The 57,671-nt window shown below is 17.8% G+C and carries 56 protein-coding genes and 3 tRNA genes (2 of these 59 cut by a window edge); 21 read left to right on the forward strand and 38 right to left on the reverse strand.

What is annotated here, in order from left to right:
• Positions 1-173 carry the end of an asparagine--tRNA ligase gene (gene asnS, locus M5J13_RS01500; RefSeq protein WP_252837134.1) on the forward strand. Its footprint begins 1,210 nt before the window's first position, so the window shows 173 of its 1,383 coding nt (coding positions 1,211-1,383); its start codon lies beyond the left edge, outside the window; the stop codon is at positions 171-173.
• 138 nt (positions 174-311) lie between these two features.
• Positions 312-1,448 carry a porin gene (locus M5J13_RS01505; RefSeq protein WP_252837136.1) on the forward strand — a complete coding sequence of 379 codons (1,137 nt, stop codon included), beginning with the start codon at positions 312-314 and terminating at the stop codon, positions 1,446-1,448.
• A 247-nt stretch (positions 1,449-1,695) separates the two neighbouring features.
• On the opposite strand, the gene M5J13_RS01510 is transcribed toward M5J13_RS01505, so the two are convergent.
• The 11 genes from M5J13_RS01510 to M5J13_RS01560 form a co-directional block, all read right to left on the reverse strand.
• Complete coding sequence (locus M5J13_RS01510; RefSeq protein ID WP_252837137.1) at positions 1,696-2,037, reverse strand: HIT domain-containing protein; 342 nt, start codon at positions 2,035-2,037, stop codon at positions 1,696-1,698.
• 85 nt (positions 2,038-2,122) lie between these two features.
• Complete coding sequence (gene ptsG, locus M5J13_RS01515; protein ID WP_436835301.1) at positions 2,123-3,568, reverse strand: PTS glucose transporter subunit IIBC; 1,446 nt, start codon at positions 3,566-3,568, stop codon at positions 2,123-2,125.
• Between the two features lie 41 nt (positions 3,569-3,609).
• Entirely contained in the window at positions 3,610-4,125 is a 516-nt protein-coding gene (locus M5J13_RS01520) for a TatD family hydrolase (RefSeq protein WP_354667643.1), read from the reverse strand.
• Positions 4,126-4,151: 26 nt separating this feature from the next.
• On the reverse strand, positions 4,152-4,391 hold the full coding sequence (locus M5J13_RS01525) for a TatD family hydrolase (protein ID WP_252837140.1): 240 nt from the start codon (positions 4,389-4,391) through the stop codon (positions 4,152-4,154).
• A 30-nt stretch (positions 4,392-4,421) separates the two neighbouring features.
• Positions 4,422-5,405 (reverse strand): DNA polymerase III subunit delta' C-terminal domain-containing protein, encoded by a 984-nt coding sequence (locus M5J13_RS01530; protein WP_252837142.1) that lies wholly within the window; start codon positions 5,403-5,405, stop codon positions 4,422-4,424.
• Entirely contained in the window at positions 5,402-6,037 is a 636-nt protein-coding gene (gene tmk, locus M5J13_RS01535; RefSeq protein ID WP_252837143.1) for a dTMP kinase, read from the reverse strand. The genes M5J13_RS01530 and tmk overlap by 4 nt, the downstream gene beginning before the upstream one ends.
• 128 nt (positions 6,038-6,165) lie before the next feature.
• Positions 6,166-6,405 carry a phosphopantetheine-binding protein gene (locus M5J13_RS01540; RefSeq protein ID WP_252837145.1) on the reverse strand — a complete coding sequence of 80 codons (240 nt, stop codon included), beginning with the start codon at positions 6,403-6,405 and terminating at the stop codon, positions 6,166-6,168.
• A gap of 25 nt (positions 6,406-6,430) precedes the next feature.
• Positions 6,431-7,159 carry a 3-oxoacyl-ACP reductase FabG gene (fabG, locus tag M5J13_RS01545; protein ID WP_252837147.1) on the reverse strand — a complete coding sequence of 243 codons (729 nt, stop codon included), beginning with the start codon at positions 7,157-7,159 and terminating at the stop codon, positions 6,431-6,433.
• A 28-nt stretch (positions 7,160-7,187) separates the two neighbouring features.
• Positions 7,188-8,075: an acyltransferase domain-containing protein gene (locus M5J13_RS01550; protein ID WP_252837149.1), complete on the reverse strand. Its 888-nt coding sequence runs from the start codon at positions 8,073-8,075 to the stop codon at positions 7,188-7,190.
• Between the two features lie 59 nt (positions 8,076-8,134).
• Positions 8,135-8,305 carry a 50S ribosomal protein L32 gene (gene rpmF / locus M5J13_RS01555; RefSeq protein WP_252837150.1) on the reverse strand — a complete coding sequence of 57 codons (171 nt, stop codon included), beginning with the start codon at positions 8,303-8,305 and terminating at the stop codon, positions 8,135-8,137.
• Between the two features lie 127 nt (positions 8,306-8,432).
• Entirely contained in the window at positions 8,433-9,380 is a 948-nt protein-coding gene (locus M5J13_RS01560; RefSeq protein ID WP_252837152.1) for an RluA family pseudouridine synthase, read from the reverse strand.
• Between the two features lie 83 nt (positions 9,381-9,463).
• Between M5J13_RS01560 and M5J13_RS01565 the strand changes: the two genes are divergently transcribed.
• Entirely contained in the window at positions 9,464-10,639 is a 1,176-nt protein-coding gene (locus tag M5J13_RS01565; RefSeq protein WP_252837153.1) for a ribonuclease E/G, read from the forward strand.
• 4 nt (positions 10,640-10,643) lie between these two features.
• On the opposite strand, the gene M5J13_RS01570 is transcribed toward M5J13_RS01565, so the two are convergent.
• Both M5J13_RS01570 and M5J13_RS01575 read right to left on the reverse strand, forming a co-directional pair.
• Positions 10,644-11,546 (reverse strand): FlgK family flagellar hook-associated protein, encoded by a 903-nt coding sequence (locus tag M5J13_RS01570; RefSeq protein WP_252837154.1) that lies wholly within the window; start codon positions 11,544-11,546, stop codon positions 10,644-10,646.
• A gap of 110 nt (positions 11,547-11,656) precedes the next feature.
• Entirely contained in the window at positions 11,657-12,352 is a 696-nt protein-coding gene (locus tag M5J13_RS01575; RefSeq protein WP_252837156.1) for a hypothetical protein, read from the reverse strand.
• A gap of 347 nt (positions 12,353-12,699) precedes the next feature.
• Between M5J13_RS01575 and M5J13_RS01580 the strand changes: the two genes are divergently transcribed.
• A complete protein-coding gene (locus M5J13_RS01580) occupies positions 12,700-13,800 on the forward strand; it encodes a hypothetical protein (protein ID WP_252837158.1) in 1,101 nt (366 codons plus the stop codon).
• 115 nt (positions 13,801-13,915) lie between these two features.
• On the opposite strand, the gene M5J13_RS01585 is transcribed toward M5J13_RS01580, so the two are convergent.
• A tRNA-Ser gene (locus tag M5J13_RS01585) sits at positions 13,916-13,999 on the reverse strand.
• 224 nt (positions 14,000-14,223) lie between these two features.
• Here M5J13_RS01585 and M5J13_RS01590 point away from each other — a divergent pair.
• Positions 14,224-14,296 (forward strand) — tRNA-Cys (locus tag M5J13_RS01590).
• A 63-nt stretch (positions 14,297-14,359) separates the two neighbouring features.
• Positions 14,360-14,445: transfer RNA gene (locus M5J13_RS01595), tRNA-Leu, on the forward strand.
• Positions 14,446-14,455: 10 nt separating this feature from the next.
• Here the strand turns inward: M5J13_RS01595 and M5J13_RS01600 are convergent.
• Positions 14,456-15,472 (reverse strand): methyltransferase, encoded by a 1,017-nt coding sequence (locus M5J13_RS01600; RefSeq protein ID WP_252837159.1) that lies wholly within the window; start codon positions 15,470-15,472, stop codon positions 14,456-14,458.
• A 114-nt stretch (positions 15,473-15,586) separates the two neighbouring features.
• On the opposite strand from M5J13_RS01600, the gene minC reads away from it, so the two are divergent.
• Genes minC through minE form a run of 3 tightly spaced genes read left to right on the forward strand, consistent with a single transcriptional unit; the run spans position 15,587 to position 17,376 of the window.
• Positions 15,587-16,276 (forward strand): septum site-determining protein MinC, encoded by a 690-nt coding sequence (gene minC / locus M5J13_RS01605; protein WP_252837160.1) that lies wholly within the window; start codon positions 15,587-15,589, stop codon positions 16,274-16,276.
• A gap of 36 nt (positions 16,277-16,312) precedes the next feature.
• Positions 16,313-17,122, forward strand: coding sequence for a septum site-determining protein MinD (minD, locus tag M5J13_RS01610; protein WP_252837161.1), 810 nt, complete (start codon positions 16,313-16,315; stop codon positions 17,120-17,122).
• Between the two features lie 2 nt (positions 17,123-17,124).
• Positions 17,125-17,376 carry a cell division topological specificity factor MinE gene (gene minE, locus M5J13_RS01615; RefSeq protein WP_252837162.1) on the forward strand — a complete coding sequence of 84 codons (252 nt, stop codon included), beginning with the start codon at positions 17,125-17,127 and terminating at the stop codon, positions 17,374-17,376.
• Positions 17,377-17,443: 67 nt separating this feature from the next.
• Here minE and tsaB read toward each other — a convergent pair whose 3' ends face one another.
• The 5 genes from tsaB to zwf form a co-directional block, all read right to left on the reverse strand.
• Positions 17,444-18,100, reverse strand: coding sequence for a tRNA (adenosine(37)-N6)-threonylcarbamoyltransferase complex dimerization subunit type 1 TsaB (tsaB, locus tag M5J13_RS01620; protein WP_252837163.1), 657 nt, complete (start codon positions 18,098-18,100; stop codon positions 17,444-17,446).
• A gap of 75 nt (positions 18,101-18,175) precedes the next feature.
• Positions 18,176-19,750 (reverse strand): TerC family protein, encoded by a 1,575-nt coding sequence (locus tag M5J13_RS01625; protein ID WP_252837164.1) that lies wholly within the window; start codon positions 19,748-19,750, stop codon positions 18,176-18,178.
• Between the two features lie 244 nt (positions 19,751-19,994).
• On the reverse strand, positions 19,995-20,204 hold the full coding sequence (cspE, locus tag M5J13_RS01630) for a transcription antiterminator/RNA stability regulator CspE (RefSeq protein WP_252837165.1): 210 nt from the start codon (positions 20,202-20,204) through the stop codon (positions 19,995-19,997).
• Between the two features lie 198 nt (positions 20,205-20,402).
• Positions 20,403-21,284, reverse strand: coding sequence for a protease HtpX (gene htpX, locus M5J13_RS01635; RefSeq protein WP_252837166.1), 882 nt, complete (start codon positions 21,282-21,284; stop codon positions 20,403-20,405).
• Between the two features lie 128 nt (positions 21,285-21,412).
• Complete coding sequence (gene zwf, locus M5J13_RS01640) at positions 21,413-22,885, reverse strand: glucose-6-phosphate dehydrogenase (protein ID WP_252837509.1); 1,473 nt, start codon at positions 22,883-22,885, stop codon at positions 21,413-21,415.
• A 356-nt stretch (positions 22,886-23,241) separates the two neighbouring features.
• On the opposite strand from zwf, the gene pyk reads away from it, so the two are divergent.
• Positions 23,242-24,690, forward strand: a complete 1,449-nt coding sequence (gene pyk, locus M5J13_RS01645) for a pyruvate kinase (protein ID WP_252837167.1) — start codon at positions 23,242-23,244, stop codon at positions 24,688-24,690.
• Between the two features lie 183 nt (positions 24,691-24,873).
• On the opposite strand, the gene aspS is transcribed toward pyk, so the two are convergent.
• The 3 genes from aspS to trxB all read right to left on the reverse strand — a co-directional run bounded on the left by aspS (position 24,874) and on the right by trxB (position 28,108).
• Positions 24,874-26,625: an aspartate--tRNA ligase gene (aspS, locus tag M5J13_RS01650; RefSeq protein ID WP_354667644.1), complete on the reverse strand. Its 1,752-nt coding sequence runs from the start codon at positions 26,623-26,625 to the stop codon at positions 24,874-24,876.
• A gap of 277 nt (positions 26,626-26,902) precedes the next feature.
• Positions 26,903-27,121, reverse strand: a complete 219-nt coding sequence (infA, locus tag M5J13_RS01655) for a translation initiation factor IF-1 (RefSeq protein WP_252837169.1) — start codon at positions 27,119-27,121, stop codon at positions 26,903-26,905.
• Positions 27,122-27,154: 33 nt separating this feature from the next.
• Positions 27,155-28,108 carry a thioredoxin-disulfide reductase gene (trxB, locus tag M5J13_RS01660; protein ID WP_252837170.1) on the reverse strand — a complete coding sequence of 318 codons (954 nt, stop codon included), beginning with the start codon at positions 28,106-28,108 and terminating at the stop codon, positions 27,155-27,157.
• A 144-nt stretch (positions 28,109-28,252) separates the two neighbouring features.
• Between trxB and serS the strand changes: the two genes are divergently transcribed.
• The 6 genes from serS to tpiA all read left to right on the forward strand — a co-directional run bounded on the left by serS (position 28,253) and on the right by tpiA (position 35,487).
• Positions 28,253-29,542: a serine--tRNA ligase gene (gene serS, locus M5J13_RS01665; protein WP_252837171.1), complete on the forward strand. Its 1,290-nt coding sequence runs from the start codon at positions 28,253-28,255 to the stop codon at positions 29,540-29,542.
• A 100-nt stretch (positions 29,543-29,642) separates the two neighbouring features.
• Positions 29,643-30,737: a 3-phosphoserine/phosphohydroxythreonine transaminase gene (serC, locus tag M5J13_RS01670; protein WP_252837173.1), complete on the forward strand. Its 1,095-nt coding sequence runs from the start codon at positions 29,643-29,645 to the stop codon at positions 30,735-30,737.
• A 52-nt stretch (positions 30,738-30,789) separates the two neighbouring features.
• Positions 30,790-32,076: a 3-phosphoshikimate 1-carboxyvinyltransferase gene (gene aroA / locus M5J13_RS01675; protein ID WP_252837174.1), complete on the forward strand. Its 1,287-nt coding sequence runs from the start codon at positions 30,790-30,792 to the stop codon at positions 32,074-32,076.
• Positions 32,077-32,122: 46 nt separating this feature from the next.
• Positions 32,123-32,800, forward strand: coding sequence for a (d)CMP kinase (gene cmk, locus M5J13_RS01680; protein WP_252837175.1), 678 nt, complete (start codon positions 32,123-32,125; stop codon positions 32,798-32,800).
• A gap of 95 nt (positions 32,801-32,895) precedes the next feature.
• Positions 32,896-34,584, forward strand: coding sequence for a 30S ribosomal protein S1 (gene rpsA, locus M5J13_RS01685; protein ID WP_252837177.1), 1,689 nt, complete (start codon positions 32,896-32,898; stop codon positions 34,582-34,584).
• A 123-nt stretch (positions 34,585-34,707) separates the two neighbouring features.
• Positions 34,708-35,487, forward strand: coding sequence for a triose-phosphate isomerase (gene tpiA, locus M5J13_RS01690; protein ID WP_252837178.1), 780 nt, complete (start codon positions 34,708-34,710; stop codon positions 35,485-35,487).
• Here the strand turns inward: tpiA and pfkA are convergent.
• The 7 genes from pfkA to M5J13_RS01725 all read right to left on the reverse strand — a co-directional run bounded on the left by pfkA (position 35,479) and on the right by M5J13_RS01725 (position 43,596).
• Complete coding sequence (pfkA, locus tag M5J13_RS01695) at positions 35,479-36,441, reverse strand: 6-phosphofructokinase (RefSeq protein ID WP_252837510.1); 963 nt, start codon at positions 36,439-36,441, stop codon at positions 35,479-35,481. The two genes, tpiA and pfkA, sit on opposite strands and share 9 nt — an antisense overlap.
• A 65-nt stretch (positions 36,442-36,506) precedes the next feature.
• Positions 36,507-37,196: a 2,3-diphosphoglycerate-dependent phosphoglycerate mutase gene (gene gpmA, locus M5J13_RS01700; RefSeq protein ID WP_252837179.1), complete on the reverse strand. Its 690-nt coding sequence runs from the start codon at positions 37,194-37,196 to the stop codon at positions 36,507-36,509.
• Positions 37,197-37,424: 228 nt separating this feature from the next.
• Positions 37,425-38,561, reverse strand: a complete 1,137-nt coding sequence (locus tag M5J13_RS01705) for a 2-oxo acid dehydrogenase subunit E2 (RefSeq protein ID WP_252837180.1) — start codon at positions 38,559-38,561, stop codon at positions 37,425-37,427.
• Between the two features lie 3 nt (positions 38,562-38,564).
• A complete protein-coding gene (locus M5J13_RS01710) occupies positions 38,565-41,129 on the reverse strand; it encodes a 2-oxoglutarate dehydrogenase E1 component (RefSeq protein ID WP_436835304.1) in 2,565 nt (854 codons plus the stop codon).
• Entirely contained in the window at positions 41,084-41,314 is a 231-nt protein-coding gene (locus tag M5J13_RS02285) for a 2-oxoglutarate dehydrogenase E1 subunit family protein (RefSeq protein WP_252837185.1), read from the reverse strand. The genes M5J13_RS01710 and M5J13_RS02285 overlap by 46 nt, the downstream gene beginning before the upstream one ends.
• A gap of 103 nt (positions 41,315-41,417) precedes the next feature.
• Positions 41,418-42,158, reverse strand: a complete 741-nt coding sequence (locus M5J13_RS01720) for a Nif3-like dinuclear metal center hexameric protein (RefSeq protein ID WP_252837186.1) — start codon at positions 42,156-42,158, stop codon at positions 41,418-41,420.
• Between the two features lie 19 nt (positions 42,159-42,177).
• Positions 42,178-43,596: an FAD-binding domain-containing protein gene (locus tag M5J13_RS01725; protein WP_252837187.1), complete on the reverse strand. Its 1,419-nt coding sequence runs from the start codon at positions 43,594-43,596 to the stop codon at positions 42,178-42,180.
• Positions 43,597-43,817: 221 nt separating this feature from the next.
• On the opposite strand from M5J13_RS01725, the gene fldA reads away from it, so the two are divergent.
• Positions 43,818-44,327 (forward strand): flavodoxin FldA, encoded by a 510-nt coding sequence (fldA, locus tag M5J13_RS01730; RefSeq protein WP_252837188.1) that lies wholly within the window; start codon positions 43,818-43,820, stop codon positions 44,325-44,327.
• An 87-nt stretch (positions 44,328-44,414) separates the two neighbouring features.
• Here fldA and gap read toward each other — a convergent pair whose 3' ends face one another.
• Entirely contained in the window at positions 44,415-45,410 is a 996-nt protein-coding gene (gap, locus tag M5J13_RS01735) for a type I glyceraldehyde-3-phosphate dehydrogenase (protein WP_252837189.1), read from the reverse strand.
• 432 nt (positions 45,411-45,842) lie between these two features.
• Here gap and mfd point away from each other — a divergent pair, with 432 nt between their 5' ends.
• Positions 45,843-47,906, forward strand: coding sequence for a transcription-repair coupling factor (mfd, locus tag M5J13_RS01740; RefSeq protein WP_252837190.1), 2,064 nt, complete (start codon positions 45,843-45,845; stop codon positions 47,904-47,906).
• The gene (locus M5J13_RS01745) at positions 47,903-48,904 is read left to right on the forward strand and encodes a beta-propeller fold lactonase family protein (RefSeq protein WP_252837192.1); all 1,002 of its coding nucleotides are present in this window, start codon (positions 47,903-47,905) and stop codon (positions 48,902-48,904) included. The genes mfd and M5J13_RS01745 overlap by 4 nt, the downstream gene beginning before the upstream one ends.
• A gap of 64 nt (positions 48,905-48,968) precedes the next feature.
• On the opposite strand, the gene glyA is transcribed toward M5J13_RS01745, so the two are convergent.
• Together glyA and hisS are read right to left on the reverse strand one after the other, a co-directional pair.
• Positions 48,969-50,216, reverse strand: coding sequence for a serine hydroxymethyltransferase (gene glyA, locus M5J13_RS01750; RefSeq protein WP_252837193.1), 1,248 nt, complete (start codon positions 50,214-50,216; stop codon positions 48,969-48,971).
• Positions 50,217-50,256: 40 nt separating this feature from the next.
• Positions 50,257-51,543, reverse strand: a complete 1,287-nt coding sequence (gene hisS / locus M5J13_RS01755) for a histidine--tRNA ligase (protein WP_252837195.1) — start codon at positions 51,541-51,543, stop codon at positions 50,257-50,259.
• A 130-nt stretch (positions 51,544-51,673) separates the two neighbouring features.
• Here hisS and M5J13_RS01760 point away from each other — a divergent pair, with 130 nt between their 5' ends.
• Positions 51,674-52,450 carry an inositol monophosphatase family protein gene (locus tag M5J13_RS01760; protein ID WP_252837196.1) on the forward strand — a complete coding sequence of 259 codons (777 nt, stop codon included), beginning with the start codon at positions 51,674-51,676 and terminating at the stop codon, positions 52,448-52,450.
• 1,218 nt (positions 52,451-53,668) lie between these two features.
• The gene (gene yciA / locus M5J13_RS01765; protein WP_436835305.1) at positions 53,669-54,067 is read left to right on the forward strand and encodes an acyl-CoA thioester hydrolase YciA; all 399 of its coding nucleotides are present in this window, start codon (positions 53,669-53,671) and stop codon (positions 54,065-54,067) included.
• 168 nt (positions 54,068-54,235) lie between these two features.
• Here yciA and pyrF read toward each other — a convergent pair whose 3' ends face one another.
• The 5 genes from pyrF to M5J13_RS01790 all read right to left on the reverse strand — a co-directional run.
• On the reverse strand, positions 54,236-54,964 hold the full coding sequence (gene pyrF / locus M5J13_RS01770) for an orotidine-5'-phosphate decarboxylase (RefSeq protein ID WP_252837198.1): 729 nt from the start codon (positions 54,962-54,964) through the stop codon (positions 54,236-54,238).
• Positions 54,965-55,013: 49 nt separating this feature from the next.
• Positions 55,014-55,928, reverse strand: a complete 915-nt coding sequence (gene lipA / locus M5J13_RS01775; RefSeq protein WP_436835306.1) for a lipoyl synthase — start codon at positions 55,926-55,928, stop codon at positions 55,014-55,016.
• Positions 55,929-55,970: 42 nt separating this feature from the next.
• A complete protein-coding gene (gene lipB / locus M5J13_RS01780; RefSeq protein WP_252837200.1) occupies positions 55,971-56,636 on the reverse strand; it encodes a lipoyl(octanoyl) transferase LipB in 666 nt (221 codons plus the stop codon).
• Between the two features lie 58 nt (positions 56,637-56,694).
• Positions 56,695-57,309 (reverse strand): YchE family NAAT transporter, encoded by a 615-nt coding sequence (locus M5J13_RS01785; protein ID WP_252837201.1) that lies wholly within the window; start codon positions 57,307-57,309, stop codon positions 56,695-56,697.
• Positions 57,310-57,445: 136 nt separating this feature from the next.
• On the reverse strand, positions 57,446-57,671 hold the 3' portion of the coding sequence (locus M5J13_RS01790) for an exoribonuclease II (protein WP_252837204.1). It continues 1,706 nt past the right edge of the window; 226 of the gene's 1,932 nt are visible here — the last part of the coding sequence; its start codon lies off the right edge, out of view; it ends in the stop codon at positions 57,446-57,448.

Here is a 57,671-nt window from a genome sequence, read left to right on the forward strand (position 1 = left end):
TAAAATTAAATAAAAAACATTATAAATGGTATAGAGATCTTAGAAATTATGGAACTGTTCCTCATTCTGGATTTGGATTAGGATTAGAAAGATTAATTATGTATATTACAGGTATAAAAAATATAAAAGATGTAATACCTTTTCCTAGAACAATAAAAAATGCTGATTTTTAATATTTTTTTAAAAAAATTTTTAAATAAAAAATTTTTTAAAAAAATATTAAAAAAAAATTTTTATATTTTTAAAAAAATTAAATTTAAAAAAATAATAATTTTTTAAACGTTTTTATTAAAAGGTAACATATAATTATGATGAATCGTAATTCTTTATCTATATTAATTCCTTTATTATTTTTATCTTCTGGAGCTGTAAATGCAAAAGAAATATATAATCAAGATAATCAAAAAGTAAATTTATGTGGAAAAATAAATCCTCTTTATTTTTATTCTCATACTAATGATCCTATTGTAATAAATTCTTTAGGAAATTATACAAATATAAAATTAAATTTATATAATTATATTAATATTAATCAATGGATGTCTGGATATTCTTTTGTTGAATATAAACCTAATTTTGTTAATTATAATAAAAAATTATATTCTAATTTAAATAAAAATAATATTAATTTGTGTTATGTTGGATTAGATTTTAAAAGATGGGGAAAGATAGATTATGGAAGAAGTTATGGTGTAATGTATTATTCTAAAAAATTTACTAAAGATGCATTTGATGATAATGAAAATATTGTTTTTCATGAAAATAATAATTTTTTGATGGGTAATTCTGATGGAGTTTTAACTTATCATAATAAAAATTTTTCTGGTTATATTCCAGGATTTGATTTAATAATACAACATCAAAATTATTATAGAGATGACAATAAATATTTAACTGATAAGTATAATTATTCATGGGGTGGTTCTTTAAAATATAGTAATATAATAGGATTTTCTGCAGTTTGTTCAGCTTTTTTTAGTCCATATAATAATTTTTATAATAAAGTAAATACAAAAGATCATTGGGTAAAAGCATATGGAATAGGTTGTAATTATTGTTTTAATAGTGCATCTCTTTCAGGATTTTATGGATATGAAAAAAATTCAGCTGATCCTTTTTTAAAAAATAATATTTCATATGATGTTCTAAATGATATTGAAATTACAGGAAAATATGATTTTAATAATGGAATAAAAACTTCTCTTGGATATATAAAATCTTTTGGAACTCAATATCATTTTGGTGAAAAAATAAATAATCTTAAATATTTAACTTTAAATCATCATATTAATATGATATTAAAATATGATTTTAATAAAAATATTTCTATAAATTTACATTATAAATTAAATTTATTAAAACAACCAATAGAATCAAATTTATTAAAAATAGATAATTTACATGATTATGATAATTCTATTGGAACAGGAATAACATATAATTTTTAATTTTTATTTAAAAAATTATTATTTTTTTAAATATTTATATTAATAAATTTAATTTTTGAAAAAAAATATTAAAAAAATTAATTTATTAATTTATTATATTTTAGTAATTTTATATATATTTATTTATTTTTTTAAAAATAAAATTATAAAAAATTAATTATTATATTTTAAATAAAAAAATAATTAAAGTAATAGTTTGTAAGAAAATCTTTTTCTTACAAACTATTTACTATTTTTATATAAAAAACTAAAAATTTTTTAGTTTTTTTCCTCCTATTAAATGAATATGTAAATATTTTATTTTTTGTCCTCCGTCTTTGTTACAATTAATTATTATTCTATATCCTGATTTATTTATTTTTTTTTTTTTAGCTATTTTTTTAGACATATAAATCATGTGACTTAATATTTTTAAATTTTTTTTTGTAATTTTATTTAAATTTTTTATAAATTTATTTGGAATAATAAGAATATGAATTGGAGCTTTTGGAGAAATATCATTAAATGCTGTTATTTTTTTATCTTGATATATTATTTTGGATGGAGTTTTTTTATTAATTATATTTTCAAAAATTTTTTTATTGTTCATGAAATTTAACCTTATTAAAATTAAAAATAAAGATTTAAAAAATATAAATAAAAAAAAAGTTAAGAAAAAATTTTATATAAAAAATTTATTTTATTTTTTTTATATAATTATCTATTAAAGTTTTAATATTATCAGATTTAGTTCCGAATACAATTTGAATTCCTAATCCAGAAATAAATACTCCTGAAGCACCTAAAGATTTTAATTTTTTTTTATTTACTTGAGAAGATTTAAAAACAGTTATTCTTAATCTAGTAATACAAGCGTCTATATTAGAAATATTTTTTTTTCCTCCTAAATATTTTATAATTTTTGGAATTTTAATATTTATATTTTCATTTGATCTTTGTATAAAAATTTTTTTTCTTCCTAAAGTTTTTAAATTAAATTTTTTAATAAAAATACAAAATATTATATAATATAAAAAAGTATAAAATAATCCTATTATTGGAAATAACCAGAGTTTATTACTATTTCCGCTTAATAAAATAAAATCTATTAATCCATGAGAAAAACTTATTCCTGCTTGCATATTTAGAAAAATACAAATCGAAAACGATAATCCAGCTAATAAAGAATGTATTAAATATAATAATGGAGATATAAAAAGAAAAGAAAATTCAATAGGTTCTGTAATTCCTGTTAAAAAAGAAGTAAGAGCTGCAGAAATCATAATTCCTCCTACTTTTATTTTATTTTCTTTTCTAGAACAACTCCAAATTGCTAATGCAGCACCTGGTAATCCATACATTTTGAAAATAAAACCTCCAGATAATTTTCCAGCACTTTTATCTCCAGCCATATATCTTGCAATATCTCCATGAAAAATTTGTCCTGAATGATTAATATATTCTCCAATTTGCATTTGAAAAGGAACATTCCATATATGATGTAATCCAAAAGGAACTAACGCTCTTTCAACAAATCCATAAATTCCAAAAGCAATAATAGGATTTTGATAAGCTGACCATATTGAAAATTTTTGTATTAAATAGCCTATAGGAGGCCATATAAAAGATAAAAATGTTCCTAATATTATTGCAGATAAACCAGATATTATAGGAATAAATCTTTTTCCAGAAAAAAAACCTAAATATTCTGGTAATTGAATTTGATAAAATTTATTAAACATAAATGCAGTTATTGATCCAGATAATATTCCTCCAAATATTCCTGTATCATTAATATTTTTTATTGTATCATCAAATTTAATAAATGAATGATCAAGAAAAAATGGAAACATTAAATTAGATGTTTTAATCATAATATTATATGAAATTACCGCTGCTAAAGCAGATACGCCGTCATTTTTTGTAAACCCAAGAGCAATTCCAATAGAAAAAATTAATGGCATGTTAGCAAAAATTGATCCTCCAGTTTCTTCCATTATTTTTGATAAAAGTTCTGGAATAATGGAAAAATGAGAAGAACCAATACCTAATAAAATGCCAGCAATTGGAAGAACTGAAACTGGTAACATTAAAGATTTTCCAATTTTTTGAAGATTAGCAAAAATATTTTTAAACATCATTTTTCCTTTATTTTATAATTAAAAAAAAATATTACTAAAATTTATATATTTTTTTTAATTTTAAATAATTTATAAAAATTTTTTTTTGTTATGTAACTTAATTCTTCTATATCTATTTTTATTAAATTAGAAATAAATTTTGCGATATAATATACATAGGAAGGTTGATTTTTTTTTCCTCTATGAGGAACTGGTGTTAAAAAAGGAGAATCTGTTTCTATTAACAAACGATTTAAAGGAATTTTTTTTACTACTTCACGAAGTGTATTTGAATTTTTAAATGTAACTATTCCAGAAATAGAAATATATAAATTTAAATCTAATAATTTTGATGCCATTTCCCAATCTTCATTAAAAGAATGTAAAACACCTTTACAATTTTCTGCTTGTTTAGATTTTAAAATTTTTAAAGTTTTATTTTTAGAATTTCTTGAATGAATTATTAATGGTTTATTATTTTCTTTACTAACATATATATGCTTGTAAAAAAGTTTTTCTTGTTCTTTTTTATTTTTTTTTTGATAAAAAAAATCGAGACCTGTTTCTCCAATAGCGATTACTTTTTTATCTTTAGCATATTTTTCTAAATTTTTATTTTTTTTTTTTTATTAATATTTAAAGGATGTATTCCACAAGAATAAAAAATATTATATTTTGTTTTTTTAAAAATCTTTTTTATTTTTAAATAATTATTTAAAGATGTTGAAACAGATAAAATTATTTTTACATTTTTTTTATAAGCATTTTTTAATATTTTTTTTAATTCTTTTTTTGAATTAAAACTAATTTTATCAAGATGACAATGCGAATCAATTAAAAACATTTTTTCTCCTAAAATATTTTATTTTTTAAATTAAATAAAATTAAATATTTTTTCCCAATATATAATTGGTTCTATAATTAGAAATTTATGATTTATTTTTTTTATTTTTTTTATACGAAAAAAACATTTCATCCAGATATTTATTATAATATATAAATTTTTAATTTTATTTCTTTCTTGAATTATTTTTATAATTTTTATTTGATCAATATTTGTTAAATCTAAATTTTTTTTATAATAATTTTTTATAACATCTAAAATTAAGGAACATAACCAATATATTTTTTTTGATGTATATAATTCAAATTTATCTATTAATTGAAATAAATTTTTATATTTAATAGATTTTTTAATATTTTTAAAAAAATTTTTTCTTTCTACCCATTCTTTTCCAGTAATAATTTTTTTTGCTAAAATTGGAGAATTTTCTGATATATTTAATGCTGTTAAGATATCTATTTTATTATTTTTTTTTATTTTTTTATTTAACCATTTTAATCCAATTTTTTTTGAAGGAGGAAACAAATTATAAATAATGCATCTACTTTTTAATGTTTTTTTTAATTTAAAATTATTATTATAATTTAAAAAAAATATTGTATTTATTGGAGGATCTTCTAATATTTTTAAAAAAGCATTTACTGAAGATTCAGTTAATAAATGAATTTTAGGTATCCAAATTATATTTTTTTTTCCAAATTTTGAAGTATTATATATTTTTTGAATACATTCTAATATAGTGTTTATTCCTATAAATTTTTTTTTTTTTTCTGGATTAATAATATGTATTTCAGGATAATTTTTTAAATCTATTAATTTACAAATTTTACAAATATTACAACTAAAAAAATTTATTGGTTTTTTACATAAAATTCTTTTACATAATAAAAAAATTAATTTGTTTGATCCTATATTAATTCTTGATTGAATAATAATAGAATGATGAAGATTTTTTTTTTTAAATTTATAAATTATTTCTTTATAAGTTTTTTTTAACCATGGATATATTTTCATTTAAATTTTTTTAACCAATTATACAGTTTTTTTTTTGTTAATTTAAAAACTTTTTTTAATTTATGATTTGCATCAATAATTATTTTTTCAGAAATTAACGATAAATATTTTAAATAAAATTTTCTTACTTTAGAAAAAAAAAATAAAGATTCTTTTTCTATTCTATCTAATTTAGAACGTAATAAAATTCTTTTTATTCCAATTTTTGGTTTAACATCAAAAAAAATTGTTAAATCAGGTTTTGCTATTTTATCTGTAATTTTACTTAAATTTTTTATAATATTTATATTAATTCCTCTACCTCCTCCTTGATAAGAAATAGAAGATAAATTATGTCTGTCACAAATAATCCAAGACCCTTTTTTTAATTCTGGTTTAATAATATTTTCTAATAATTGTAAACGTGCAGAATATAATAAAAACAGTTCAGAATATAAATTTAATTTTTCATTTTTATTTTTATATTTTATTATTGATCTTATTTTTTCAGAAATTAAAGTACTTCCAGGTTGTCTTAAAATGATTACTTTTTTAATTTTTTTTAAAATAAGAAATTTTTTTATTTTTTTGCAAGCAGTTGTTTTTCCAGAACCTTCTATACCTTCAACTACAATAAATTTATTTTTTTTCATATGATTATTTTTAATTCTAAAAAAGAAATTTATAAATAAAATATCAATGAAATTTTATATAAAAATTATTTTTAAATATTTTAAAATTTTTTAAAATAATTTAAAAAAATTTTTTAAAAATAAACAATTTATTTAAAAATTTTTAATTTTTTTTTAACTAATTTTATTAAACAATTAATAGTTTTTATTTTTGAAGATTCTTTATCTTTAATTTTAATATTAAAATTTTCTTCTATTGCCATCATAATTTCAATCATATCTAAAGAATCTGCTTCTAAATCATTTTTAAAAGAATCTTTTTTTGAAATTTTTTTTTTTAAAGACAGGCAATTTAAAATAGTATTTTTTATTTTTTTTTTTAATTTCATATATTTTCCTAAATAAAAAAATTTTTTATAGTGTAAATATTCCTCCATTAATATGAAACGTTTGTCCTGTAATATATGATGCTTTTTTTGAAGATAAAAATTTTACTAAAAAAGCCACTTCTTCAGGATTTCCAAATCTTTTCATAGGAATTTTTTTTAAACATTTATTTTTTTGTAATTTAGTAAGATTTTTTAACATTTTTGTTTTAATAAATCCAGGAGAAACTAAATTTACCGTAATTTTTTTTAAAGCTACTTCTAAAGATAAAGATTTTGTAAATCCAATTAAAGCAGCTTTGGAAGAAGAATAATTTACTTGTCCTGCATTACCTATGAAACCTGATAAAGAACCGATATTTATAATTCTTCCATATCTATTTTTTATCATATTTTTTATAATTTTTTTTACAATATAAAAAACAGAATTTAAATTTATATTTATTACTTTTTTCCAATTTTCTTTAGACATATTTATAATTAAATTATCTGAAGTAATTCCTACATTATTAATTAATATATCAATATTTCTTATTTTTTTTTTCATTTCTTTTAAAAATTTTTTAATAGAAGAAAAATTTTTTATATTTAAAATCATTCCGCTTCCATATTTTCCTAAAATTTTTTTAATTTTTTTAGATCCTTTATAAGTTCTTGAAGTTCCAATAATTTTATATTTTTTTTTTATAAATTTTTTTAAAATTTCTAATCCAATACCAGTACTAGCTCCTGTAATAAGAACATTTTTTTTTTTCATAATTAATTTTATTGTAAAAAATTTAGGATTAGCAAAAAATTTTTTTAATAGATAAAGGTATGTAATTTTTATTTTTCTTATTTAATTTTGTTAAATTGTTTTCTGAACTAATTTCTAAAAAATATTTTATTTTTTTAGAGATTATTAAATCAACAGTTTTTTTCCATTGAATTGTTTTACATAATTGATCAATTAAAAGATTTTTTATTTTAAACGAATTATTCGTACATTGAAGTGTGGAACTATCTATAATTAAATTTTTAGGTTTATAAAATTTAATTTTTTTTATTTTATGGAATAATTTTTTTTTTATATATTTCATAGAAGGGCAATGAGAAATGGTTTTTATGGGTAATTTTATTATATATTTTGCTCCATTTAATTTACATTTTAAAGATGCTTTTTTTGAATTTTTTTTATTTCCAGTAATTACAATTTGATTTTTAGAATTAATACAAGCAATAGAAACAGGATTTTTTTTAGGATATTTTTTACAAATTTTTTTTATGATTTTTTTTTTTAATCCTATAATTGCATACATTCTTCCTATTTTTTTTTTCATTATTTTTTTTCTATAAGAAATTATTTTTAATGCATCTAAAAAATCTATAGATTTACTACATACTAATGCAGAATATTGACCTAAGCTATGCCCAGACATTATATCAGGATGAAAATGAAAATATGATTTCCATAATTTATATATAGAAATAGAAATAGTAAAAATTTCTATTTGATTAAAATAATTAGAATTTTTTTTTTTTTTCTTTTTCTTTAATTTTTTCCATAAATTATAACCTAAATAATTTGAGGATCGAGAAAAAGTTTTTCTTATTATAGAATAATTTTTATATAGTTTTTTAACTATATAAAAATTTTGTGAGCTTTGTCCAGGAAATAACATTGCAAATTTCATTTTCTTTATTTTTTTATATTATTTTTTATTAAAATAAATTATTTATAATAATAAAAATTTTAAATTAATTTTTTTCCTTTATAAAATCCTTTTTTTGTCATATGATGTCTTAAATGAACTTCTTTAGTAAAATTGTCAATTGATAACATTTTTATTTTTTTTTTTAATGAATCATGAGATCTTCTCATTCCTCTAGTTGATCTTGTAGGTTTACTTTTTTGAACTGCCATTAATTATTTTCCTAAAAATTATACGTATTAATATTATATATAATAATTTTAAATATTATTCAAGTAATTTGTTTTAAAAAATATTTATAAATATTTTTTATTAATTTTTTTTATTTTTTTTAAAAAATTAAAATAAATATTTTATTGCATTTTTGAAATTTTTTTTGATAGGAGCTTTAATAATTATTTTTTTTTTTAATTTTGGATGAAAAAATATAATTTTTCTAGCATGTAAAAAAAGAGTTTTTTTTATTTTTTTTTCTTTAATTTTTTTATCTAAAAAATTATTTCCATATCTATTATCAAAAATTATTGGATGACCTAAATAAGCAGAATGTACTCTTATTTGATGAGTTCTACCTGTAAATGGAATTATTTTAAGAAAACTATATAAAATAGTATTTTTTTTTATTTTGAATAAAGTTTTTGAAGATTTTCCTTGATCATTTATATATACCATTTTTTTTTTATATACATTATTATTTTTTAATAATGAGTTATTAACTATTTTTTTTTTAAGTAAAAAATTTCCATGAACTAAAGATATATATGTTTTTTTTATTAATTTATTTCTAAATTGTTCATGAAAATAACGTAAAGATGATTTTTTTTTAGCAATCATTAAAATTCCAGAAGTATATCGATCTAATCTATGAATTAATTCTAAATATTTATTTTTTGGTTTTAAAATTCTTAAAATTTCTATAATTCCAAAATCTATTCCACTTCCTCCATGTACAGAAAGTCCAGATGGTTTATTTAATATCATTAATAAATTATCTTCATATAATATATTTTTTAATATTTTTTTTTTTAAATAAGTATTTATTGATATTTTTTTTTTTTTAATATAATTAATTTTTAATGGAGGAATTCGAATTTTATCTCCTATTTTTAATTTATATCTTGCTTTAACTCTTTTTTTGTTTATTCTTATTCTTCCTTTTCTTATTATGTTATATAGTTTACTTTTTGGTACATTTTTAAATTTATTAATTAAAAAATTATCAATTCTTTGTTTTATTGAAAATTTTTTAATTATTATAAAAGATACTTTTGTTATTATATTATTCATAAAATTTCTATTTTTATTAAATTTAAATTTTTTTTTAAAAATTTATTTAAAAAAATAATTTATTATTTTAAGAGTTTATTTGTATGAAAAAAATGTTAGTTTCTGTTTCTAGTAAAGAAGTTAAAATAGCTGTTGTTAATAAAAATAATTTGTATAGTTTTAATGTAGAAAATAAAAATTTTACTAAAATAAATAATATTTATTTAGGTTTTATTATAAATATAGAAAAAAGTTTAGAAGCTTGTTTTGTAGATTATGGAGAAAAAAAATTAGGTTTTTTACCATTTAAAGAAATTTATAATTTTAATTATATTAAAAAAAATATTCAATATTTTAAATATAATAATTTAGAAATAAAAAGGAAAAAGATTTTAGTGCAAGTTTTAAAAGAAAATAAAAAAAAAAAAGGAGCTTTGTTAACTAATTTTATTAAATTATTTGGAATATATGTAATAATATTTCCAAATAAACCTAAAATTAAAGCAATTTCTAAAAGAATAAATAAATTAGATTATATATATCTTAATGATGTTATTAATAAAATAAAAATTCCAAAAAATATGGGGATTATTATACGAACTTCTGGATCAGGTAAATCAATTAAAGATATTCAATTAGATTGTAATGAACAAATAAAAAATTGGAATAAAATTAATTTTAAAAAAAAAAATAATGTTATTCCAATAAAAATCAATAAAATAAATAATTTTCATATAAATATATTAAGAAAATTTTTAATATATAAATTGGACAAAATAATTATCGATGATTTTTTGTTTTTTAATATTATAAAAAAATTATTTATTAATTTTAAAAAAAATAATTTACAAAAAAAAGTAAAATTTTTTAAAAAAAAAACGTCTATATTTAATTATTATAATATTTATGATCAAATTTTTTCTATTTTTAAAAAAAAAATCATTCTTCCTTCTGGAGGTTCTTTAGTAATTGATAAAACAGAAGCATTAACTGTAATTGATGTTAATTCTTTTCGTTCAAATAAAAAATTAAATTTAGAAGAAACTTCTTTTCATACAAATCTAGAATCTATATTTGAAATTCTTAAACAATTAAGATTAAGAGATTTAAGAGGAATTATTATAATTGATTTTATTAATATGAATAATATTAAAAATAAAAAAATTATTGAAAATATATTTAAAAAAAATGCAAGAAAAGAAAATTCTAAAATAAAAGTAGGAAAAATTTCTTTATTCGGATTATTAGAAATTTCTAGACAAAAAAAATATTTTTTTTAAATATTTATAAAATTTTTTTTAATTCATTAGAACTAGAATATACTTTATTTATTTTTTTTAATTCTTTTAATGAAGGAACTATTTCATTTAAATATATTTTGCATATTGTATTTAAAATTCCATATCCAGAAATTTTTGATAATGGTATACTTACATATTTTTTACGATTGTTAAAAAAATTTACAATAGTATCGGGTTCAAATAATGATTGATATTGATTATCAATATGACATGGTTCTCTATCTGATAATAAAATTATATCTTCAAATGTTTTAATTTCATTTTTTTTTGAATTATCTTCTTTTATTATTATAATTTTACTTAAAATATTTAATAATTTTTCTTTTTTATTTTGATAAAAATCTATTTTATTTATTTTTTTTTCATCTATTGTTTTAATTTTGTTGTTTATTTCATAAATATTATCAATTATATAATTTATTTCTATAAAATAATTTTCAATTTGATTATTTATAAAATTTTTAAAATTTTTTAATTTTATATAAATATTTTTATACATATTTATAATTTTTTTTAATCGTATTTTTTTATATATATTTAAAGATGGATTTTCGTTCATATCTTTTATTTTTTTACAAATATCTGGAATACTTTTAATAAGTAATTTTTTTCTTCCTAAAAATATACTTCTTAATTTTAAAAACATTATTCTTTTGATTTTGCGTATCATGAATTTTTTTATAAAATCTTTATTTATATTATTACTATAACGATAATTAATTATATTTGAATAAGGACAAAAAAATTTATTAGAATATAAATAATTTTTGTTTATTAAAAAACAATTTTTAGAATAATATATTTTTTTTTGTTCATAATTTTTATTTAAATTAAAATTAATAATATTTTTATATTGAATTATTGAATCTAAATTAATATTAATCATTAAATTTCCTATAATATTTAATTTTTAAGATTTTAAATTTTAAGTTTTTTTTTAAAAAAAACCATATTTTTTTAAATTGTTTTAAAAATAAATATTTTTCATATTTATTTTTATAAAAATTTTTCAATTTGATTTAACAAACATTGGCCTAGAGGACCTAAATCTGCCCATAATTTGTCATCTTTTAAATATACATTTCTAATTACTGCTTTACTATATTGTATACATGGAATAATTTCAATATCATTTTTAGCTAACATCGTAAAATAATAAACGTGATATTTTCCTGTTTCTGAAATTAAATATTTTTTATCTATATCTTTTTTATTAATAATAAAAATTTTTTCTCCTTTTTTTGAAGATCCTATTTCTTTTGAAAAAATAATATTTCTATTTTCATCATAAATTACTATTCTAACATAAGGAGAATTTTTAGAAAATTTTCCTGATATTATTAGTGGATTTTTATCAAAAACAATAATAGAACTAGGTACAAGAACTTCTTTATTTATAAGATATTTATAATTTTCAACAGAAATTGATGGTTTATTTAATTCATTTATATTTTCTGATTTATTAAAATTATTTGATGAATTAACAAATAAAGAATTTTTTTTGTAAAAATTATCTAAATTTGATTCTTTTAAATCATTTTCTTTTATACTTTTTTTTAAAATTTCTAAAAATCTATCATTAACACATTTATAAAAATATTCTTTTTTTTTATTAATTTTTTTATTTTTAAATTTATTAATATTATTATTAAAAAAACTTAAAATAGAATTTTTTTTGATTGAATTATTCATTTTTAATTTACCAAATTATAGTTTTTGTAAAAACAATTTTTTTTATTTAAAATAAAATAATATCTTTTATATAAACATATAATATAAAAATTTATTTTTTAAGTAAATATTTAAAAATTTAATTTCATTTAATATTTTACAATTAAATTAAAAATTTATGAAATTTTATTTATTAATTAAATATTTATTTTTGAAATTTTTTAATTTATTTATATAAAAAATAAATTTTTATAATATTTTTTTTAATTTTTTATAAAAATATATTATATTTAAAGTTAATGTTAAAAAAATAAAATAATAAATTACATATTTTTTAAAATTTTTTATAATTTAAATTGGAGTGAATAATGAAAAATAAATCTATTTTTATTTCTCTTTTATTAAGTGGATTTGTTACAACAGCACACGCACAAAGTTTTAATCATGAAAATTCTTTTTATTTTGGTTCAAAAATTAATATTATTAAACATAAAGTTAATGATAATATTGAAAAAATGATAGATAATTATCAGATTATTAATAATCCTTATAAAAATATTTTAATAGGAGTATATGCTGGATATAAATATAGTAAAAATTTTGGAATAGAGTTTGCATATAATACTCCTATATCTTCTAGAAGTGAAAAAAATAATCTTGACATACGTTCAATGTTTGATCAGAATTATAATATAAAAAATGAAAAATATTTAAATAATATATATATAAATGAAAAAATTTTAAAAGATAAAGAACAAAAAAAAGAAAATAATGGAATTATAAATAAAGAAGATCTTAAAGATATTGCTTTAAAAGAAGAAAAAAAAAGAAATAATAAACTTAATTTTAAAAAAGAAAAAATAAACAATGATATTTTATTTAATAAATTATTTGAAAAAATAAAAAAACGAAATTTTCCTATTAAAAAGAATATAGAATTATCTACAAGATTTACATGTCCTTTAACATCTAGCATAGATTTTTCTACAAGATTAGGGCTTTCTTTAAATATATCTAAAGATATATTGTTTTCTAATCTAAAAGATAAAAGTTTATCTATAAAAAATAATCTTTTTCCAATTTTTGGCGCAGGAATTTCATATCAAATAAGTGATAATTTAATATCTACATTTGAATTTTCAAAAAAATCAAGTTTTTTTAATGAAAAAAATTATAAATACGATGCAGATAATTCAAGTATATTAGATTTTAATATTACATATAATTTTGATAACATAATACCAAAAATGTTTAAATATAAATTTTTAAATAAAAAAACTATTGATATTCTTCAACTTCAAAAAGATTTAGAAGATTCTTTAAAAAATTTTAAATTACCAAAAAAAAAGAACTCATCACCAATTTCTAAAAATAATTCTTCTAAAGAAAAAAGTTTTAAAAAATTTTATAATTATTATAAAAAATATTTTAAAATGTTTATAGAAAAATTAAAAAATAATATTTTATAGAAAAAATAATTTTAATTTTTATTTTTAAATTTTTTTAAAAATTTATAGATAAAAATTTATTTTAAAAAATGAAATAATTTTATTATTTTTTTTATTTGTTTTTTTTTTTTTTTTTTGGAGGAGAGGGATTCGAACTCTCGGATGATTTCTCATCGGCGGTTTTCAAGACCGCTGCCTTAAACCACTCGGCCATCCCTCCTTTTTTTTAAAAATTTTATTAAAAATTAAAAAATTCTTAAATATATTAAGAATTTTTAATTTTATACATATTAAATACAATTAAATAAAATGTAAAGTTTATTTTTTTAAATAACTTTTTTTATATATTATAAAAGATATATTGACATTTTAATTTTATTTGTTATATATATAAAAAGTAATAAAAATTTTTTTTTAAAATTATATAAAAAATAATTATAATTAGGTGCATTGGCAGACTGGAATTATGCAGCGGATTGCAAATCCGTATAACTCGGTTCGATTCCGAGGTGCGCCTCAAAAAAAATATATCTAAAAAAAATTAAATTAATTTTTCTTATTATCTTTTTTAAAAAAAATTGCCCGAATGGTGAAATTGGTAGACACAAGGGACTTAAAATCCCTCGGTTATTTATAACTTTGTGGGTTCAAGTCCCGCTTCGGGTATTAAAAATTTTTAATTCATTGATCCTTGAAAAATTTTAAATTTTTTATTTTCTTTTAAAATTTTAAATTTTTTAAATTTTTTTTTAATATATTTAACACAAGTTAAATTTCTATTAGATACTATTATAAGTTTTCCATTTTTTTTTAAATGAAATTTTGCCTTATAAATAATTTCTTTAATAAAATTAGTAGAAAATTTTAAATTTTTATGTAATGGAGGATTAGAAATTATTAAATCAAATTTTTTTTTAATATTAGAATAAAAATTACTTATTTTAAATTTTCCATTAAAATTATTTAATTTAAAAGTTTTTTTAGAACATTTTAAAGAAGTTAAACAACTATCAGATAAAGTTATTTTATTTTTATATTTTTTATTTGCAAAAGGAATTGAAAGAATTCCTGATCCTGATCCAATATCAAGAATACTTTTTTTAATTATTTTTTTTTTATATAATAAAGAAAATAAAAATTTACTTCCTTCATCTATTTTTTTGTAACCAAAAACTCCTGGTAAAAATATTATAGGAATATTTTTTAAATAATGAATTTTATAATATTTTTTTAAATTAAATTTATATTTTTTATTAATTATATAAAAATATATAGTACATTTTCTTCCATAATTTAATTTTTTAAAATTTATATTTTTTTTAAAGAAATTAACGAAACTATTAATTCCACTTTTATTTTCTCCAACAAGAAAAATTATTGATTTTTTTTTTAGAGAAGAAATAATATTTTTTAATTGAAATAATGTTTCTTTTTTATTTTTAGAAAAAAAATAAATTATTGTATTATATTTTTGTATTTTTTTTTTTTTAATTAAAAAACGAATATAAATATTTTTTTTTTTTAAATTTTTTAAATATTTTAAAAAATGATATTTTTGAACGTGTATTATTTTATTTTTTGTTTTTAATATTTCAGGTAAAGAATCTTCTATATTTCCAGAAAAAATTACTTTTTTTTTCGAAAAAATTTTTTTATGAATTAATATTAATTGACTTGGCTTACTTAAATTCAAAATTTTATCTCCTAATTTTTTTATATTTTTTATTTAATGATATTAATTTATATACATGTTAATATTTTATAAATATTTTTATAAAAAAATAAAAAAAATTATGTAATTTATATTATGAATCAAAAATTTAAAAAAATACCAATTACTTTTAAAGGTAGTGTTTTTACTACATTAATTCTTTATTTAAAAAGTAATAAAGTAAATAAAATTTATGATGCTTTACAAAAAAAAATAAAGGAATCTCCTAAATTTTTTAAAAATGCTCCAATTATTGTAAATTTATCTTTATTTCCAAAAAATTCTAATTGGATTAAAATTCAGAAAGTAATTTTGTCTAGTGGATTTTTAATAATAGGAATTAGTGAGTGTTATGATTTATATTTAAAAAAAATAATTCAAAAATTAGGATTACCAATTTTTTCAAATACAAGAAAATTAATAAATTTAAAAAAAAAATCAATAAAAAATAAAATATTATTTAAAAGTATAATTTATAAAAATACTATACGTTCAGGTCAAACCATATATGCAAAAAAATCTGATTTAATAATTATAAATAATGTCAATGAAGGATCTGAATTAATTGCTGATGGAAATATTCATGTTTATGGAAAATTAAGTGGAAGAGCTTTAGCTGGAGCTCATGGAGATTCTACTAGAAGAATATTTTGTACTAATTTATATTCAGAATTATTATCTATTTCTGGAGAGTATTGTTTAATGGATTTAATTCCAAAAAATATTTTAAATAAATCTGCTCAAATATTTTTAAAAAAAGGAATTATTAATATAAAAAAATTATAATTACTTTAAATCTTAAATTTAAGGAAATATTAAGAAATGACTCGTATTATTGTAATTACATCTGGTAAAGGAGGAGTTGGAAAAACTACTTCAAGCGCATCAATTGCTACTGGTTTAGCTCAATCTGGAAAAAAAACTGTAGTTATTGATTTTGATGTAGGATTAAGAAATTTAGATTTAATTATGGGTTGTGAAAGAAGAGTAGTTTATGATTTTATAAATATTATTCAAGGAGAATCAACTGTAAATCAAACTTTAATTAAAGATAAATATACAAAAAATTTATTTATTTTACCTACTTCTCAAACTAAAGATAAAGATTCTTTAACTTATGAAGGTGTAGAATTAGTTTTTAAAAAATTATTAAAAATGAATTTTGACTTTATTATTTGTGATTCTCCTGCAGGAATAGAAAGAGGAGCTTTATTAGCTTTATATTTTGCTGATGAAGCAATAATTACTACTAATCCAGAAATTTCTTCAGTTCGAGATTCAGATAGAATTTTAGGTATCCTTTCGTCTAAATCTAAACGAGCTAAAGAACAAAAAGATCCTGTAAAAGAATATTTATTATTAAATAGATATTCTCCGAATAAAGTTTATTCAGGAGATATGTTAAGTGTAGAAGATGTATTAGATATTTTAAGAATACCATTAATAGGTGTAATTCCAGAAGATTTATCTATTTTAAAAGCGTCTAACAAAGGATCTCCAGTTATTTTAAATTCAAAATCTAATGCAGGACAAGCTTACCAAGATGTAGTTAAAAGGTTATTAGGAGAAACTATTGAATTTCGTTTTATAAAAGAAAAAAAAACTTTTTTTCAACGTTTATTTGGAAGATAATTATGACTCTTTTAGATTTTTTTTTATTTAAAAAAAAAAAAACAGCTATTATAGCAAAAAAAAGATTAAAAATTATTATTGCTGAACAAAAAAAAAATACTAAACAACCAAATTATATTCCTGCTTTAAAAAAAGAAATTTTAAAAACAATTTGTAAATATATTAAAATTGATAAAAAATCTATTACAGTTGAATATGATAAAAAAAATAATAATATTTCAGTATTAGAATTAAATGTTAAATTACCAAAATAATTTTCTAATAAAAAAATTATTTTTTTATTAGAAAATATTTATTTTTTTAATAATGATTATTATGAATTTAATTATTAATTTTGTTATTTAAATAATTTGGAATTATAGTTTTTTTTAAATTTTTATTATTTTTAATAATTTGCAATGCTAAAGGTATTATATCTATAGCAAATGGATTACTAATATTAAATATTTTTTTTTTTTTATAATTATTTAAAAAAGAAAAATTTACATTTTGTATAATATTCCATTTCTTTTTTATTTCTTTTAATTTTTTTAAAGCAATTTTATTAGAAATAAATAATTCTTTTTTTATTAGTATCCATTTTTCATTTTTAAATAAATATTGACCCCAATAAATATTTTTTTTATTTGCATACATTAAAATTATAAAATTTTTTTTTAAAGTTTTTCTTTTAGCTTGTTCAGCTAAAATTTTTAATGTAGAAATTCCAATTAATGGAATTTTTAATCCTATTGAAATTCCTTTTGCTACACTTGTTGCAATTCTAATTCCAGTAAAAGATCCCGGTCCTTTCGAAAAAGCAATATAATCAATTTCTTTAATTAAAATTGAATTTTTAAATAAAATTTTTTGAATCATACAAATAATCATTTTATTATTATTTTTATAAGAAAATTGATATATTTGATCTATTTTTTTATCTTTTTTTAAAGCTATTGAACATAAATTTAAAGTCATATCAAAAGTTAATAACTTCATAATAGTAAAATTTTTTTAAATTGTAATATATTAATATTTTTATAACTTATTTATATAAAATTTTTTATAAATAAATTATAAGATTTTTTCATTATTTTTTTTTGAATTTTTAGTAATTCTTACAAGATCTATTTTATAATTTTTTACTTTTATAATATGAAAATTAAATGAAGATATATTAATAATATCTCCTGAAACAGGAATATTTCCTTTTTTTTCAATTAATAAACCAGCAATCGAAGCATGAACATTGTTATTATCAATCAAATTTTTGGTATTTAATACTTGTTGAATATAATGTAAATTTGTATGTCCTTTTACTAACCAACCATTTTTTTCTTTAGTAATATCTGGTGTTTCATCAGCATCTGGAAAATCTCCAGCAATAGCTTTTAAAAAATCTAATGGAGTAATTAAACCTTGAACAATATTAAATTTATTTAAAACAATAACCATATTTCCTTTAGACTTTTTTAAAATTTTTAATAATTTTATTGGATTTAATTTTTCTGAAATAAAAATAGGGGTATTTCTAGATAAACAATCTAATATTTTTTTCTTATTTTCAATAATTGAAAATAGTTCTTTTGCTCGAACAACTCCTATAATTTTATCTAAATTTCCTTTACATATTGGAAATAAACTATGAGGGGTATCTAATAATTGTTTTTTTATTTTTTTATGCGATTCTTTTATATTTATCCATGAAATTTCCATTCTTGGAGTCATGATACTTTTTATAGGTCGAATAGCTAAGTTTATAAGATTATAAATCATATATTTTTCTTCTTTTTTGAAATTAATATATTCTTTAGAATCATAATTATCATGATTAAAATTATGCATTTTTTTAAAAATCTTTTTATTTTTTTTATCTTTTTTAATAATTTTTAAAATAGTTTCTAATACTCTAATTCTAATAGGTCTTTTACATTGATATAAAGAAAAATTATATTTAGATATTTGATTAAATAGTTCAATACAAATAGAAAATATAATAGCTACATATAAATATGTTTTAGAAATGTAAAATCCTAAAGATTCACATATTAAACTAACTCCAATCATTAATAAAAAACTTAAGCATAATACAATAATAGTTTTATATTTATCAACAATTTTTTGTAATGATTTAGAAATAAATAACATAACCATTATAGAAATAATAACAGCTAAAATCATAACAAATAAATTATTTACAATTCCAATTGCTGTAACAATTGAATCTAAAGAAAATATTGTATCTAAAATTACTATTTGAAAAATAATTATCCAAAAATTTGAATATTTATTATTTTTTTTCTTTTTTATATTTTTATTATATAAATTTTCATTTAGTTCTATTAAAGAAATTAAAGATAAAAATATTCCACCAATTAATAAAACAATTTCTCTAATAGATAAAGTAATATATTGGTTAGAATAAATAGGATTAGTAAGAGAAGTGGACCATGATATAAATATAAGAAAAGAAATTCTTATAAAAAGTGATAATATTAAACCAATAATTCTAGCCTTTTTTCTTTGTTTAGGATTTAACTTTTTAACTAAAACTGTTAAAAAAATTAAATTATCAATACCTAATACTATTTCAATAACTATTAATGCTAATAAACCAGTCCAAGCTGACGGGTCTAAAGTAAATGTCATTAAATACTCCATAAAATAAAAGAAATTTTTATAAAAATATATTTATGAATTAAAGTTAATTAAATTTTTGGGTATTAATTTAATAAAAATTTATAAATTTTTATTTTTTAATATTATATAAAAAATTTTTAAAAAAAAATTTTTAAAATATTTATTAAAACCTCCGTATTTATAACAGAGGTTATTTAAAAATTTTCAATGTTTTAAAAAATTTTTAATAAAATTTTAAATAAACAATTTTTTATTAAATTGCAAAAACATTTACAGCAGAAGGTCCTTTTTGTCCTTCTTGAATTTCAAATTCTACGTTTTGACCTTCAGATAAAGTTTTAAATCCTTCGCCTTGAATAGAAGAAAAATGAACAAAAACATCTTTACTACCATCTTCAGGAGTAATAAATCCAAAACCTTTTGCTTCATTAAACCATTTTACTTGGCCTTTAATCTTTGACATTACAATATCCTTAAAAATTTACATTATAACAAAATTACTATGTATTATATAAATAAAAAATATGAATTTTATTAAATAATATTCATTAATCTTATCATAGAGGATTTTTAAATAAAAAACAATATTTAAACATTTTCTTTATTTTTTAAAAACTTTTATTTTTGTTTTTTTTTAAATTTTTATTTATAAAAATTTTTATTACATATATTTTTTTTTATTTAAAGCATCAATTCTACTATCTAATGGAGGATGAGATTTTAAAAGATTTAAAAAAGGATTATAATTATTATCAATACATAAGGAAGAAATATTTTTTGGTTCAACAATTTTTTTTGAATTTAATTTTAATTTTTTTAAAGCTGCAATCATATTTTTTCTTCCTACTAATTTAGCTGAACCTGCATCAGCATAAAATTCTCTATTTCTAGAAAACCACATCACAACAATACTTGAAAAAATTCCAAACATTGTTTGTAAAAAAAATGAAAAAATTGTACGAGTTATAGATTTTTTTTTTAAAAAATTAATTTTTTTTTTATCTTTTAAATAAATATTTGATAAAAAATAAATAATTATTTTAGATAAAAAAATTACAAATGTATTTACAGTACCTTGTATTAATGTCATAGTAACCATATCTCCATTAGAAATATGTGTCATTTCATGAGCAATTACAGCTTTTATTTCATTTTTAGGCATTTTTTTTAACAATCCAGAAGATACAGAAATTAAAGATGAATTCTTCGTTGGTCCTGTAGCAAAAGCGTTTATATTATCAGATTGATATATTGCTGTTTCAGGAGTCTTTAATTTTAATTTTGAAGATTGTTTTTTTATTATTTTTAATATCCATTTTTCAGATTTATTTTTAGGATTAACAATTATTTTTGAACCAGTTGAAAACATAGAAATTCTTTTTGAAAATAGTAATGAAACAAAAGCACCTCCAAATCCAAATAAAAAAGTTGATATAATAACTTTTGTTAATTTATTAAAATGTATTCCAAATAAACAAGAAATTATAGAAATTATACTTAAAACAGATATATTAGTTAATGAAACTAAAAATATTCGATTCATATTTTTTCCTTTAATAAAAAATTTTTTTAATGATTATTAAATAATATATTTATATATAAATATTTTTAAAAAATTAAAAAAAAAAAAGAAAAAATAAAATAATTTTTTGATAAAAAAATAAATATTTATTAAATTTTATTCCATGATCTTCCATCTTTTTTTAAAAGATAATTAGAAGATTCAGGACCCCAGGTTCCAGCTTTATAAAATTCAACTTTCGATTTTTTTTTTTTCCAAGATTTAATAATAGAATCCACCCATTTCCATGAAGCTTCTATTTCTTTTTTACTAACAAATAAAGATTGATTTCCTAAAGAACTCTCTAATAATAATCTTTCATAAGCATCATATAAATATAAATTTTTAAATTCTTTTTGATAACTAAATTTAAATTTAATTTGTTTTAGTTTAAAATTTGAATCTAATCCTGGAACTTTATTGTTAATATAAATATCAATACCTTCATTTGGTTGTAAATTTATAACCATTTTATTTAAAAGTTTATTTTCATTATTTTTTTTAAATAAATTTAAATAATTTGGTTTAAAAAAAATTACAATTTCAGATTTTTTAATAGGCATTCTTTTTCCAGTTCTTAAATAAAAAGGAACATTATTCCATTGTGAATTTTTAATATTCACTTTAATTGCAACAAAAGTCTCAGTATTTCTATTTTTTATAGATCCTATTTCATTAATATATCCAGGAACTTTTAAATTTTTTAATAATCCTGAAGTATATTGTCCTCGCACAGTAAATTCATTTATGTTATCTCTGTTAATTATAGATAATGATTTTAAAACTTTTAATTTTTCTAATTGAATATTATTTGCTTTTAAATTATCTGGAGGAGACATTGCTATTATTGATAATATTTGTAATAAATGATTTTGAATCATATCTTTCATTTGTCCAACTTTATCAAAATAACTCCATCTTCCTTCTATTCCTACTTCTTCAGAAACTGTAATTTGAATATGATCAACAGTATTTTTATTCCAATTAGTAAAAAAATGAGAATTAGAAAATTTTAAAGCAATTAAATTTAAAATAGTTTCTTTTCCTAAATAATGATCTATTCTAAATATTTGTTTTTCTAAAAAATATTTTCCTATTGTATTATTAATTTTTTTTGAAGTTTTTAATGAAGTTCCAATAGGTTTTTCTATAATTATTCTATTTTTATTAGAATTTAAATTAAATTTTCCTAAACCTTTACAAATAATTCCAAAAATACTTGGAGGCATAGCAAAATAATGAATTATAATTCTTTTTTTTTTGTTACATAATTTTTTTAATTTATGAAAATTGTTTATATCATTTACATCTATATTTAAAAAATGTAATCTAGAACTAAATTTTTTCCAAATATTTTTTTCTAAAATTTTATTATTATAATTATAAATAGATTGTTTTGCTATTTTTTTATATTCTTTATTTTTCCAATTAGCTCTACCAATTCCAATAATTCTTGTATCTTTATATAATTTATTTAATTTTTCTAATCTATATAAAGAAGGAAGTAACTTTTTTCTTGCTAAATCACCTTTAGTTCCAAAAATAACTAAATCATATGCTTTTATTTTTTTAGAAATCACTATATTTCCTATTTATTAAATTATAAAAATTTTTATTAATTAAAATTTTTTTAAATAAATTTATATTTTATTATATAAATATAATTTTCTATAAATTAATATAAAATTAAAAATTTTTTTAAAATAACAATATTTTATATAAAATTATTTTTTAATATAAATTATGTTTTTTTTTGATAAAAGTTAATTTATAATAAATATTTTATATTATTTTAAAAAAATTTTTAATATATTTATAATATTTTTAATAAATATATTTTTTAATAAAAAATTTTATAAATATTTATTTTATATTATATAAAATTAACATATAAAAAAAAATTTTTCTTAAAATATAAAAAATTTTTAGGATTATTAAAATGTTTAATAGAATTAGAAGAACAAAAATTGTTGTTACACTAGGACCTTCAACTGATTCAGATGATGTTCTAAAAAAAATTATTTTATCTGGTGCTAATGTATTAAGATTAAATTTTTCTCATGGAACTAAAGAAGAACATATAAAAAGAGCAAAAAGAGCTTTTAAAATAATTAAAGAAACAGGTAGTAATATTGCTATTTTAGGTGATTTACAAGGACCTAAGATAAGAATTTCTAAATTTAAAAACAATCAAATTTTTTTAAATAAAGGAGATTCTTTTATTTTAGATTATTCTTATAAAAATAAATTAGGAAATAAAAAAAAAGTAGGATTTAATTATAAAAATTTAATTAAAGATATTTTTATAAAAAATATTTTATTATTAGATGATGGAAAAATACAATTAGTTGTATTAAATGTAAAAAAAACAAAAATATATACTAAAGTTTTAATTGGAGGTTTTTTAGAAAATAACAAAGGAATTAATAAATTAGGAGGAGGATTAAATGCAGGTTCTATTACTAATAAAGATAGGAGAGATATAATTACTGCATCTAAAATTAAAGTAGATTATTTAGCAATTTCTTTTCCAAAATGCGCTAAAGATTTAGAAATAGCAAGAAAATTAATGAAAAAAGCTGGAAGTAATGCAAAAATTATTGCAAAAATAGAAAGAGCTGAAGCAGTTCATAATGATCAAATAATTCAAGAAATAATTTTAGCTTCAGATGCAATTATGGTAGCACGAGGAGATTTAGGAATTGAAATTGGAGATCCAGAATTAGCAGGTATGCAAAAAAAACTTATTAGAAAAGCTAGACAACTTAATAGAGTTGTTATTACAGCAACACAAATGATGGAATCTATGATATTTAATTTAGTTCCTACAAGAGCAGAAGTTATGGACGTTGCAAATGCTGTTTTAGATGGAAGCGACGCTGTAATGTTATCTTCTGAAACAGCTTCAGGAAGAAATCCAGTAGAAACAGTAATATCCATGTCAAAAGTTTGTAAAGGAGCAGAAAAAATACCAAGTATGAATGTTTCTAGACATCGAATGAATCTTGCTTTTGATAGTATTGAAGAAATTATTTCTATGTCTACTATGTATTCTGCTAATCATTTAAATGGAGTAAAAGCAATTATTACTATGACTGAATCAGGAAAAACAGCATTAATTACTTCAAGAATAAGTTCTGGACTACCAATTTTTGCATTATCTAGAAATATTAAAACTTTAAAATTAACTGCTTTATATAGAGGAGTAATTCCTATTTTTTTTAAAACAAAAAAACAAGGTTTAGAAGCTTCTAAAAAAGCAATCAAGTTATTATGTGAAAAAAAATATTTAAAATTTAATGATATAGTTATTATTACACAAGGAGATATTAAAGGAATACCTGGAAATACTAATACTATGAGAATTTTAAAAGTTACTAAGTTTTAAAAAAATTTAAAATTTTTAAAAATATTAAAATAAATTAATTTTTTTAAATAAAAAATTTCTTTAATTTTTTAAAACTTCATTTTTTAATAAAAAAATTAATTTAATTATTTCATTTTATTTTTATAAAAATTTTTTAATATTCATTTTTTTAAAATATAAAAAATTAAAATAACAAAAATATTTTTATTTTATTATTTTTATTCCTAATTCATTAAGATCATTTTTTTTTACGATATTTGGAGCTTTTGTAATTAAACAATTAGCAGAAGTAGTTTTAGGAAATGCAATAACATCACTAATATTATTACTATTTGTTAATAACATAGATATTCTATCTAATCCTAATGCTATTCCTGCATGAGGTGGAGTTCCATATTCTAAAGAATTTAAAAAAAAACCAAATTTTTTTTTTTGTTCAGTTTTTGTTAATCCAATAATTTTAAAAATTTTTTTTTGTATTTTTTTATTATTAATTCTTACAGAACCTCCTCCTATTTCTTGTCCATTTATAACTAAATCATATGAATGAGAAAAAATTTTTTTAGGTTTTTTAACTATTTCTTTTAAATTTTTATATTTTGGTAATGTAAAAGGATGATGAGTAGTAGAAAAACTATTATTTTTATTTTTTTTAAACATAGGAAAGTTTTTTACCCAAACTACAGACCATTTTGATAAATTAATTAAATTTAAATTTTTTGATATAAAATTTCTTAATTTTCCAAATGCTTTATTTATTATTTTTTTTGAATCATATGCTAAAATTAAAAAATCATTTTTATTGGCTTTATTTTTTTTAATTATTTTTTTAATAATTTTTAAATTAATTTTTTTAAATTCTTTATTTTTTGTAAAAATTTTTCCTAATTTAATATCTTTAACTTTAATTAAAATAATATCATTTATTTTATATTTTTTTAATTTTTCTATATAAGAATTTATTTTTTTTAAAGTAAGATTTTTTACATTAGGTATTTTTAAAGTAACTATTCTTTGCTTTTTTTTATTAAATTTTTTAATAAAAAAAGAACTTTTTAATAATATATTTTTTACAGAAATTATTTCTAAAGGATTTCTTAAATCAGGTTTATCTGTTCCAAAACGATTCATAGATTCTTTAAAAGATATTTTTTGTATATTTTTTAAAGTAACATTTTTTATTTTTAACCATAATTTAATAATCATTTTTTCTATTATTTTACATAATTTTGATTTACTTATAAAAGATGCTTCAATATCAATTTGAGTAAATTCAGGTTGTCTATTAGATCTTAAATCTTCGTCACGAAAACATTTAACAATTTGATAATATCTATCTACTCCTGATATCATTAATAATTGTTTAAATAATTGAGGAGATTGTGGTAAAGCATAAAATTTTCCTTTATGAACTCGACTTGGAACTAGATAATCACGAGCACCTTCTGGAGTAGAACTAGTTAATATAGGAGTTTCTATATTCCAAAAATTATTTTTATTTAAAAAATTAATAATATTTTTTACAATTAAATGACGAATATTTAAATTTTTAATTATTTTTGATTTTCTTATATCTAAATATCTAAATTTTAATCGATTTTTAATTGAAGAAAAAGAATCAAAATCTAAAGGAAGTTTTTTAGAAGTATTTAAAATATTTAAAATATCAGCAATAATTTCTATTTCTCCTGTATATAAATTAAAGTTTTTATTTTTTTTATTTCTTTCTTTTACTATTCCAGAAATTTGTACACAAAATTCTACTTTAATTTTTTTAACTTTTTTAAATAATTCTTTATTTTTTTTATAAAAAACTACCTGAACACATCCTTCTCTATCTCTTATATCTAAAAAAATTATTTTTCCAAAATTTCTTTTTTTATTTACCCATCCACATATAGTTATTTTTTTTTCAATATATTTTATATTTATTTTTCCACAATAATTTGTTCTCACAACCATCCCTTAAGTAATATATTTTTTAAGTTACTTATTAAAATAATTAAAATTAATAAATTTAAAAAAATTAATTTGATAATTTTTAATAAATTTATTAATTTAATTTTACTTAAAAAAAAACAATTTTTATAAAAAAATTGTTTTTTTAATAAATAAAAGATTTTCCAATATATGTATATTTATATATAAAATAAATATTATTATAAAAAAATTTTTTCCTGTTTTTTTAAAATAATTTTTTTTAAATGTAAATTATATATAAAATTTTTTAAAATTATCGACTTCTAAAAATTATTCTTCCTTTTGTTAAATCATAAGGAGTTAATTCTACAGTAACTTTATCTCCAGTTAAAATTCTAATATAATTTTTTCTCATTTTTCCAGAAATATGTGCAACAATTATATGTTTATTTTCTAATTTTACACGAAACATAGTGTTTGGTAATGTATCTATTACTTTTCCTTGCATTTCTATATTTTCTTCTTTTACCATATTTTCTCTTAAATTTTTAATTTTTTATAGTTTTTATAAAGATTCTAAATATTTTTCTGAATCTAAAGATGCTATACAACCACCAGCAGAAGCAGTTATTGCTTGTCTATAAGAATTATATATTACATCTCCAGCAGCAAAAATTCCAGGAATGTTAGTTTGAGAATAATAATTTTGTATATTTTTTACAAGAACAATATATCCGTTTTTCATTTTTATTTTTTTATTAAATATTTTTGTATTTGGAATATTTCCAATAGCTATAAAAACTCCAGATACATTAATATAAAATGATCTTTTATTTTTTTTTGAAAAAATCTTTAATTTATTTACTTTATTATCTTTTCCTAATATTTTTTCTATTTTAGAATTACTATGAAATATAATTTTTTTATTTTTTATTTTTTTTAAAACTTTATTAATTAAAATTTTCTCTGCTCTAAAAAATTCTCTTCTATGAATTAAATGTATTTTTTTTGATATATTTGACAAATATAAAGCTTCTTCTAAAGCAGTATTTCCTCCTCCAATAACTGCAACAATTTTATCTTTATAAAAAAAACCATCACAAACAGCACAAGTAGAAACACCTTTTCCTAAAAATAAAGATTCTGATTTTAATCCTAAATATTTAGGAACTGATCCTGTAGCAATTATTATTGAATCAGATGTATATTGAAAATTTTCACCAATTAATTTAAAAGGAGTATTATTAAAGTTTACATCAATTATATGATCATTAATAATTTTAGTATTAAATTTTAATGCATGTTTTTTTAACCGTTTAATAAAATTAAAACCAGTTAAAATTTTTTCATCTCCAGGCCAATTTTCAATTGAATTTGTATTAGTTAATTGACCTCCTGGAATGTTTCCAGTAATTATAATAGGATTAAGATTCGCTCTTGCTGAATATATTGCAGCAGTATATCCTGCTGGTCCAGATCCTATAATAATAATTTTGTTATGTATATTTTTTTTTTTCATTTTTAGTTATTTTTTTTATTTTATTTTTATAAGAAATATTTATTATAAAATTATAGTATAATGAAATAAATATTTTTTTTGTTTTTTATTAAAAAAAGAATTTTTATTTAAAATAAAAAATTTACAACTATGAGTATAATTTATATGATCAATCCTAAATTATTAAGAAAATGTACAAAAAAAATATCTAAAGAATTATTAAAAAAAGGATTTGTGTTTAATATTAATAAATTTAAAAAATTAGAAAATAAAAGAAAAAAGATACAAATAAAAAGTGAAAAATTAAGATTTTATCAAAAAAAAATATCTAAAATGTTTAGTAAAACAAAAACATTGTTAGAAAAAAATAATTTAAAGATAAAAGGAATTAAATTAAGTAAAAAAATTCAAAAATATAATTCTATTTTAAAAAAAATTCAAAAAAAATTACTTAATTTTTATCTTTCTATTCCAAATATTTTATTAAATGATGTACCTATTGGAAATAATAAATCTTTTAATAAAATTATATATTGTTGGGGAAAAATAAAAAAAATGGATTTTAAAATAAAAGATCATGTTGAATTAGGAAACAATATTGATGGTTTTGATTGGAAAAATTCTGCAAAAATTTCTGGAGCAAATTTTGTTGTAATGAAAAAAGAAATAGCAAAATTATATCGAATACTTAGTCAATTTATGTTAGATTTACATATAATAAATCATAATTATATAGAAATATATGTTCCATATATTGTACATAAAGATAGTTTATATGGTACAGGTCAACTCCCTAAGTTTAATTCTGATTTATTTTATGTAAATTCTGAAAAAAATAGAAATGAGAATAATCATTACCTTATTCCTACTGCAGAAGTTCCATTAACAAATTTAGTAAAAAATACTCTTCTTCAAGAAAAAAATTTACCATATATGTTTGTTTCAAATACTCCTTGTTTTCGTTCTGAATCTACTTCATATGGAAAAAATTTTAAAGGATTAATAAGATTACATCAATTTGATAAAGTAGAATTAGTTCAAATCGTTCATCCAAAAAATTCTTTTCAAGCTTTAGAAAATATTACTTTTCATGCAGAAAAAGTATTAAAACTTTTAAAATTGCCTTATAGAAAAGTACTTTTATGTTCAGAAGAAACAAATTTTTCTTCTGCAAAAACATATGATTTAGAAGTATGGTTTCCTTCACAAAAATCATATAAAGAAATTTCATCTTGTTCAAATATGTTAGATTTTCAATCAAGAAGAATAAAATCACGTTATTTTGATTATAAAAAAAATAAGAATTGTTATGTTCATACATTAAATGGATCTGCTTTAGCTGTAGGAAGAACTTTAGCTGCATTATTAGAAAATTATCAACAAAGTGATGGTTCTATTAAAGTACCTAAAATTTTAAGTAAAAAATATATGAATGGATTAAAATTTATAAAATAATTTAAATACAAATATTATATTTTATGTATACAAAATTATATTTATAATTCATAAAAATATTATTTAATTTTTATTTTAATTTAATATAAGATGGTGAATCATGAATCATATTTATAATTTTAGTGCTGGACCTTCTATGTTACCTTTAGAAGTAATGAATAAAGCGAAAAAAGATTTTAAAAATTGGTGTAATTTAGGATCTTCTGTATTAGAAATAAGTCATAGAAGTCAAGAATTTTTATCTCTTGTTAAAAATTCAAAACAAGATTTAAGAGATTTATTAAACATTCCTTTAAATTATGAAATATTATTTTTTCAAGGAGGAGCTAGAGGTCAATTTTCTGCTATTCCTATGAATTTCACCACAAAAAATGATCAAGTAGATTATATTTATAGCGGTTATTGGTCTATGGAAGCAGCCAAAGAAGCAAAAAAATATTGTAAGACTAAAATAATAAATGTAATATCTGAATTTAATAAAAAAAAATCTATTATACCTTATAAAAAATGGAAAATAAATTCAAAATCTAATTATATACATTATTGTCCAAATGAAACAATTGAAGGTATTTCTATTTATGAAGAACCTGTTTTTAAAAATAAAATTTTAATCGGAGATTTTTCTTCTACTTTATTATCTAGAAAAATTAATATTAAAAAATATTCTTTAATTTATGCTAGCGCTCAAAAAAATATTGGAGCATCAGGAATTACAATTGTAATTATTAAAAAAAAAATTATTCGATCTCCAAAAAATTTTGTTCCCTCAATATTAAGTTATAAAAATATTTTAGAAAATGATTCATTATTTAATACTCCAGTTAATTTTTCTTGGTATTTATCAAGTTTAATATTTAAATGGATAAAAAAAGTAGGAGGAATAAAAAAAATTGAAAAAATAAATGTAGAAAAAGCGAATTTATTATATAAAACAATAGATAAAAGTAAATTTTATAATAATTATATACATAAAAAAAATAGATCAAATATGAATGTAGTATTTCAATTAAAAAATAAAAAATTAAATGATATTTTTGTAAAAGAAGCTAAATTAAAAAATTTATATGCTTTAAATAATCATAAAATTTTAGGTGGAATAAGAGCTTCTATTTATAATGCAATGCCAATTCAAGGAATAAAAAAATTAATTAAATTTATGATATATTTTGAAAAAAAATATTATAAAATTTCTTAAATAAATTAAAAACATTATATAATTTTAAATTTAAAAATTTATTAATTAAAATATGAAAAATATAATTAAATTAAAATCTCCTATTAAAATAGAAGGTGAAATATCTTTACCTGGTTCAAAAAGTATTACTAATAGAGCGCTTTTATTAGCTTCTCTTTCAAATGGAAAAACAAAATTAAAAAATATTTTATATAGTGATGATGTAAAATATATGTTAAAAGCTTTAAAAAAATTAGGTGTAAAATTTAATCTTTCAAAAAAAAAAAAATCCTGTGTGATATATGGTCAAGGAAAATATTTTCCAAAAAATAAAAATATTACTTTATTTTTAGGTAATGCTGGAACTGCTGTACGTTTTTTATTATCTGCATTATCTATAAAAAAAAATAATATTATTATTACTGGAGATAATAGAATGCAAGAAAGACCTATTAAACATTTAGTTGATGCATTAAAACAAAGAAAAGTTAAAATTAAATATTTAAAAAATAATGGATTTGTTCCGTTATTAGTTCATGGAAAGTTTATTGGAGGAAAAATAATTTTAGATGGTAGCATTTCAAGTCAATTTTTAACAGCTATTTTAATAATTTCTCCATTATCTAAAATGAATACAAAAATTATAATTAAAAATAATTTAGTATCTAAACCATATATTGATATTACTATAAAAATGATGAAAAGTTTTGGAATTTTTATAAAAAATAAAAATTATAAAAAATTTTATATCATAGGAAATCAAACATATATATCTCCAAAAAAATATTTAATAGAAAGTGATGCTTCTTCCGCTTCTTATTTTTTATCAGCAGCAGCTATTAAAGGAGGTATAGTAAAAATAAATGGAATAGGAAAAAAAAGTATTCAAGGAGATATAAAATTTAGTGAAGTTTTAAAAAAAATGGGAGCAAACATTTCTTTAAAAAAGAATAGCATAACATGTAGTGGAAGTAAATTAAATAGTGTTAATATGGATATGAACGATATTCCAGACGCAGCAATGACAATTGCTATTACTGCTTTATTTGCTCAAGGAGAAACAAAAATTAAAAATATTTATAATTGGAGAGTAAAAGAAACAGATCGTTTATATGCTATATCTCATGAATTAAAAAAAATAGGAGCAAAAGTAAAAGAAGGAAGAGATTATTTAGTAATTAATGCACCTAAAAAATTTAAAGAAGCAACAATTAATACATATAATGATCATCGTATAGCAATGTGTTTTTCTTTAATTTCTTTATCAGGTACTCCTGTAACTCTTCTTAATCCTGAATGTGTAAATAAAACTTTTCCTGATTATTTTTTAAAATTTTTTTCAATATGTAAATATAAATAATTTTAAAAAAATAAAATTTATAAATATATTTTAAAAGGTAATATAAATGATTAAAAAATCTCCAGTAGTAACTATTGATGGACCAAGTGGAGTAGGAAAAAGTACTTTATCTCAAAAAATATCTAAAAAATTGAAATGGAATATTCTTGAATCAGGATATATGTATAGAGTAATTGCGTTTTATATAATAAAAAAAAAATTATCTATTAAGGAAAAAGAAATAATACCTATTTTAAATAAAATAAATTTTAATTTCAAATATGAAGAAAAAAAATTTATAGTAATTTTAAATGGAAAAGATATTTCTAATGATATTAGTTCTCAAAAAGTATCTATGGTTGCTTCTAAAATTGCTATTTTTCCTTATATAAGATATTGGCTTTTATTTTATCAAAGAAAATTTAGAAAATTTCCTGGTTTAATTGCTAACGGAAGAGATATGGGAACAGTTGTATTTCCAGATGCAATATTAAAAATATTTTTAAAAACAAAATTTATAGAAAGAGTAAATAGACGTATATTAGATTTTAAAAGAAGAGGATTTAATGTAAATAGAGATATTATTTTAAAAGAAATGAAAAAACGTGATTTAAAAGATAAAAATAGAATAATTTGTCCTTTAAGACCAGACAAAAATGCTATAATTATTGATTCTACTCATATGACATTTAAAGAAACATTAAATTATATAATAAAATTTATTAAAAAAAAAATAGTTATTTAAAAAATACTCTTTAACAAGGATTTTAGTTAATTTCAATTAATAAGCTTTTTTACAATGAAGTTTAAAAGTTTTATAAAAATATGTAAAAAATATATATGAAAGAATCTTTTTCCAAATTATTTAAAAAATCACTAGAAATAACTAATACGAAACCAGGTTCTATAATTAAAGGAATTATAATTTCTATAAATAAAGAAAATGTTTTGGTAGATTCTGGATTAAAATCAGAATCTTTAATTCCAATTGAACAATTTAAAAATATTGATGGAAATATAGATATTAATATTGGAGATAAAATAAAAGTAGCTTTAGATGCTGTAGAAGATGGTTTTGGTGAAACAATACTTTCTCGTGAAAAAGCAAAAAGACATCAATCATGGTTAGTTTTAGAAAAAAATCATAAAAATTCTACTAATATAAAAGGTACTATAAATGGAAAAGTAAAAGGAGGATTTACTGTAGAATTAAATGATATACGTGCTTTTTTACCAGGTTCTTTAGTAGATATTCGACCTATCAGAGAAACGTCTCATTTAGAAGGAAAAATTTTAGAATTTAAAGTAATTAAATTAGATAAAAAAAGAAATAATGTAGTTGTTTCAAGAAGAGCAGTTATAGAATCTGAAAATAGTGTAGAACGTGAACAATTATTAATGAGTATTAAAGAAGGTTTAAAAATTAAAGGAACTGTAAAAAATTTGACAGATTATGGAGCTTTTATAGATTTAGGAGGAGTAGATGGATTATTGCATATCACTGATATGGCTTGGAAAAGAGTAAAACATCCAAAAGAAATAGTTAGTATTGGAGAAAAAATATTAGTTAAAATTTTAAAATTTGATAAAGAAAAAACAAGAGTTTCATTAGGTTTAAAACAATTAGGTGAAGATCCTTGGAAAAACATATCTAAAAGATATCCAGAAAAATCAAAAATTACTGGAAAAATTACTAATTTAACAGATTATGGATGTTTTGTTGAAATTGAAGAAGGAATAGAAGGATTAGTTCATATTTCTGAAATGAATTGGACAAATAAAAATATTCATCCTTCTAAAGTAGTTAAATTAAATGAAATTGTAAAGGTAATGGTTTTAGATATTGATGAAGAACGAAGAAGAATTTCATTAGGATTAAAACAATGCACTATAAATCCATGGAAAAATTTTTCTAAATTAAATAAAAAAGGTTCTAAAGTTGTTGGAAAAATTAAATCTATTACTGATTTTGGAATATTTATAGGATTAAAAGAAGGAATTGATGGATTAGTTCACTTATCTGATATAGATTGGGAAAAATCTGGAGAAGATGTTGTAAAAAATTATAAAAAAGGAGATGAAATTACTACTGTTGTATTACAAGTAGATTCATATAGAGAAAGAATATCATTAAGTATTAAACATTTAAAAAAAGATCCTTTTAATAAATATATTAAAAAAAATAAAAAAAATTCAATAGTAAAAGGTAAATTAAATTCTTTTAAATCTAAAGATAGAGCAATTATAAAACTTAAAAAAAATATTTTTGGAGTAATAGTTTTTTCAAATTTAAAAAATATTGATATAAATAAACAAATTAAAACATTAAAACAAAACAAAATATTGGATTTTAATATTTTAAATATAGATAGAAAAAAAAGAATTATTTATTTATCTTTTTTAAAAAATATGTTTAATACAGAACAAAAAATAAATGATTCTATAAATAAATTAAAAAAATTAAAAAATAACAAAAATTTTTCTAATACCATGACAGATGCTTTTATAGATGCTAAAAATATAGAATAAAAATTTTTATAATAAATAGTTTATAGTATAAAAAATTATAAAAATATATAATTTATTAATTTAATAATTTTAGAAATTTAATTTTTTAAATATTGTAAAATATTTTTATTAAAAGAGAAATATATGAAAACACCAATAATTATTGCTAATTGGAAATTAAATGGACATAAATTATTAGTTGAAAAATTTTCTAAAAAAATAAAAAATATAGAAAAAAATTTTTTTAAAGAAAATACAATTATTTTATCTCCTCCTGTAATATATATTCAAAAAATGAAAGAGAAAATAAAAAATAAAAAAATTTTTTTTGCGGCGCAAAATGTTGATTTTAATAATAAAGGAGCTTTTACTGGAGAAATATCTTCTTATATGATTAATGAAATTGGAGCTAAATATGTAATATTAGGTCATTCTGAAAGGAGAAAAAATCATAATGAAGATAATTTATGTATAGCAAAAAAATTTAAATCTGTAAAAAAAAATAATTTAATTCCAATATTATGTATAGGAGAAACAGAGCAAGAAAAAAAAGATGGTTTAACTAAAAATATTTTAAAAAATCAAATTAATCAAATATTTTTAAAATGTGGATTAAATTCTTTTCATAAAACTTGTATTGCATATGAACCTGTATGGGCTATTGGAACTGGAAAAAATGCTTCTCCTATTTTAATTAATAAAATTATGAAATTTATAAAAAAATATATAATTTATAAAAGTAAAAATAAAAATACTAAAATATATTTGCAATATGGAGGTTCAGTTTCTACTAAAAATATAAAAAGTATAATAAAGAGTAAATATGTAAATGGAGTATTAGTTGGTTCTGGATCATTAGATTATAAAAATTTTTTTAAAATTATTAAAATTTCTTATAAAATAAAAAAAAATTTATTAAAATAAATTTTTTGCTAAAAAGATTATTTTTTTATCGTATTTTTTTTTTATAAAATTAAATGCATAATTAATATCATTATATATAATTTTATTATTTTTAATACCTATACATTTTCCAAATTTTTTTTTTAATAATAATTTTACTGAGAAATAACCCATTTTTGAAGCTAGAATTCTATCAAAAGCTACTGGAGCTCCTCCTCGTTGAATATGTCCGAGAACTGTAGCTCTAGTTTCTTGATTAACTTCTTTTTCTATTTTTTTAGCTAATTTTTTTACATTACAAATATGTTCTGTAATTCCTATTAAAATGTTTTTTTTTTCTTTTTTTACATTTTTTTTAATTTTTTTTATTAATTTTTTTTCATTATACGGTATTTCTGGTATAATAATATATTGACAACCTCCTGCAATTGAAGAAAATAAAGTTAAATCTCCACAATTTCTTCCCATTATTTCAATAATTGTAATTCTTTTATGAGAACAAGATGTATCTCTTAATTTATCAATTAATTGAACTACTGTTTCTAAAGCAGTACTATATCCTATAGTATAATCCGTTCCAAAAATATCATTATCAATTGTTCCAGGTATACTAATACAAGGAAAATTCATTTTATTTAATTTATTTGCTCCTATATAAGTTCCATTTCCTCCTATCGCAATTAATGCATCTATTTTTTTATTTTTCATATTTAAAATTGCTATTTCTCTAGTTTTTTTCTTATAAAATTTTTTATATCTAGCTGTTCCAAGAAACGTTCCTCCTTTATTAATAATATTAGATACACTTTTTTTATTTAATTTTATTATTCGATTCTTACATAATCCTAAATAACCATCCAATACTCCTAATACTTTTATATTATTGTTACAAGAAGTACGAACTATGCTTCGAATAGCAGCATTCATTCCTGGAGAATCTCCTCCACTAGTCAAAACTGCTATTTTTTTAATAATCATAACGCCTCTGATTGAAATTTTTTAAAATAAAAAATATTTTTTATTTTAAAAAATTTTTATTTTTATAAAAAATAGTATTTTTTTGGTTTTAAATTATTATCAAATTGATAAATAATTGGTCTTCCTGTAGGTATATTTAAATTTGGTACATCTTCAACTTTAATTTTATCTAGATATGTAATTAATGCTCTTAAAGAATTTCCATGCGCAACAATAATAATTTTTTTATTTTTTTTTAATTCTGGAATAATAATATTTTTCCAATAAGGTACAACACGTTTTAAAGTTAACTCTAAACTTTCTGCAAGAGGAAAATTTCGTTTTTTTATTTTAGAATATCTTAAATCATATCCAGATTTTTCATCATTATATTTTTTTATACAAGGAGGTACTGAAAAAAAACTTCTTCTCCAGTTAAAAATTTTTTTTTTTCCATAAATTTTTATTACTTTTTCTTTATTTAATCCCTGAAGTTTTCCATAATGTCTTTCATTTAAACGCCATGTTTTTTTAATTTTAACCCAAGGTTGATTAATTTTTTTTAATATTATCCATAAAGTATAAATCGCTCTTTTTAATACTGAAGTATGAAAACTATCAAAAAACATATTGTTTTTTTTTAAAAGTTTTCCTGCTTTTTTAGCTTCTTTTTTTCCATTTTTTGTTAATTTGGAATCATACCATCCTGTAAATTTATTAGATTCATTCCATTCACTTTCTCCATGTCTTATTAAAACTACTTTAAAAATCATTTAAAATTTCCTTAACAAAAATAAAAAAATAAAAAATATAAGATTAAGAATTTTTTAATTTATTATAAAAATTTGATTTCACTAATATAATTCTTTTCTAATTCTATTGCAAAGAATTATATTAGTTATAAATATTTTTAAAAATATAAAAATTAAAATAATATTCTATAGTATTTTACTATATTTAAAAATGAATTTCTATGAAAGAATATAATTTTAAAAAAACAACTATATATCTAATATAACTTTTATAAAATTCTCTAATGTATTTTTAATATTCATTAAAAATCCTACTGAATCCTTTCCATCAATTAATCTATGATCATAAGATAAAGATATATACATCATGGGAGCAATAGTAATTTTTTTTTTAGATACTATTGGTCTTTTTTTTATAACGTGAATTCCTAATATTGCAGTTTGAGGAGGATTTATAATAGGAGTAGATATTAAAGATCCAAAAACTCCTCCGTTAGTTATAGTAAAAGTTCCTTCTTGTAAATCTTGTAAAGTTAATTTATTTTCATTAGCTTTATTAATATAAGATTTTATTTTTTTTTCTATTTCTGACATAGACATTTTATTTGCTTTTATTAAAACTGGAGCAATTAATCCTCTTTTTGTTGAAATTGCAATATTTATATTAAAATTTTTATAAAAAATTATTTTATCTTTATAAATAGAAGTATTAATTATTGGATATTTTTTTAATGCTATAATTACTGATTTTACAAAAAAAGACATTAATCCTAATTTAACTTTATATTTATTTTTAAAATCTTCTCCCCATTTTTTTCTAATATTTAATATAGAATTCATATTTACTTCATTAAAAGTAGTTAACATTGCAGTTTTATTTTTAGATTTAACTAATTTTTCTGAAATTTTTTTTCTTAAAGGAGACATATCAATAATTTTTTTTATTTTTAAATTATTTTTTTTTAAAAATAAATCTAAATTTAAATTATTTTCATTAATTTTAAAATTGTTATTTTTAAAATTATTTTTAAAGCTTAATTTTTCATCTTTAATTAATGTTTTTTTTTTAAAAAGATTTTTTTTTCTTCTTTCAGATGGAGAAAAAATATTTTCTTCTATTATATTTATTTTTTTTTTTTTTATTTTATCTTTAAAATATCCTAATATTTCGTTAGATTTTACTGTATCACCAGTATTTTTTATTATTTTATTTAAAATTCCATCATTTGATGCAGGAACTTCAATAACTATTTTATCTGTTTCTAAATCTACTAATAAATCATTTCTTAAAATATTATCTCCAATTTTTTTATGCCATTTAATAATTTTAGCAGTATAGACAGATTCAGGAAGTTCAGGAACTAAAATTTTTATTTCATTTTTCATTTTTTATATCCTATTTTTAAAAACCGAGTCAATAATTAATAATTGCTCTTTTTTATGAATATATATATTTCCAGTAGCTGAAGATGAAGAAGAATTTCTGCCAATATATTTTATATTTCCTTGATTAGATAATATTTTTTCAAAAATATTTTTTATGTAATTCCATGCACCTTGATTAGAAGGTTCTTCTTGACACCAAAAAATATTTTTTACATAAAAATATTTTTTAATGATTTTTTTTATTTTAATTTTTGGAAACGGATAAAATTGTTCGATTTTAATTATAAGAATATTTTTTATTTTTATTAATTTATATTTTTCTAATAATTCATAATATATTTTTCCTGAACAAAAAATTATTTTTGAAATATTTTTATTTTTTATAAAACTTTTATCATAAATTAATTTTTGAAATTTTCCATTATATATTTCAGAAAATGAAGAACTAGAAAGTGGATTTCTTAATAATGATTTAGGAGAAAAAATAATTAAAGGAGTATTCATTTTTTTATGTACATGAGAAAATAATAAATGAAATATTTGAGAAGAATTTGTAGGAATACAAACTCTCATATTATCATTAGAACATAATTGCAAATATCTTTCTATTCTTGCTGAAGAATGTTCTGGGCCTTGTCCTTCATAACCGTGAGGTAAATATATTACTATTCCAGACGTTTGATTCCATTTTTCCATACTAGAGCTAATAAATTGATCAATAACTACTTGAGCAACATTAGAAAAATCTCCAAATTGAGCTTCCCAAATATTTAAAGTATTTTTATTTCTTAAACTATATCCATATTCAAAAGCAAGTACCGCTTCTTCTGATAAAACAGAATCCCAAATATAAAATTTTGAATTTTTAATATTTTTTAAAGGAGTATATTTTTTTCCATTAATTTGATCATAAATTGAAATATGACGATGAAAAAATGTTCCACGAGAAACATCTTCTCCAGAAATTCTGCATGATACACCATTTTTTAATAAATATCCATAAGCTAAATTTTCTGCTGCCCCCCAATCTAATTTTTTATTTTTTTTAATCATTTCTAATCTATTTAAATAAATTTTTTTAACTAAGGGGTGAGCGTTAAAATTTTTCGGTAAAGTATTTATTAATTTAAAAATTTTAATTAATTTATTTTTTGAAAATTTTAATTTAACTTTATTAAAAGAAGATTTCTTTTTTTTTAAAAAAGATTGAAATTTTAAAGAAGAATAATTTGGATTAATTACTAAACCTTTATCCAAGGTATTAATATAATTAGATTCTATTTTATTAATTTGTTTTATTTTAATAATTTTTTCATTTATTAATTTTTTAGAATATATTTCTTGAATTGAACGATGATTTTTTATCTTTTTATACATTAATGGTTGTGTTACAGATGGTTCTTCAGATTCATTATGTCCATTTTTTCTATATCCAATTAAATCAATAAAAACGTCTTTTTTAAATTTTTTTCTATAATCTATACTCATTTTTATTGAAAAAACAAATGCTTCTGGATCATCTGAATTAACATGAAAAATAGGAGATTCAATTAATTTTGCTATATCAGTACAATAATAACTTGATCTCATACTATTTATATCTGAAGTAGTAAATCCTATTTGATTATTAATAATAATATGTAAAGATCCACCTACATTATAACCTTTCGTTTGAGACATATTTAAAATTTCTTGTATTACTCCTTGACCAGAAAAAGAAGCATCTCCATGTATCATAATAGAAAGTACTGAATGATTTTTTTTAAATTTTAAAAAATCTATTCTAGATCTTGTTAAACCCATTACTACTGGATTAATAATTTCTAAGTGAGAAGGATTATATTCTAAATTAATTCTTCCTGTATTATATTTTGTTTTTACTTTAGAATAATATCCTAAATGATATTTTACGTCTCCATTATGTAAAGTATTACATTTTCCTGAAAACTCTTTAAATAATTGAGTAGTAGATTTTCCAAGAACATTTATTAAAACGTTTAATCTTCCACGATGAGCCATTCCTATATATAAATCTAATATATTTTTTTTTATAGAATATGTAATTAATTCATATAAACCAGGAATTAAAGAATCATTACCTTCTAAAGAAAATCTTTTATAACCTGGATATTTTGTATTAATATATTTTTCAAAAGTTTGAGAATAAATAATTGCATTTAATATATCTAATTTTTTTTTTTTTTTAAAACTACTTTTTTTCCAATTTTTTTCAATATAACTTTGAATCCATTTTTTTTCTTTTTTTGAATTTATATGACAAAATTCAAAACCAATTGTAGAACAATATTTTTTTTTAATCCATTTAAGAAAAATATCAAAATTTAAAAACTTTTGTTTTATATTTAAATTTTTATTAATATTAATTTTTTTATTTAAATAATTTTTATTAAAATTAAAAAAAATATAATTTAATTTATTTATTTTCTTTTTATATTTTTTTTTATTTAAAGGATTAATATCAGAATATTTATGACCTTTAAATCGAAAAAAACTTAATATTTTTAAAATTTTTTCTTTAATAAAATAATTTTTTTTTTGAAATATAATTTTTTTATTTTTTTTTTTTTTATTTTTTTTTTTTTTTTTTCTATTTCTTTAAATTTTTTTTTCCATAACTGACTTACTGAATTTTTGTTATTTAAATATTTTATATACATTTTTTCAATATAATTTTGATTAATAGAATTAATCCAGAATTCATTAAATATTTTTTTTAAATTTTTTTTATTCATATAATTTCTCTTTATCTTTATATATAATATTTTCAAAAAAATTAATAAAAATTTTTTTTAAAAAAAATAATATTTTTATAAATTTTTATCTTTAAAAAAATATTTATGCAGGATTTTCAATATTTATAAATTTTATATCTAATTCTTTATAAGTATTAGATAACCATTTTCCGAGTAATTTTATTCCTCCTTTTTCTGTTGCATGATGCCCAATAGAAAAAAAATGTATATTTGATTCACGAGCATAATGAGTAGTTTCTTCAGAAATTTCTCCAGTAATAAAACAATCAATATTATTTTTTATTGCTTCATGAATAAATTTTTGACCTTTTCCGCTACACCAAGCTACACTAAATATTTTTTTTTTTGCTGGAATATGTATAGGTTTTTTTTTAAATAAAGAAAAAATTTTTTTATATAATACTTTTCCACTAATTGAATTAGAAAAATTACCCCACCAAACAAAATTATTTAATTTTCCTAATCTATTAATTTTTAAAATTTTTTCAATATAAGAATTATTTCCTATTTCTAAATTAGCGTCTAAAGGTAAATGCCAACTATATAAATTTATATTATTTAATAAAATTATTTTTAATCGTTTTCTCATAAATCCTTGTATATTTTTTGGGGAATTATCCCAAAAAATTCCATGATGTACTATAACAGCATGTGCTTTATGAAATACAGCTTGTTCTAATAAAAGTTTACAAGATGTTACACCTGTAATAATTTTTTTAACATTAGAACAACCTTCAATTTGAAGTCCATTGTAAGTAAAATCTTTATAAGATTTAGCTTTTAATTTTTTATTAATTATTTCTTCTAATAACGTATTTTTCATATTGTATTAAATATTCAATTTATTTTATTTTTTTTAAAAATATATTTTTTACTTTTTCATATTCTACTATTGGTTTAGGATAATTTGAATATGGTTCATTTTTTTTTAACCATAAATATGGTTTATGTATATATTTTATAGGAACATTTTTTAATTCCTTTATATATTTTTTTATAAAAATTCCATTACAATCAAATTTTTTAGATTGAATATAAGGATTAAAAGTTCTAATATAAAATGATGAATCTGTTCCTATTGATGATATCCATTGCCAATTGCTATTATTTAAAGAATAATCAGAATCAATTAATTTTAACATAAAATATTGTTCTCCTAATCTCCAATTTATTAATAAGTTTTTTACTAAAAAGTTAGAAGTTAACATTCTTAATCTATTATGCATCCAACCTATTTTGTTTAACTGTCTCATTCCAGCATCAATAATAGGAAAACCAGTACAACCATTTTTCCAAGAATTTAAATGATTTATATTATTTTTCCATTTTATTTTTGTTTTAAAAGTTTTTAAAGATCCATTTCTTGATAATATCGGATAAAAATTAACTAAATGTTTAAAAAATTCTCTCCATAACAATTTTTCTAAAAAAATAAATGAATTTTTATCTTTTTTTTTTAAAATTTTAATATGATAAAAAATTTTTCTAACAGAAAAAATTCCTAAAGATAAATAAACAGAAAAAAAACTCGTATTGTTTAAATAAGGAAAATCTTTATTTTTTGCATAAAATTTTATTTTCTTTTTAAAAAAATTTTTTATTTTTATAAAAATTTTTTTATCTTTAATAGGAAAATATTTTTTATTAAATTTTTTTTTATAAAAATTAAAATATGGAATTTTTTCTTTAGAAAATTTTAAAAAAAGTTTTTTTCTTTTTAAAATACTACAATTTTTTAAATATTTTTTTTTATTAAAAAAAGAATTTTTATTTAAAATAAATAAAGCTTTTTTTTTAAAAAAACTAAAAACTTTATATGCTTTTTTTGAATTTGTTTTAATCATTTTTGGATTAATTAAAATACTATCGTGAAAACCATACATATTTATTTTATTTATTGATAACAATTTATAAGAATTTAAATCTCTTTTTTTTTCATTATATTCATATTGATAATTATAAAAAACTTTATTTATTTTATATTTTTTACAAATTAATAAAAGATATTTTACTGAATCTGAAAAATTATTTAATTCCTTGTATAAAAAAGAAATATTTAATTTTTTTAATTTTTTTTTTAAAAACAATAATCTTTTATAAATAAAAAATGCTTGAATATCAGAAATATTATGTTTTTTCCATTGTTTAGTAGTAGACATAAACAATGCTATAATATTTTTTTTTTTATTTTTACAAGCATTATTTAATGCCAAATTATCTTCAATTCTTAAATCATTTCTAAACCAAACTAAATTATTCATTAATAAATCCCTACTTAAAAAAAAAAAAAAAAAAATATTAATATTAAAAATATTAATATTTATAAATATTATTAAAATTTTAAAAATATTTATTTTAAAATATATTAAAAAATATAAAATTTTTATTTTAAAAAAAAATTTTATATTTTTCTGTTATTTATATAAATGATAATATTATTCTAAATAAAAATATTTTAAAAAAATAATAGGATTTTAAAAAAATGAAAAAAATTGGAATTTTTTTTGGAACAGATACAGGAAATACTGAAAAAATATCTAAAATAATTCAAAATATAATAGGAAAAGAAAAATCTGTTTTACATGATATATCATCTTCTTGTATTAAAGATTTTTTAAAATATGATACATTAATTTTAGGAGTTCCAACTTGGTATTATGGAGAAGTTCAATCTGATTGGGATGATTTTCTTCCAGAACTAAAAAAAATTAATTTTTATAAAAAAAAAATCGCAATATTTGGTTGCGGAGATCAAGAAGATTATGGAGAATATTTTTGTGATGCTATGAAAATTATATATAAAATTGTTATTTCTAAAGGAGCTAAAGTAATAGGTAAATGGCCAAATAAAAATTATTCTTTTGAAGCTTCTAAATCTTTATTAAATAAAAAAAATTTTTTAGGTTTAGTGATTGATGAAGATAGGCAGCCTGAATTAACTAAAAAAAGAACAAAAAAGTGGATAAAAAATTTATTGAAAAAAATATATTAATTTAAAAATTAAATATTTTTAATAAAAAATTAGGTATATATAAAAAATAATATATACCTATATTTTATAATATATTAAAAAATATATTTAAAAAGATATTAATTTTACAAGATCTAAAACTTTACTAGAATATCCTGTTTCATTATCGTACCATGAAATTAATTTTACAAAATTTTTATTTAAAGAAAGACCTGCTTTCGCATCAAAAATAGAAGTTAATTCTGAACCATTAAAATCAGTTGATACTACTTCATCTTCAGTATATCCAATAATTCCTTTCATTTCATTTATAGAATACTCTTTTATTACAGAGCATATTTTTTTATAATTTGCTGAAACTTCATATCTACATGTTAGATCTACTACAGAAACGTTTGAAGTAGGAACACGAAAAGCAATTCCAGTTAGTTTTCCATTTAACTCTGGAATAACTTTACCAACAGCTAATGCTGCTCCTGTTGAAGAAGGAATTAAATTCTGTAATGCTCCACGACCACCTCTCCAATCTTTTAATGAAACTCCATCTACTGTTTTTTGAGTAGACGTTATAGAATGAACTGTTGTCATTAAACCTTCAATAATAGAAAATTCTTTATGTATAATTTTTGCAAGAGGAGCTAAACAATTTGTTGTACAAGAAGCGTTAGAAACAATTTTTTCTCCTTTATAAGAATTAAAATTTACACCTTTAACAAACATAGGAGTATCATCTTTTGATGGACCTGTTATGACTACTTTTTTAGCTCCTGCTAAAATATGTTTGTTAGCAGAATCTTTTGTTAAAAAAAATCCTGTTGATTCAATAACTACATCTACAGAAAAATCACCCCATCTTAAATTTTTTGGATCTTTTTCTGAAGTAATATGAATTATTTTATTATTTACGATAATAGATTTTTCTTTAACTTTAATAGTTCCTTTAAATTTTCCATGAGTAGAATCATATTTTAACATATATGCTATATAATCTGCACTCAATAAATCATTAATAGCAACTATATCAATATCATTTCTATTTTGAGCTAAACGAAATACAATTCTTCCAATTCTTCCAAAACCATTAATACCTACTTTAATAGACATATTTTCTCTCAATAATAAAAAAATTTTTTTAACAAAAATTATTAGTTTAAAAAATAAAAAATTTTTTACTTTAAATATAATTAAATATATAAATTATTAAATTAATATAAAAAAATTTTTTAATTTATAATTTAAAATAAATTTCTATATTATATTTTTATTAAAATATAACATATTTATTTAGATAAAAATTTTAAAAAATAAAATTATTATTTATTTCTTTTTGAGAAATATATTATAATACTTTTTTAAAGATAATTTTCACATACATTATTTGAAATAAATAAAATTTTTATATTTTATACATTTAAAAATTTTTTATTTTATATTATTTAATCAATATATTATTAAAAATTTTTTTAATATATTTTTTAATATATAAAAATGCATTTAAATAAATATTTCTTATACATTTAAAATTTTTAAAAATTTATGAAAAATACTAATTTTAAACTATTTAAAAAAAATTCCTTTAATATTAATATTAATCAACTAGTAATTCATATTAAACATGGAATTGGTAGATATATAGGACTAAAAACAATAGAAACTCATGGAATAAAATCTGAATATTTAATTATTTTATATGCAGATAATGATAAATTATATGTTCCTATTTCTTCATTAAATTTAATAAAAATATGTACAAACATTACAAATAAAATATCTTTACATAAATTAGGTAGTGAAAACTGGAAAAAAGAAAAAAAAAATATTTCAAAAAAAGTTTTTGATACTGCTGCAATATTATTGAAAACGTATGCTAATAGATCTTCTAAAAAAGGATTTATATTTAAAAAAAATAATAAAAAATATTTTAAATTTTGTAAAACATTTCCATTTAAAACTACTCCAGATCAATCTAAAGTAATTAATTCAGTTTTAGATGATATGTGTTCAGAAAAACCAATGGATCGTTTAGTATGTGGAGATGTTGGTTTTGGAAAAACAGAAGTAGCTATGCGAGCAGCTTTTTTAGCTTTTTGTAATAAAAAACAAGTTGCTATATTAGTTCCTACTACTTTATTAGCTCAACAACATTATAATAATTTTATTTCAAGATTTAAAAATTATTCTATATCTATTGAAATGTTATCTAGTTTTAAAACAAAAAAAGAACAAAATTTAATTTTAAAAAATATTAAAAACGGAAAAATAAATATAATAATTAGTACACATAAAATTATATTTAATGATATTAAATGGAAAAATTTAGGATTATTAATAATAGATGAAGAACATAGATTTGGAGTTTATCATAAAGAATTTATAAAAAAATCTTTTAATAATATTGATATATTAGTATTAACAGCAACTCCTATTCCTAGAACTTTAAATATGTCTTTATTAGGAATTAGAGATCTTTCTATTATTAATACACCTCCAGAAAAAAGATTACTAGTAAAGACTTTTGTAAAACAAAAAAATAAAAAAATTATAAGAAGAGCAATATTAAAAGAAATTAAAAGAGGAGGTAAAGTATATTATGTATATAATAAAATAAAAAAAATAAAAAAAAAATTAAATTATTTAAAAAAATTAGTTCCAGAAGGAAATTTTAAAATTGGTCATGGACAAATGAAAAAAAAAAAACTAAAAAAAATTATGAATAATTTTTATAATAATAACTTTAATATTTTATTATGTACTACAATTATAGAAAATGGATTAGATATACCATTAGCTAATACAATTATTATTGAAAATTCTGATCATTTCGGATTATCTCAACTTCATCAATTACGTGGAAGAGTAGGAAGATCATATTATCAAGCATATGCTTTTTTATTAGTTTCAAATATAAAAAAAATAACTGAAAATTCTAAAAAAAGATTAAAATCTATTTCATCTATTGAAGATTTTAGTGCTGGATTTTCTTTAGCCAAAAACGATTTAGAAATTAGAGGAATGGGAGAAATTTTAGGAACTAAACAAAGTGGATATATAAAGAACATAGGATTAGATTTATATACAAAATTACTTAAAAAAGCAATTAAAACTTTAAAAAAAGGAAATAAAAAATCAATAAAAAATTTACTAAGTAATAACACAAAAATTGAATTTGATGTTCCTGCATTATTACCAGATAATTATATTTTAAATGTAAATAAAAGACTTTTTTTTTATTTAAAATTATCTTCTATAAAAACAATAAATGAATTAAAATTAATTAAAAGAAAACTTATAAATTCATTTGGAAATTTACCAAAACTAGCTAAAAATTTGATATTAGTTACAAAAATAAAAATACTTTCTAAAAATTTTGAAATTAAAAAAATAAAATTTAATACTGAAGGAGGTATAATAAAATTTTTTTATCCAAATAAAATAAATACAATTTGGCTAATTAAATTTTTAAAAAAAAAATATAAAAATTGGAAATTAAAAAATAAAAATAGTTTATTTTTTTTTAAAAAATTTAATAATAAAACAGATAAAATTAAATGGATTATAAAATTTATATTAACAATAAAAAAAAATGATAAAAAAATATGAAAAAAAAAATTATTTATGTTTCTATTCCAAAAAAAAATATTATTCAAGTATTTAAATTTAATAAAAAAAAAATTAAAAAAATTCAAGAAATTTTTACAAATGGAGAAGTTCAACCTATAAAATTATATAAAAAAAAAAATATTCTTTATGCTGGAGTAAGAAATTCTTCAAGAATTATTATATATAAAATTAATTCAAAAGGGTTATTAAAATTTATAAAAGAAGTATATACAATAGGAAGTCCTAATCATTTATCAATAGATAAAAAAAAAAAATATTTATTTAATAGTTCATATGGAGAAAATTGTATAACTTGTCATAAACTATTAAATAACGGAATTTTAAAAAAAACTTATAAAACAAAAAATAATATATTAGGATGTCATTCATCTATTTCTGAATTAAAAAGTAAAATATTATTTTTTACTTCTTTAAAAAAAGATAAAATTTTTATATGTAAAATAAAAAAAATAAAGAGTTCATTTCATAAAAAAATTAAATACCTTAAATCTGAAAAAAATAGTGGACCTCGTCATTTAGAAATTCATCCAAATAATAAATTTTTATATGTAATTAATGAATTGAATGCAAATATTTTAGTATGGAAAATTAATAAAAAAATACATAAAATTAAAAAAAATTATATACAAAAAATAGATATTGTACCAAATTTTTTTGGAAAAAAATGGGCAGCAGATATTCATATACATCCATCTGGAAATTTTTTATATTCATGTGAAAGAACTACCAGTAAAATTACATTATTTTATGTAAATTCAAAAAATGGAACATTAAAATTTATAAAGACTTATAACACTGAAAAACAACCAAGAAGTTTTAAATTAGATAAAGAAGGAAAATTTTTAATTATTTCGGGACAAAAATCAAATTCAATATCTATATATAAAATAAATAATACAAATGGATTTTTAAAAAAAATAAATCAATTTAAAACTTTAGAAGAACCATTATGGATAGAAATTTTAACATTAAATTAAAATTTAATTATTAAATTAATTTATAATAATTTTATATATTATTAAAATCTTTTATTATAAAAAACTAATTATAAATAGGATATTTAGAACAAATTTCTAAAATACTTTTTTTTACTTTTAAACTCATTCTATTATCTCCAAAATTATTTAATAATTTTACTATATAAAAAGAAATTTTTTCAGATTCTATTTTTTTTAATCCTCTACGAGTAATAGCTGGAGTACCTATTCGAATTCCTGAAGTAACAAAAGCGCTTCGAAATTCATTTGGAATAGTATTTTTATTTACAGTAATATTACTTTTATTAAGAAAATTTTCTGCTTCTTTTCCTGTAATATTATTTTTAGTTAAATTAAGAACAAATAAATGATTAAAAGTTTCATTAGAAACAACTTTAAAATTATTTTTTATAAAATATTTTGCCATTATTTTTGCATTTATTAAAATCTGTTTTTGATATTTTATAAAATCTTTATTTAAAGCTTCTTTAAATGCAATTGCTTTTGCAGCTATTACATGCATTAAAGGTCCACCTTGTGTTCCAGGAAAAATAGATCTATCTAATTTATTATATAAAGAATTATTTTTTTCATTAGATAAAATTAACCCTCCTCTTGGACCAGAAAGAGTTTTATGTGTAGTACTTGTAACAACATGAGCGTAATTTATTGGACTAGGATATAAATTAGCAGCAATTAAACCAGAAATATGAGCAATATCAGCTATTAAATAAGCATTTATTTCATTAGCAATAGATCGCATTTTTTTCCAATTTATTATACCTGAATAAGAAGAAAAACCTCCAATTATCATTTTTGGTTTAAATTTTTTTGCTAAATAAAGTATTTCACTATAATCTATTTTTTCTAATTTATTTAATTTATATGAAATAGATTTATATAAAATTCCTGAAAAATTTACTAATGCACCATGAGTTAAATGACCTCCATCAGATAAATTCATACCTAAAATTAAATCTCCTGGTTTTAAAAGTGCATGATAAACCGCAAAATTAGCTTGTGATCCAGAATGTGGTTGAACATTTGCATAACTAGATTTAAATAATTTTTTAGCTCTTTTAATAGCTAAATTTTCTATTTTATCTATATATTTACAACCTGAATAATAACGTTTTTTTGGATAACCTTCTGCATACTTATTTGTTAAAATAGATCCTTGAGCTTTAATAACTTCATTACTTGCATAATTTTCTGAAGCAATTAAAGTAAGAGTATTATTTTGTCTTTCTTTTTCTTTTTTAATAAGATTCCATATTTTTAAATCATTTTTTTTATTAGTTTTTTTTAACATTATTTTCTCTTTTATTTAAAAAAAATAAAATTTTTATTAATTATTTTTTATTTAAAAAAATTTTTAATTCATTAAAAATTTTATTTAAAGAAATTATTTTTATTTTATTAATATTAAAGAATTTTATTTCAATAAAATTATTTTTAAATAAATTATTATTTATTATAATTATAACTTTTGCTTTAAATTTTTTAGCTCTAATTAATTTTTTTTTCATTGAACCTAAATTAAAATCTTGAATAATTTTAAAATTATTAAAATAATTTCTAATTTTTTCAATATACTTATAAAATCTAAAATTTTCATTTAAAAAATCTGAAATTATATAAATATCAGTATATAAATTTTTTGATTGAAAATTTTTTTTACTTTTTAATACAGCAACAATTCTTTCCATTCCAATAGCAAATCCAATTGCAGGAGTATTTGGACCTCCTAAAATTTTTATTAAAGAATCATATCTACCTCCAGCACAAATTGTATTTTGAGAACCTAAATTTTCACTTTTACATTTCCATTCAAATACAGTTTTATTATAATAATCTAAACCTCTTATCAAACGTGTATTTATTGTAAAAGGTATTTTATATTCTTGAATACTATTACATAAATTAGAAAAATGATTTTTAGAATCTAAATCAATATAATTTAATAAAATAGGAGCGTCTTTTAATAAATTTTGAATAGATTTTTTTTTACTATCTAATATTCTTAAAGGATTAGTATAAAGTCTATTTTTAGAATCAAAATCTAAAAATTTTATATTTGATTTAAGAAATTTTACTAAATCTAATTTATACCTCTCTCTAGATTGAATATTTCCAATTGAATTTATTTCTAAAAAAACATATTTTTCTATATTTAAATTTTTAAAAAAACAATATAATAATGAAATTAATTCTAAATCTATTCTTGGATCACTCAATCCATATACTTCACAACCAAATTGATAAAACTGTCTGTATCTTCCTTTTTGAGGTCTTTCATAACGAAACATAGGTCCAAAATACCAAAATCTTTGTTGAATTTTTTTTAAAAGATTATGTTCTAAAATTGCTCTTACAAAACTTGCTGTTCCTTCTGGCCTTAAAGTTAAACTTTCATTATTACGATCATAAAAATTGTACATTTCTTTTTCTATAATATCAGTTACACTTCCAATTGATTTTTTAAATAATTTAGTTTTTTCTAATATTGGTAATCTAATTTCACAATATCCATAATTGTTAAAAATTTTTTTTAATATATTTTCAACATTTTTCCAAAGATTTAATTCTTCAGGAAGATAATCATGAATTCCTCTAATAGATTGTATTTTTTTATTCATCATAATCCTTTTATAAAAATTTTAAAAATTAATGAAAAAAATATTTTAATATCCTAAATCTAGATTAATATATTATATTCTAACGTTTAATATATTAAATAATTTTTTAATTCTTTTAATAGGAAAAAATATGCATCCAATTTTAAATATTGCTATTCGAATAGCAGTACAAGGAGGAAATAAAATTATTCAAGCTTATGATAAAAAAATTTATGATAATAAAAAAAATAAAAAAATTTTAATTCAAATAATAAATAAATCTAAAAACATTATTTTTAATTTAATTAAAAAATCTTATCCAAAACATAAAATTATAATTAATAATTCATTAATTTCATTAAAAAAATTTATTAATCCTACTTGGGTAATTAATATATTACATGGAAAAAAAAATTTTATAAAAAGATTTCCAAATTTTTGTATATCAATAGCAATTTTTATAAAAAAAAAAATATGTATTTCTGTAATATATGATCCATTAAAAAATGAATTATTTACTTCAGTTTCTGGAAAAGGATCACAAGTAAATGGGTATCGTATGAGAAGCTCAAAAAATTACTTACTAAAAAATAGCTTCTTTTCAACAAAAATTAATAATGTATTTATTAATAAAAATATTATTTTCATAAAAATTTTAAATAAAATATTTAAAAAAAAAGTAATTTTTAGAAGTAATAATTTATTACCATTAGATTTAGCTTATTTAGCAGATGGAAGAATAGATTTTATATTAGATTTTAATTTTAAAATAAAAAATTATTATTCAGGACTGTTACAAGTTCAAGAATCAGGTGGCGTAATAAGTGACTACTTAGGAGGTTGTAATTATGAAAAAAATATAGTTATTATTGCTAATAATTTAAAATTAATGAGATTAATCATTTCAGAAATAAATTCAATTTTCTAAAAAAATTATATAATTAATTATTTAAATAATTTAAATATAAAAATTTATTATTTTTAAAATTATTAATAAAAATAAAAAAAAATTATTTTTAGAAATAATAAAATTTATAGTTTAACTCAATTTAAAAAAGATAAAATTTTAGAAAAATATGGTAAAATTTATAAAAAATAAATTTTTTTTAAAAATTCTCTTTAAAAATTAACAAAAATTTAGCTAAAAATAGTTTCTTTAAAAAATCTAAATTTTTGTTGAAATATTTAAAAATAAAAATATAAATTATTTGATAAAAAATATTATTTTTAAATTTAAAAAAAATAATTTAATTATATGAAACAAAAAAATATATATTTAAAAATCAATTAATTTAAAAAAATAAATTTTTATAAAAAAATAAAAAAAAAAATATTTAGTTTAATTTTTTTAATTTTAAGTAATCTAAATTTTAAAAAATTATTAAAATTTTTTAAAATTTATTTTTAAATAAAGTTAATTTTATAGAAATTAAAATAACATTTTCTAATTTTTTATCTAAAAAAAATTATATAAAAATCAAATAAAAAATTTTAAGAAATAAAATAATTATCAAAAATATTTTTAATAAAATAAAAAAATAAGAAAAAATTTAAAAATTTTCTAATAAAATTATTAATATATACTAATTTAATATTTAATTTTAAAATTAAAAAATTTTATTTAAATTATTATAAAAAATAAAATAGATTCAATTTTAATTTTTAATTTATCAATAGAAAAATTTTTTTAGAATTTAAAACTTTTTTTTTAAAAACAATAATATTTCCTTTATATATCCTCCTAATACAAAAAAAATCAAAAAAAAATTTTAAAAAATAATAAAAATTATATATTTTATATCAAAATTTGATATAACCGAAATATATTATAATAATAAAAAAATAAAAAATATTATTTAATTAATTAAAAAAAATAAATCTACTTCAATATTAAAAGGTTTTAGAATAATAAGTTTAATTAATATAAAATTAATATTAAAGTTAGGAATTTAAAAAATTATATTTAGTTTTAAAACTATTAATATAATTTAAAAAATCTATATAATAAAAAATACATAAAAAAATAAAAAAAATATTTATATCTTTTTTTAAAAAAATTATTTATATGAAATATATGTTCTTTAAAAAAATTAAATAATTTCGAATATTATCTTAAAAAATTTAAAATGAGCATGAAATGCGTCTAATAATAAAAAAAAATATTAATAAAAAAGAAAACATGTTACTAAAAACTTTAGCTATGCCATATAATACTAATGCTAATGGAGATATTTTTGGAGGTTGGATTTTATCTCAAATGGATATGGGAGGAGCTATTTTAGCAAAACAAATATCTTTAGGAAGAGTAGTTACTGCACAAGCTAAAAATGTTTCTTTTATTCACTCTATTTCAGTTGGAGATATTATAAATTGTTATGGAAAATGTATTAAAATTGGAACAAGTTCTATGAAAATAAAAATAGAAATATGGGTAAAAAGATTATATTCTAAACCTATTAAAGAAAAATATTTATCTACTCATGGAATTTTTATATATGTAGCTATTAATAAAAATGGAAAACCTAGACCAGTTTTTAATAAATAAAATTTTTGTAAAAAAAAATATTTTTTTAAAAATAAAAAATTAATTACTCGCAATCTTAAAAAAAAAAATTTAACAAAAATAAAAAATTGTGAGTAATTAATAACAATTTAATTAGATTTATTTATTTAATTTATTTTTATTAAAGAAAAAAATAAAAAAAATACTAATTTATATTTTTTTTTTTATAGATAAACTTATTTTTTTTAAAGATTTAATTGGATCTTTAGAAAGTGTAATAATTCTTCCTAAAACAATATAATTTACTTTAAAATATGCAGCTTCAATTGGAGTAATAACATTTTTTTGATCATTTAAAGAATTATTTTTTTTTCTAATACCAGGAGTAATAATTTTAAATTTATTATTTAAAAATTTTTTTATATATTTTACAGAACTTCCAGGACAAACTACTCCATCTAAACCAATTTTTTGAGATAATTTAGATAATCTTAATACATTTTTATTAATAGAATCATACATTCCAATTGATTTTAAATCTAATTTAGACAAACTACTTAATATTGTAATAGAAATTAATAAAGGAGGTTTATTTTTAAAATAAGAAATAGCTAATTTAGCAGCTTTCATCATATCCTTACCTCCTAAAGAATGAATACTAATCATCCATAAATTTAATTTAGATAAAGATTTTATAGCTCTTGAAACAGTATTTGGAATATCATGAAGTTTTAAATCTAAAAATATTTTAAAACCTAAATAAATTATTTCTTTAATAAAACGTATTCCAAATAAAAAAAACATTTCTTTTCCAATTTTTAAACGATATATTTTTGGATCTAATAATTTTATTAAATTCATAGCTTTCTTTTTATTAGAATAATCTAATGCAATTATAATTTTTGTTTGATTTAATTTAATTAAATTATTATTTATCATTTATTAACCTTTTAAATAAATTGATAAAATATATATTTCATTTATAATTTTATTTTAAAATCTTTTGATATTGATCGTATGCATGATAAGAAGATCTAACTAAAGTTCCACAATAAACATCTGAAAAGCCTATTGATAAAGCATAAGATTTTATTTCTAAAAATTCTGAAGCAGTTAAATACCTTTTTACAGGAAGATGAAATTTACTTGGTTGAAGATATTGACCTACAGTTAACATAGATACTCCATTATCATATAAATCTTTTAAAACATTAAAAATTTCTTTATTATTTTCTCCTAAACCTACCATTAATCCAGATTTAGTAGGAATTTTTGGAAATTTTTTATGAAAATTATTTAATAATTTTAAAGAGTTTTTATAATTTGCTCCAGGACGAACTTTTTTATATAATCTAGGAACATTTTCTATATTATGATTAAAAACATCTGGTAAATTTTTTTCTAATAAATTTAACGCAATTTTCTCTTTTTTTCTAAAATCTGGAACTAATATTTCTATTTTAATATTTTTTATATTTCTAATTTCTTTAATACATTGAGAAAATTGAGAAGCTCCTCCATCTTTTAAATCATCTCGATTAACAGAAGTAATTACAACATATTTTAAATTTAAATAAGAAACAATTTTTGCTAATTTCTTTGGTTCATTTAAATTAATTTTCTGAGGTCTACCTTTATTAACTCCACAAAAAGGACATTTTCTTGTACAAATAGAACCTAAAATCATAAAAGTAGAAGTTCCTTGATTAAAACATTCAGTTAAATTTGGGCATTGAGCTTCCTCACAAACTGTATTAATATTATATTTTCTTAATTTTTTTTTTATTTTTTTTACTTTAGAAGAATCAACGGGAATTTTAATTTTTATCCAATTAGGTTTAATTAACATTATATTAATCTCAATTAAATTATAATAATTTTTTAAAAAATTTTTTATTAAAATATTTTATAAAAAATAAAAATATTATATTTTTATAAAAAATATTTAATATACATTATTAGTATAAAATATACCATATGGAGATTTATAAATAATTTTATACTTAAAAATTTTAGAAAAATTTTGAATAAATTTTTTTCGAAAAATGTTCATTGTTATTCCAGGTAATAAATCTATTAAATTAATCATTTTCATTGATTTATTTCCACAAGGATAAATATAATTATATGGAGTTAAATTAGTATTAATATTATAAGATATTCCATGTAATGAACAATAATTTTTAATTCGAAAACCTATTGAACAAAATTTTTTATTATTTATATATACTCCAGGAAATTTTTTTATAATATACCCATTAATAAAAAAATACTTTAATGTTTTTAAAACTACTTGATGTATTAAAAAAATAAAGTTTTTAATATTAATTCCTAATAATTTAAAATTTACTAAAATATATACTAATTGTTGACCAGGACCATGATACGTAATTTTTCCACCTCTATCACAGTTCATGACTGAAATATTTTTTAAATTTTTAATAATATTTTCATTTTTTTCAGAATTTCCTTTAGTAAAAATAGGATGATGTTCTGTAAACCATAACTCATCTTTAGTACTTAAAGATCTATTATCTGTAAAACAGTGCATAGCATGAAATATATTATTCCAATGAGTTTTTTTTAAATTACGAACATAAATTTTTTTCATAAAATTTTAATTCTTTTATTTATAAAAATTCTTAAAATATAAATTTAATTATATATTTTTAAGATAAATCTTTTATTCCATGAATAACAAATTCGACACCTAAAGATAATAATAATAATCCCATAATTTTAGTAATAATTTTAATTCCAGTATTTCCTAAAAAATTTATAAAAAAATTTGAAAGACTAAATATTATATAACAAAATAAAAAAAAAAAAGAAATAACTACAGTTCCTAATATCATATTTAAATAAGAAGAATGATGTAAACTCCATGTAATTGTAGAACTAATTGTTCCAGGTCCTGCAATTAAAGGCATTGATAAAGGAACTACACCAATATTTGTAGAATTATATTTTTTTTTTTTTATTTTTAATGTATTTTTTTTTAACATAGATAAAGCCATAATAAATATTAAAATTCCTCCAGAAATTTTAAATGATGCAATAGAAATTCCAAATAAATCTAAAATTAAATGACCAAAAAATAAAGAAGTACATAAAATAATAATAGAAGAAAAATTTGTAATTAAATTAATTTTTTTTTTTTTTATTTCAGAAAAATTATTAGTCATACTTATAAAAATTGGTATCATTCCAATAGGATTAACTAAAATTAACAAATTAATAAAAAATTTTATATAAATTTTGAAATCAATACTTAATGTTTCCATATAATACCTTTATATTAATTATTTTAATAATAATTTATAAATAAAATAATTAATTTTTTTTAATTAAATTTTTAAAAGTATATTTAATTTAAATTAAAAATTATTAATTTAAAAATTTATAATCTAATAAAAAAATTTAAATTAGTTTAGCAATAATACTCTTAGAATTTGTTCTAAAATTTAAAATTTTAACTTTAATTACATCTGAAATTTTATATAATAATTTTCCATTTAAATATATTAAACCTTTATCTTGATTAAGATCTAATTCAGAACGAATTCTATGTATAAAAGAACTTGGTATAAATATATTTGCCCCTGTTTCTAATAACTTTGCTCTAATTCCTCCTCTAGAAATTTCA

Origin of the sequence: Buchnera aphidicola (Periphyllus lyropictus), from assembly GCF_024029895.1 — a bacterium.
GTDB lineage: Bacteria > Pseudomonadota > Gammaproteobacteria > Enterobacterales > Enterobacteriaceae > Buchnera_J > Buchnera_J aphidicola_BA.

Excerpts from the sequence above, each read along its gene's own strand:
- M5J13_RS02285 (WP_252837185.1), bottom strand. The coding sequence starts at position 41,314 with ATGAATAAAAAAAATTTAAAAAAAATATTTAATGAATTCTGGATTAAT.
- tsaB (WP_252837163.1), bottom strand. The coding sequence starts at position 18,100 with ATGAAGTTATTAACTTTTGATATGACTTTAAATTTATGTTCAATAGCT.
- hisS (WP_252837195.1), bottom strand. The coding sequence starts at position 51,543 with ATGAATAAAAAAATACAATCTATTAGAGGAATTCATGATTATCTTCCT.
- ptsG (WP_436835301.1), bottom strand. The coding sequence starts at position 3,568 with ATGATGTTTAAAAATATTTTTGCTAATCTTCAAAAAATTGGAAAATCT.
- tpiA (WP_252837178.1), top strand. The coding sequence starts at position 34,708 with ATGAAAACACCAATAATTATTGCTAATTGGAAATTAAATGGACATAAA.
- tmk (WP_252837143.1), bottom strand. The coding sequence starts at position 6,037 with ATGAAAAAAAATAAATTTATTGTAGTTGAAGGTATAGAAGGTTCTGGA.
- M5J13_RS01550 (WP_252837149.1), bottom strand. The coding sequence starts at position 8,075 with ATGAAATTTGCAATGTTATTTCCTGGACAAAGCTCACAAAATTTTTAT.
- lipB (WP_252837200.1), bottom strand. The coding sequence starts at position 56,636 with ATGAAAAAAATTTATGTTCGTAATTTAAAAAAAACTCATTGGAATAAT.
- M5J13_RS01540 (WP_252837145.1), bottom strand. The coding sequence starts at position 6,405 with ATGAAATTAAAAAAAAAAATAAAAAATACTATTTTAAATTGCCTGTCT.
- minD (WP_252837161.1), top strand. The coding sequence starts at position 16,313 with ATGACTCGTATTATTGTAATTACATCTGGTAAAGGAGGAGTTGGAAAA.
- fldA (WP_252837188.1), top strand. The coding sequence starts at position 43,818 with ATGAAAAAAATTGGAATTTTTTTTGGAACAGATACAGGAAATACTGAA.
- aroA (WP_252837174.1), top strand. The coding sequence starts at position 30,790 with ATGAAAAATATAATTAAATTAAAATCTCCTATTAAAATAGAAGGTGAA.
- M5J13_RS01560 (WP_252837152.1), bottom strand. The coding sequence starts at position 9,380 with ATGAATAATATAATAACAAAAGTATCTTTTATAATAATTAAAAAATTT.
- M5J13_RS01565 (WP_252837153.1), top strand. The coding sequence starts at position 9,464 with ATGAAAAAAATGTTAGTTTCTGTTTCTAGTAAAGAAGTTAAAATAGCT.
- M5J13_RS01625 (WP_252837164.1), bottom strand. The coding sequence starts at position 19,750 with ATGACATTTACTTTAGACCCGTCAGCTTGGACTGGTTTATTAGCATTA.
- minE (WP_252837162.1), top strand. The coding sequence starts at position 17,125 with ATGACTCTTTTAGATTTTTTTTTATTTAAAAAAAAAAAAACAGCTATT.
- cmk (WP_252837175.1), top strand. The coding sequence starts at position 32,123 with ATGATTAAAAAATCTCCAGTAGTAACTATTGATGGACCAAGTGGAGTA.
- gap (WP_252837189.1), bottom strand. The coding sequence starts at position 45,410 with ATGTCTATTAAAGTAGGTATTAATGGTTTTGGAAGAATTGGAAGAATT.
- htpX (WP_252837166.1), bottom strand. The coding sequence starts at position 21,284 with ATGAATCGAATATTTTTAGTTTCATTAACTAATATATCTGTTTTAAGT.
- M5J13_RS01575 (WP_252837156.1), bottom strand. The coding sequence starts at position 12,352 with ATGAATAATTCAATCAAAAAAAATTCTATTTTAAGTTTTTTTAATAAT.
- M5J13_RS01720 (WP_252837186.1), bottom strand. The coding sequence starts at position 42,158 with ATGAAAAATACGTTATTAGAAGAAATAATTAATAAAAAATTAAAAGCT.
- M5J13_RS01530 (WP_252837142.1), bottom strand. The coding sequence starts at position 5,405 with ATGAAAATATATCCATGGTTAAAAAAAACTTATAAAGAAATAATTTAT.
- minC (WP_252837160.1), top strand. The coding sequence starts at position 15,587 with ATGAATCAAAAATTTAAAAAAATACCAATTACTTTTAAAGGTAGTGTT.
- M5J13_RS01785 (WP_252837201.1), bottom strand. The coding sequence starts at position 57,309 with ATGGAAACATTAAGTATTGATTTCAAAATTTATATAAAATTTTTTATT.
- gpmA (WP_252837179.1), bottom strand. The coding sequence starts at position 37,196 with ATGATTTTTAAAGTAGTTTTAATAAGACATGGAGAAAGTGAATGGAAT.
- M5J13_RS01580 (WP_252837158.1), top strand. The coding sequence starts at position 12,700 with ATGAAAAATAAATCTATTTTTATTTCTCTTTTATTAAGTGGATTTGTT.
- M5J13_RS01725 (WP_252837187.1), bottom strand. The coding sequence starts at position 43,596 with ATGAATAATTTAGTTTGGTTTAGAAATGATTTAAGAATTGAAGATAAT.
- rpmF (WP_252837150.1), bottom strand. The coding sequence starts at position 8,305 with ATGGCAGTTCAAAAAAGTAAACCTACAAGATCAACTAGAGGAATGAGA.
- M5J13_RS01745 (WP_252837192.1), top strand. The coding sequence starts at position 47,903 with ATGAAAAAAAAAATTATTTATGTTTCTATTCCAAAAAAAAATATTATT.
- M5J13_RS01705 (WP_252837180.1), bottom strand. The coding sequence starts at position 38,561 with ATGAAAAATGAAATAAAAATTTTAGTTCCTGAACTTCCTGAATCTGTC.
- infA (WP_252837169.1), bottom strand. The coding sequence starts at position 27,121 with ATGGTAAAAGAAGAAAATATAGAAATGCAAGGAAAAGTAATAGATACA.
- fabG (WP_252837147.1), bottom strand. The coding sequence starts at position 7,159 with ATGAAAAAAAAAAATGTTCTTATTACAGGAGCTAGTACTGGTATTGGA.
- glyA (WP_252837193.1), bottom strand. The coding sequence starts at position 50,216 with ATGTTAAAAAAAACTAATAAAAAAAATGATTTAAAAATATGGAATCTT.
- pyrF (WP_252837198.1), bottom strand. The coding sequence starts at position 54,964 with ATGATAAATAATAATTTAATTAAATTAAATCAAACAAAAATTATAATT.
- mfd (WP_252837190.1), top strand. The coding sequence starts at position 45,843 with ATGAAAAATACTAATTTTAAACTATTTAAAAAAAATTCCTTTAATATT.
- M5J13_RS01505 (WP_252837136.1), top strand. The coding sequence starts at position 312 with ATGAATCGTAATTCTTTATCTATATTAATTCCTTTATTATTTTTATCT.
- M5J13_RS01510 (WP_252837137.1), bottom strand. The coding sequence starts at position 2,037 with ATGAACAATAAAAAAATTTTTGAAAATATAATTAATAAAAAAACTCCA.
- M5J13_RS01760 (WP_252837196.1), top strand. The coding sequence starts at position 51,674 with ATGCATCCAATTTTAAATATTGCTATTCGAATAGCAGTACAAGGAGGA.
- trxB (WP_252837170.1), bottom strand. The coding sequence starts at position 28,108 with ATGAAAAAAAAAAATATACATAACAAAATTATTATTATAGGATCTGGA.
- serS (WP_252837171.1), top strand. The coding sequence starts at position 28,253 with ATGATCAATCCTAAATTATTAAGAAAATGTACAAAAAAAATATCTAAA.
- rpsA (WP_252837177.1), top strand. The coding sequence starts at position 32,896 with ATGAAAGAATCTTTTTCCAAATTATTTAAAAAATCACTAGAAATAACT.
- serC (WP_252837173.1), top strand. The coding sequence starts at position 29,643 with ATGAATCATATTTATAATTTTAGTGCTGGACCTTCTATGTTACCTTTA.
- pyk (WP_252837167.1), top strand. The coding sequence starts at position 23,242 with ATGTTTAATAGAATTAGAAGAACAAAAATTGTTGTTACACTAGGACCT.
- cspE (WP_252837165.1), bottom strand. The coding sequence starts at position 20,204 with ATGTCAAAGATTAAAGGCCAAGTAAAATGGTTTAATGAAGCAAAAGGT.
- M5J13_RS01525 (WP_252837140.1), bottom strand. The coding sequence starts at position 4,391 with ATGTTTTTAATTGATTCGCATTGTCATCTTGATAAAATTAGTTTTAAT.
- M5J13_RS01570 (WP_252837154.1), bottom strand. The coding sequence starts at position 11,546 with ATGATTAATATTAATTTAGATTCAATAATTCAATATAAAAATATTATT.